The 44,878-nt window shown below is 62.6% G+C and carries 33 protein-coding genes and 3 pseudogenes; 16 read left to right on the forward strand and 20 right to left on the reverse strand.

Features of this window, described 5'->3' with window-relative positions; all coding sequences use genetic code 11:
* Window positions 1-108 precede the first annotated feature (108 nt).
* Window positions 109-444, forward strand: a complete 336-nt coding sequence (locus tag BN2475_RS02435) for a DUF4148 domain-containing protein (RefSeq protein ID WP_094777978.1) — start codon at window positions 109-111, stop codon at window positions 442-444.
* A gap of 77 nt (window positions 445-521) precedes the next feature.
* Window positions 522-665, forward strand: a pseudogene (locus tag BN2475_RS35245) (alpha/beta hydrolase); the annotation flags it as partial.
* Between the two features lie 40 nt (window positions 666-705).
* On the opposite strand, the gene BN2475_RS02445 reads toward BN2475_RS35245, so the two are convergent.
* The 7 genes from BN2475_RS02445 to BN2475_RS02475 all read right to left on the reverse strand — a co-directional run bounded on the left by BN2475_RS02445 (window position 706) and on the right by BN2475_RS02475 (window position 5,382).
* The gene (locus tag BN2475_RS02445; protein WP_245841130.1) at window positions 706-1,038 is read right to left on the reverse strand and encodes a hypothetical protein; all 333 of its coding nucleotides are present in this window, start codon (window positions 1,036-1,038) and stop codon (window positions 706-708) included.
* Between the two features lie 598 nt (window positions 1,039-1,636).
* On the reverse strand, window positions 1,637-3,283 hold the full coding sequence (locus tag BN2475_RS02450) for an MFS transporter (protein ID WP_094777981.1): 1,647 nt from the start codon (window positions 3,281-3,283) through the stop codon (window positions 1,637-1,639).
* A gap of 7 nt (window positions 3,284-3,290) precedes the next feature.
* A complete protein-coding gene (locus tag BN2475_RS02455) occupies window positions 3,291-3,575 on the reverse strand; it encodes a DUF3303 domain-containing protein (RefSeq protein WP_094778025.1) in 285 nt (94 codons plus the stop codon).
* A gap of 300 nt (window positions 3,576-3,875) precedes the next feature.
* On the reverse strand, window positions 3,876-4,022 hold the full coding sequence (locus BN2475_RS02460; RefSeq protein WP_245841131.1) for a hypothetical protein: 147 nt from the start codon (window positions 4,020-4,022) through the stop codon (window positions 3,876-3,878).
* Between the two features lie 297 nt (window positions 4,023-4,319).
* Window positions 4,320-4,538 carry a hypothetical protein gene (locus tag BN2475_RS02465; RefSeq protein WP_094777982.1) on the reverse strand — a complete coding sequence of 73 codons (219 nt, stop codon included), beginning with the start codon at window positions 4,536-4,538 and terminating at the stop codon, window positions 4,320-4,322.
* Between the two features lie 189 nt (window positions 4,539-4,727).
* Window positions 4,728-5,012, reverse strand: a complete 285-nt coding sequence (locus BN2475_RS02470; protein WP_094777983.1) for a hypothetical protein — start codon at window positions 5,010-5,012, stop codon at window positions 4,728-4,730.
* An 88-nt stretch (window positions 5,013-5,100) separates the two neighbouring features.
* Window positions 5,101-5,382, reverse strand: a complete 282-nt coding sequence (locus tag BN2475_RS02475) for a hypothetical protein (protein ID WP_094777984.1) — start codon at window positions 5,380-5,382, stop codon at window positions 5,101-5,103.
* A 424-nt stretch (window positions 5,383-5,806) separates the two neighbouring features.
* On the opposite strand from BN2475_RS02475, the gene BN2475_RS02480 reads away from it, so the two are divergent.
* Window positions 5,807-8,050, forward strand: a complete 2,244-nt coding sequence (locus BN2475_RS02480) for a serine/threonine protein kinase (protein WP_094777985.1) — start codon at window positions 5,807-5,809, stop codon at window positions 8,048-8,050.
* 76 nt (window positions 8,051-8,126) lie between these two features.
* On the opposite strand, the gene BN2475_RS36440 is transcribed toward BN2475_RS02480, so the two are convergent.
* Window positions 8,127-9,248 carry a formylglycine-generating enzyme family protein gene (locus tag BN2475_RS36440; RefSeq protein WP_425435459.1) on the reverse strand — a complete coding sequence of 374 codons (1,122 nt, stop codon included), beginning with the start codon at window positions 9,246-9,248 and terminating at the stop codon, window positions 8,127-8,129.
* Between the two features lie 147 nt (window positions 9,249-9,395).
* Window positions 9,396-10,235, reverse strand: a pseudogene (locus BN2475_RS36445) (caspase family protein); the annotation flags it as partial.
* Window positions 10,236-10,593: 358 nt separating this feature from the next.
* Here BN2475_RS36445 and BN2475_RS02490 point away from each other — a divergent pair.
* From BN2475_RS02490 to BN2475_RS02530, 9 genes are all read left to right on the forward strand, one after another.
* A complete protein-coding gene (locus BN2475_RS02490; RefSeq protein ID WP_094777986.1) occupies window positions 10,594-11,091 on the forward strand; it encodes a DUF4399 domain-containing protein in 498 nt (165 codons plus the stop codon).
* 52 nt (window positions 11,092-11,143) lie between these two features.
* Window positions 11,144-11,578, forward strand: coding sequence for a DUF4399 domain-containing protein (locus tag BN2475_RS02495; RefSeq protein WP_094777987.1), 435 nt, complete (start codon window positions 11,144-11,146; stop codon window positions 11,576-11,578).
* Window positions 11,579-11,847: 269 nt separating this feature from the next.
* A complete protein-coding gene (locus BN2475_RS02500; RefSeq protein WP_094777988.1) occupies window positions 11,848-12,132 on the forward strand; it encodes a hypothetical protein in 285 nt (94 codons plus the stop codon).
* A 273-nt stretch (window positions 12,133-12,405) separates the two neighbouring features.
* Window positions 12,406-13,887: an efflux transporter outer membrane subunit gene (locus BN2475_RS02505; RefSeq protein WP_174641853.1), complete on the forward strand. Its 1,482-nt coding sequence runs from the start codon at window positions 12,406-12,408 to the stop codon at window positions 13,885-13,887.
* Window positions 13,888-14,174: 287 nt separating this feature from the next.
* Window positions 14,175-16,811, forward strand: a complete 2,637-nt coding sequence (locus BN2475_RS02510) for an FHA domain-containing protein (protein ID WP_094777989.1) — start codon at window positions 14,175-14,177, stop codon at window positions 16,809-16,811.
* Window positions 16,789-18,162, forward strand: a complete 1,374-nt coding sequence (locus BN2475_RS02515; protein WP_094777990.1) for a beta-barrel domain-containing protein — start codon at window positions 16,789-16,791, stop codon at window positions 18,160-18,162. Before BN2475_RS02510 ends, BN2475_RS02515 begins: the two co-directional genes overlap by 23 nt.
* A gap of 37 nt (window positions 18,163-18,199) precedes the next feature.
* Window positions 18,200-18,952: a peptidylprolyl isomerase gene (locus BN2475_RS02520; RefSeq protein ID WP_094777991.1), complete on the forward strand. Its 753-nt coding sequence runs from the start codon at window positions 18,200-18,202 to the stop codon at window positions 18,950-18,952.
* 123 nt (window positions 18,953-19,075) lie between these two features.
* Window positions 19,076-22,132 (forward strand): peptidase domain-containing ABC transporter, encoded by a 3,057-nt coding sequence (locus BN2475_RS02525; protein WP_094777992.1) that lies wholly within the window; start codon window positions 19,076-19,078, stop codon window positions 22,130-22,132.
* Entirely contained in the window at window positions 22,132-23,493 is a 1,362-nt protein-coding gene (locus BN2475_RS02530) for a sigma-54 interaction domain-containing protein (protein WP_094778028.1), read from the forward strand. Before BN2475_RS02525 ends, BN2475_RS02530 begins: the two co-directional genes overlap by 1 nt.
* 61 nt (window positions 23,494-23,554) lie before the next feature.
* Here the strand turns inward: BN2475_RS02530 and BN2475_RS02535 are convergent, their stop codons facing one another.
* Together BN2475_RS02535 and BN2475_RS02540 are read right to left on the reverse strand one after the other, a co-directional pair.
* A complete protein-coding gene (locus tag BN2475_RS02535) occupies window positions 23,555-24,325 on the reverse strand; it encodes a PP2C family protein-serine/threonine phosphatase (RefSeq protein WP_094777993.1) in 771 nt (256 codons plus the stop codon).
* A gap of 5 nt (window positions 24,326-24,330) precedes the next feature.
* A complete protein-coding gene (locus BN2475_RS02540) occupies window positions 24,331-24,618 on the reverse strand; it encodes a hypothetical protein (protein WP_094777994.1) in 288 nt (95 codons plus the stop codon).
* A 530-nt stretch (window positions 24,619-25,148) separates the two neighbouring features.
* Between BN2475_RS02540 and BN2475_RS02545 the strand changes: the two genes are divergently transcribed.
* Together BN2475_RS02545 and BN2475_RS02550 are read left to right on the forward strand one after the other, a co-directional pair.
* Window positions 25,149-25,670, forward strand: a complete 522-nt coding sequence (locus BN2475_RS02545; protein WP_094778029.1) for a lecithin retinol acyltransferase family protein — start codon at window positions 25,149-25,151, stop codon at window positions 25,668-25,670.
* A 54-nt stretch (window positions 25,671-25,724) separates the two neighbouring features.
* On the forward strand, window positions 25,725-25,979 hold the full coding sequence (locus tag BN2475_RS02550; protein ID WP_094777995.1) for a hypothetical protein: 255 nt from the start codon (window positions 25,725-25,727) through the stop codon (window positions 25,977-25,979).
* On the opposite strand, the gene BN2475_RS02555 is transcribed toward BN2475_RS02550, so the two are convergent.
* Complete coding sequence (locus BN2475_RS02555; protein WP_094777996.1) at window positions 25,976-26,854, reverse strand: LysR family transcriptional regulator; 879 nt, start codon at window positions 26,852-26,854, stop codon at window positions 25,976-25,978. The genes BN2475_RS02550 and BN2475_RS02555 overlap by 4 nt on opposite strands.
* Before the next feature lie 99 nt (window positions 26,855-26,953).
* Between BN2475_RS02555 and bla the strand changes: the two genes are divergently transcribed.
* Both bla and BN2475_RS02565 read left to right on the forward strand, forming a co-directional pair.
* On the forward strand, window positions 26,954-27,871 hold the full coding sequence (gene bla / locus BN2475_RS02560) for a class A beta-lactamase (protein WP_094777997.1): 918 nt from the start codon (window positions 26,954-26,956) through the stop codon (window positions 27,869-27,871).
* Window positions 27,872-28,146: 275 nt separating this feature from the next.
* Window positions 28,147-28,638 carry a DUF4126 family protein gene (locus BN2475_RS02565; RefSeq protein ID WP_094777998.1) on the forward strand — a complete coding sequence of 164 codons (492 nt, stop codon included), beginning with the start codon at window positions 28,147-28,149 and terminating at the stop codon, window positions 28,636-28,638.
* A gap of 366 nt (window positions 28,639-29,004) precedes the next feature.
* Here BN2475_RS02565 and BN2475_RS02570 read toward each other — a convergent pair whose 3' ends face one another.
* The 8 genes and pseudogenes from BN2475_RS02570 to BN2475_RS34965 form a co-directional block, all read right to left on the reverse strand.
* Window positions 29,005-30,753, reverse strand: a complete 1,749-nt coding sequence (locus BN2475_RS02570; protein WP_094777999.1) for a ShlB/FhaC/HecB family hemolysin secretion/activation protein — start codon at window positions 30,751-30,753, stop codon at window positions 29,005-29,007.
* Window positions 30,754-30,846: 93 nt separating this feature from the next.
* The gene (locus BN2475_RS02575; RefSeq protein ID WP_094778000.1) at window positions 30,847-31,185 is read right to left on the reverse strand and encodes a DUF6572 domain-containing protein; all 339 of its coding nucleotides are present in this window, start codon (window positions 31,183-31,185) and stop codon (window positions 30,847-30,849) included.
* Between the two features lie 365 nt (window positions 31,186-31,550).
* Window positions 31,551-31,853 carry a DUF6966 domain-containing protein gene (locus tag BN2475_RS02585; RefSeq protein WP_094778002.1) on the reverse strand — a complete coding sequence of 101 codons (303 nt, stop codon included), beginning with the start codon at window positions 31,851-31,853 and terminating at the stop codon, window positions 31,551-31,553.
* 275 nt (window positions 31,854-32,128) lie between these two features.
* Window positions 32,129-41,284, reverse strand: a complete 9,156-nt coding sequence (locus tag BN2475_RS02590; protein WP_094778003.1) for a two-partner secretion domain-containing protein — start codon at window positions 41,282-41,284, stop codon at window positions 32,129-32,131.
* Between the two features lie 247 nt (window positions 41,285-41,531).
* A pseudogene (locus tag BN2475_RS02595) lies at window positions 41,532-41,783 on the reverse strand (transposase); the annotation flags it as partial.
* Window positions 41,784-42,088: 305 nt separating this feature from the next.
* On the reverse strand, window positions 42,089-43,228 hold the full coding sequence (locus BN2475_RS02600; RefSeq protein WP_094778004.1) for a porin: 1,140 nt from the start codon (window positions 43,226-43,228) through the stop codon (window positions 42,089-42,091).
* Between the two features lie 70 nt (window positions 43,229-43,298).
* Window positions 43,299-44,546: a 3-(3-hydroxy-phenyl)propionate transporter MhpT gene (gene mhpT / locus BN2475_RS02605; RefSeq protein ID WP_094778005.1), complete on the reverse strand. Its 1,248-nt coding sequence runs from the start codon at window positions 44,544-44,546 to the stop codon at window positions 43,299-43,301.
* A 132-nt stretch (window positions 44,547-44,678) separates the two neighbouring features.
* A partial coding sequence (locus BN2475_RS34965; protein ID WP_218023679.1) for a hypothetical protein occupies window positions 44,679-44,878 on the reverse strand: 200 nt, incomplete at its 5' end.

A 44,878-nucleotide genomic window follows, 5' to 3' on the forward strand; every position in this document is an offset into this window, starting at 1 on the left:
ACAACAGTGCGTTTGAATCAGGTGGACACGACGGGTTACTTGCTTTCACTGTCTCGTGCTTCACCTTAGCCCTTGACCTTTGAATGCTTTGCTATCTGGAGAAAACTCATGAAACTCGTTCAATCACTGATCGTTGCCGCGCTTGTTTCGGTTCCCGTCGTTTCGTTCGCGCAGTCTCAAACTGCGCTGAGTCGCGCCGACGTGCGCGCGGAACTGGTGCAGTTGCAGAGGGCTGGTTACAACCCATCGAGCGACAACACGCAGTACCCGCAGAACATCCAGGCCGCCGAGGCGCGCATCCATGCCGATAACGGCTCGGCTGCCGCGGCATATGGCGGAGTTGCGAAACACAGCTCGGCCTCGGGGTCGCGCTCGCCGATGAATCACGCATCGACGAGCGGCACGGAGGTGATCGGCCTCGGCTCGATCTATGCGCACTCGTAATCGGAGTAACGCACTGGCCGTCCGTGTGCTTTCACGCGGACGGTCGGCCCATCCAATGTCGTTTCAATCCTGTCGAGCTGATCGATCCGCATTTGCAGCAGTCGATGGCTCAAACCATCGATGCGAAGGTGACGCGGGTCAATGCGAGCCACGTGGCGATGATCAGTCAGCCTCGGGCCGTCGCCGATGCGATCATTGTGGCGGCACGGGCTGCACGGTAAAGCGCCGCATCACTCGCTGAACCCGGCGCGTCCTGCCGTATCAGCCGGGTTTTGTCGGCGGGCGAATCGCACTCTGTACAGCGACATTGCGATACACGTCGCGGCAAAATTGCATGCCGCTCTCGCGCGTACCGTTGACAGCGGCTGCGATCTGCACCGTTCCTTCCACACGTCTTGGCTCCATCGGATTGACGAGCGCGGCGTCGATGGCAAACGGATCGGCCGCCGCCGCGCGCATGATGCCGATGCCTGTGATCGTCACCGCGAGGCAGGGATCGGGTAGTTGCGGGCCATGGCTGGCGGCAACGTTGAAGTTGACATTGAGCGTCCAGAAACCCTCGTGAATATTCTGATCAATGATGATGGCCTTCACCACATCCCGATGCGACAGTGTGTACTCGTTGTTTGCCATCGGTCCCTCCTTGCGCGTACGCGGTGAGTGCGCACGTGTGCAGATATGGCAAATTTGCAGACTGCTGCAATTAGTTTTACCTGCTATTTTCGGCAGTGCAAGCGGAAAAGGCGCGTACGCCAATGGGTCGAGGCGGACCGTTCGCCCACGCGCGAAAGGCGACGCCCAACAATGAGCGCCGCCTTTCCCACAGCCGCGCTCGAGTGCGTGTGGCGCCCGGACGGCTGTCAGGTGTACCGCGTATGCGGCGTCGGGTTAGTGAAAAATGAGGTACAGGATAATCAGCACGATCAATGGAACGCCAAGCAACCAACCGAGAAGGTAAGGCATGGTGATCTCCTTTTATACGAGTTCGAATGCGATGGTGGTCGAGCATGCTGCGTGCCCGACGAGATCACAGCGCCGTTGCCCTTAGCTCAAGGCTGATTCCCGGCAACACGATGGCGGACTAAACCGCCTTGACGTCACGCATCGCGTCGCGCTTTTCGCGGTTAATTGCGGTTAATCGTGGTTAATCCAGACCGCAATGAAGAACTTGCGACCCGCGGTGGCAGGGCGCCTACAGCGCGCCGCGCCGCGGCGGGAGCGGCTCGGCCGGCGCCGGTTCGTCCACCGGGGCCTCGGTGTCCGGATAGGTGATCCGCACGGGCGGCACGAACCACGCGAGGCACAGCCCGACCAGCGCGGCGGCGCCCGCGACCAGGATGCCGATGTGGATCGACTGCACGAGGGCTTCGCGTGCGGAATTCATCATGGCGTCGCCGGCATGGCCCGCGCTCACCAGCCGGTTGATCAGCGCGGCCTGTTCTGCGCGGTCCACCAGCAGTGCGGGACTGGCGAAGGATTTGAACCACTGCGTCGCCTGATACGAATCGAGCGAACGATGCACGCCGCGCGAGTAGAGATGGCCGAGCAGCGCGCCGGTCATCGCGGTGCCGAGCATGCCGCCGAACGTGCGCAGCGATTGGAGCAGCGCGGTGGCCGCGCCGACGTGATCGCGTGCGACGATCTGCTGCGAACAGACCGTCAGACTGGTGGCGACCAGGCCGAGCCCGAGTCCGCTCATCGCCATGCAAGACATCCACACCAGATGCGGCTCCGTACCCCGCAGCACGACCACGCTGAGACACGCGAGAGCGGACAGCGCGAAGCCGACATACATGATGCCGTTCGCGCGCCGGATGCGCGTGACGATACGATTGTTGAGCACGCTGCCGACGGTCGTGCCGAGCAGCAGCGGCGTGATCAGCATGCCCGAGTCGTGCGCGGACATCGCGTAGCCGCCCTGGAACAGCAGTGGCACGTAGAACACCAGCGAGAACAGCGCGAAGCCGCCGAGCAGCGACATCGCGAAGAGCGCGGCGAGCTTGCGGTCCAGCAGCATGTCGACCGGTACGATCGGATCGCCGACGCGCGCCTCCCATAGCCACAGTATCAATGCGCAAGTGAGCACCACCAGCGCGAGCGCAATGGTGGCCGGATCGACGCCGCGCCTTGGGAGCAATTCGATCAGGACCTGCACCGTGCCGAATGTGAATGCGAGCACGGCCGCGCCGAGCCAGTCGAGCCGCACCGGTCCCTTGCGCCGCAGGTGACGCAGCGGCGGCAGAAAGCGCAGCACGAACAGCAGGGAAGCGATGCCGACCGGCAGGTTGACGAAAAATACCAGCCGCCAGCCGCCGTACTGCGTCAGCAGACCGCCGAGCGTCGGTCCAAACATATTGGCGATACCGAACGTGGCTGTGATGAACACCAGCCAGCGCAAGCGCAGTTTCGGATTGGGGAACAGGTCGGCGACGGTGGCGAACACCGTGCCGATCAGAATGCCGCCGCCGATCCCTTGCAGGCCGCGTGAAATCACCAGTGTCAGCATGTTGCTGGCGAGTCCGCACAGCAGCGACGCGCCGGTAAACAACAGGATCGCCGCGATCAGGAACGGCTTGCGGCCGAACAGATCGCCGAGCCGCCCGAAGATCGGAATCGTGATTACCGAGGCGAGCATGTACGACGTCGCGACCCACGCGTACAGATCGAAGCCCCTCAGCTCGGCCACGATACGCGGCAACGCCGTGCCGACGATAGTCTGATCCAGCGCCACCAGCATCGCGGCGCACGCGATGCCGAGCATGGCCAGCAGCGATTCGCGAAACGGCAGCAGTTGTCCGCCGGGTCGGCCCGAACGCGGCGTGACGACACCGGCGCTCATGACAGTCTCACTGGCGCGACGCCTGATGTTTGCCGAGCGCTGCGCCCAGCTGTTCGTCAGTCATCGCCGGGAAAATGCTCACCGTTAGCAGGTCGCCCCATTGCAGCGCCATTGCCGCGATGCTGTCCGTGTCGTCGGTCTCGACGATGGCCACTCCATGCAAGCCGCCGATCGCGTGCCAGCGGCCCAGCAGTTTGACACCCTCCGGCGTCTGGCCGCCCGTTTTCATGAAGCGTTCGATGACGGCATTCTCGGCGGTCGGCAGACCGGTCCATTGCACGATAAATTTCATTGCGCGTCTCCAATCGGATTCGACGACACCGGCTCGTGGCGCGCCGCGATCGTCGTTCGTCGTGCGCGGCGCGTCGAATTGCGCGCCGTGCACACGGCCGCGCCATCGAGTCGTCCGGATGACGTGTGCCATCGGCGGACGGCTGGCAAAAAACCACGTGGCGCCTTAAGCATCATAGGTGAGCGCGAGGTGGCCGGCGTCGCCGCGTGCGCAAATTCACCGGGTTAATCGAACCGGCACCCGCTGCCGTATAAACGTCCCAGGGGTGCCGCGTTTCCAATTGCGAACTGCTCGCGCGTTCTATAAGTAGGTCCCACCAATGCGGCCTTCGAAGATGGCGGTGTTGATCTCCCAGTCGTCGACGTGGCCCACGGCGCCATTGTCCACGGTGACGACCACGGAGCGGTCACCGCGCAGCGTCTTCATCTGTTCGGCGGTGAGCGTCACTTCTCATGTGCGTGATCCGCGCGACGCGGCAGGTCTTTGATAATGACAGTGGATTCCATGGCGTTACGCCTTGAAGTGGGCGGGAGAGCACGGTGCGGTGCTCAGCCCCGTTTTTGCAAGGGCTATGCCAATGGGCGCGAGACTCGTGAGGAAAATCCGGCGCGGGTGGCCACGCGAATCCAGACAAGGCAAGCCACTAAGCAAGCCATTAAACGGGCCATTAAACGGGCCACTAGGCAAGCAAAAACGGCACGCGCGGGTGGCGCGTGCCGTTGCAGTGAATCGCCGGAGTCGAATCTAGCCGCGCTGCCTGTTGCGCGGGATGGCGGCGTCAATGATGTTCCGATGCGCGCCCGGAAAGCCGGGCGGATAGTCGACCACGCGCTGTGTCGTCGGCACCAGCGGCGCGGCCATGCTCGATCTCGCGCCGACACGCGCGCCACCGACAACGGCGGCCATCGCCTGACGGTCCAGTTCGACGCTGTCGGCCAGATCCTTGATGATCAGTTTTGCCATGGCGGCCCCAGAAAAGAAATCGGGCGGCCGGCCAGTGAACTGGTCCGGCCGCCGCTCGTGTGTGTCGTTCGCGTTCCGTGTGCAGTGGTCTCGTCGCACTATCAGTATAGGAAATCTGTTGGCGGCTTGCCTGTTGGTGATGTCGAGGCGGCAGTAGAAGAACCCCCGTTCCTTCACTGCTGCTTGCGCTCACACGTAGGCGTAGTTGGCGCCCGTAAGCATCGGGCTGACGTCCAGATGCAACGGCCGGATGTTCGTGCCGATCACGCCAATGTCGTTGAGCGCGGCGACGTTGACAGTCTGAATCTGGGTGAGGTTCTGGTTGATCGAGACGTTGACGTTGGCGAAGCTGCCGAGGCCGGCCGCGGACGGCAGGCCGGGCACACTGCTGCCGGTGCCGCCGGCCACCGCCGACATTGCGCGGCGGTCGAGCTCGCGAGTACTGGACAGATCGCGAATCATGAGGGATGACATGGTGATTCTCCAAAGGTGCGCGGAAGACGGGCGTGATCGGCGCGAGGCGAAGCGGTCCGCAGGCACGGCCGCTTCGCTTCGTCGTGCTTTACACGTGGATGTTGTTGCTCGACGTGACGTAGGGATCGACCGTCGACGTGATACCGGCGGCGAACGCGACGTTGTTGCCGTTGGCGTTCTGGATGTTCAGTTCGTTGCTGATCAGTTGCGTCGCGTCGACCTTCTTGCTGTTGTTCGGCGCGTAGACCGGGCTGAAGTTGTAGTACGAGCTCGACGGATAGCCGTAGCCATAGCCGCCGCGCACGGCGCTCATGGCCTTGCTGTCGAGTTGTTCGGTGATGGACAGGTCTTTGATCATCAGCGTGTTCATGGTAAGTCTCCTGGAAGAAAATATCGCGGTCTTGCGACTGGGTTCGAGCAACTTGTCTGCTCGGGTGTCACTAATGCACGGGCTGTGCCAGCTATATTCAAGGGTCCTGACAAAGTTGGCGGATGCCTTCTGCACAAGGCTTGCGCGTTTCACAGACGAGATGCAGACGGCGCGCTGGCCGTTCGTGCGGATGCCCGACCGGTGGCGCAACTCCGACACCCGGCCGCATGCTGTTGGACGCCGTGCGACACCGCCGCGGCGCGTACGCCATGCATGGCGCGGGCCAATCCTGGTTTACGAAAGCGCGGCCCGGCAGCTAGTATCGAAGCGGCACATGTAACCGGTTACGACAGGTTTTCTATCGGCCCGCGTGGCCTCGGTCGCATGCGATCCGGCCCAACGGCAGCGGCGGCACTTCGCACAAATGGCTAGCCTTGCGCGTGTGATTCACGACTTCCAGAACGGCGAGCTGTCCCGTGACGAGTTCGTCGCTCAACTCGACAGCACGTTGACGACCGAAGGACTCGGTCCCACGCAGCTGCTGGAGATGCTTGGCGCCGCGCATCGCCAGGCGCCTTTACCCGACGATCTCTACGTGGAAGTGCGGCGACGCATCGAGCAACTGCGCATTTCGAATGTGCCCGCGGGCGGCGAAGAAACCGGCATTCAGACCACGGTGGAGATTCCATCGGTGCGCTCCACGAGCGCGGGCAGTGCGGGCAGCGCGGGCGGCACGGGCGATGGCGCCAACGCGCAGAATGCCGCCGGACACGACCAGATCAAAGGCACTGGCGATACGCTGAATAACCGCTTCGTGCTCGAGGAATGTCTGGGCATCGGCGGGATGGGCACGGTGTACAAGGCGCTCGATCTGCGCAAGCTCGAGGCGTCCGATCGCAAACCGTATCTCGCGATCAAGGTGCTCAACGTCCAGTTTCGCGGCAATCCGAATTCGCTCGTCGCGTTGCAGCGTGAAGCGCGCAAGGCGCAAGTGCTAGCCCATCGCAACATCATCACGGTGTACGACTTCGACCGCGACGGGCCGATCGTCTATCTGACGATGGAGTACCTGAGCGGCAAACCGCTCAGCCAGTTGCTGCGCACGCCGGGCTATCAGGGCATGCCGGTGCGCGCCGCGTTGCCGATCGTGCGCGGCATGTGCGCGGCGCTGGCCTACGCGCATGAGCGTGGCTTCGTCCATTGCGATTTCAAACCCGCCAACGTGTTTCTGACGACCAACGCCGAAGTGAAGGTGATCGACTTCGGCATTGCCCGCGTGTTCCAGCGCCCGGAGGAAGAGAGCGATGCGACGGTGTTCGATCCGGGCAGCCTCGGTGCATTGACGCCCGCGTACGCGAGTCCGGAGATGATCGAGCATCGCGAGCCGGACCCGCGCGACGATATCTACGCGCTCGGCTGCATCACCTACGAGTTGCTGACCGGACACCATCCGTTCGACCGCCTGTCGGCGACCCAGGCGCGCAACGCCGATTTCAAGCCGCAGCGGCCGCCCAACCTCGATGCGCGCCAGTGGCGCGCGTTGCGTGCCGCGCTGTCGTTCGATCGAAACACCCGCATGCCGAGCGTGGTGCGCTTCATCGCCGAGTTCGACAACGAAGCGCGTGCGGAAAAGTCGGGCAAGTTGGCGAAGATGGGCCTCGCGAGTTTCGCCGTGGTGTGCGCGGCGGCGGTCGGTGTGTTTGCACTGCGCTCGGGGCCGAGTCAGGAGGGCGGGGCACCGGCGAATGTTGGTGCTTCGCAGGCGCCGGCGGAACAGGCGGGGGCGGCGCAGGAGAAGGCGGTGGCGGTCGTGCCGCCGACCGTGGCGCAATCTGCCGCGCCGGGTCCGGCGTCTGCTGCCGCGACGAACGGCACGGCGCCGGCCACCTCGATTGCCACGCCAACCACGCCCATTGCAACGCTGCCGGCCGCACCACCAGCTGCAGCGCCAGCCACAGCGAAACCCGAACCGAAACCCGAACCGAAACCCGCACTGACCCTGGCCGCCATCACACCCGTGCTGGCCCAGGTGCCATGCTCGGCGCTATCCGCCACCGTGCAGGATCATGCGCTGACGGTGCGTGGCTTCGTCTCGCAGCGCTATGGCGCGGGGCGCCTGAAGGAAACGCTGGCGGCGTTGCCAGGCGTCGATACGCTGACGCTCGAAGTCGAGCCGCTCGCCGACGACAAGTGCGATGCCGTCAAGACGCTCGCGCCACATTGGGTTCGCAACTGGCAAGCCGGTCGCGTGGCGGCATTGCACGTGCGGCCGCCAGGCGGCCAGTTGCGCGACGGCGATCCGTTGGTGGTCGACGTCACCACGCCGGGCTTCGACTCGTACGTGAATCTCGACTACTACCAGCTCGACGGCAGTGTCGTGCACATGGTGCCGAGTCCACGCGCGAAGGACAATCAGGCGCCGCCGCACTATGCGGCGACCATCGGCGGCGCTGGTGACTGGATTGTCTCGAAGCCGTTCGGATCGGAGATGCTGGTGCTGATGATTACGCCGGTGCCGCTGTTCGACAAGCCGCGTCCGGAAAGCGAATCGCGCGCCGACTATCTGCGCGCGCTCGACACGCGGCTCACGCAGATCGGCGGCAAATACGGCCAGGATCGCATCGTCGCCGACTTCGCACCAATCACGACGAAGCCGCGCACGCCTTGAACGCACCCGGTGCGCGAGCGCATCGCGTGTTGCGTGCGCTGCTCGCGAACACGCGGCGAACCGCGCGCATCACGTGTCAGCGGACATCCTTGACGACCCGCAAGCCATTCTGCGATTGACGCACGCCCGCGCTGTACTTGAAGCGCGTGGCGGTGAGCATGTAGCCTGCGCCTTCGCGCCATGAACCGCCGCGAATCACGCGCATTTCGCAGCCGGGGCTGTCCCACGCGTGGCCGTCGACGGGGGCGCTCTGGTAGGTGTTGTGCCAGCAGTCGGCGGTCCATTCCCAGACGCTGCCGTTCATGTCGTACAGCCCGAGTGGATTCGGGGCGAACGATCCGGCGTTCTCCGGTCCTTCCTTGTGCCACGGATCGCCGCAGTCCTTGCAATTGGCGTTGCCCTTGCGCATCTGGTCACCCCACCAGTAAGCGGTCGTGGTGCCGCCTCGGTCCGCGTATTCCCATTCCGCTTCGGTGGGCAGGCGGTATGGTTTGCCCGTGATTCTGGCGAGCCATTTCACGTACTGCTGCGCATCGTCCCAACTCAGATCGCGTGCGGGCGCCGCCTTGTTGGCGTTGCTTTCAGGCGTGAGCTTCTGACACGCATTGGCGGCGACACACGCATTCCATTGCTCGACCGTTACCGCGTATTTGCCGATCGCGAACGGCGCGCCGATGCTCACGTGATGGACCGGCTTTTCGGATGGATCGTCGGTACTGCTGCCCATCGCGAACGAGCCCGCGGGTACGGCGATCATGATCGGGCAGGTCGCGCAATCGCGACTCTCACTGGCGCTGGGCGCGTGCGCGTTGGGCTTTTGCGCGACCGCTGTCGCGGCGGGCGCAGCCGGCGCGGTGGCTGCGGGCGATGGTGCGGGCGATGGTGCGGGTGTCGCGCGTGGGTGCTCTTGCGCGGGGGGCGTAGCCGGCGCGATGGGCCGTGCGGCTTGCGGTGCGGGTGCAACCGCGGGTGGCGCTGGCGATGCAGGTGCCGCAACCGCTGGCGCACTCGGTGTTGCCGCCGCCGCGCGCAGACGATCGATGCGCGCATGCGCGAGCGTGGCAAAGCGGCCGTTCGGATAGGCCTTCAAATAGGCCTCGTAATCGGCCGGATAGTTGCTGTCCTTGATCGAATTCCAGAACGTGATTTCGTATTGCTCGCTGCTGTCTTTCGGCAGAATGCCTCTGCTGCGCAGCATCACTACCGGATCGTCGCGAACGGCTAACGCGTGAGACGCGTTGGCGTTGCGATGAGCGGTTGCGCTCAGGTCGACGGACGAAGGAAGCGCTGCCGCGAGCCACGGCTTCTGCGCATCGTGGGTCGCATCGCGAACCTGCGCCGCGACGCGTTGAAACAGATCGGCGAGGGTGGGCGCCGCAGCGCCGTTCAGCGCGCGCAGCAGTGCCTCCGTATAAACGCCGTGCCGTGTCGCGTCCGCAGCGAAGCCACCGGGCGCGGTTGCATATGCGATCACGGTGTCGGCGGGCAACGCGGGCGTGGTGCCTGTCGCGTTGGGCGAGAACGGATTGTTCAGGCACGTATCGAGAATCACGAGATTGAGGCGACCTGCGCGCGGCGCATGCATCGCCTGCAGCACGGTATTCAAATCGACGCCTTGATTGATCAGCGACGCGGGCGAGCGTGGGTCGAGTCCTGCGGGAATCAGCAGCGTGCGCCGCCCGATCTGCATGCCATGTCCGGCGAAATAAAACAGACCGACGCCGCCTGCTCGCAGACGCTGCCGGAATTCGCCGATCGCCTGCTGCATTTGCTGCGGCGTCGCATTCGTGCGCGTGATGACATCGAAGCCGAGCGCATGGAGCGTGTCGCGCAGCGCTTGCGCGTCGCGTGGTGCGTTGTCCCGCACCGGGTCCGCGAGATCGCCATACGCGCCGTTGCCGATGACGAGCGCAATGCGGGGAGAACGTGCGTCTCCGTCGCCGATTGACGATGCAAATGGCGCGAACGACGCAAATGGCGCGTTCGGTGCGTATGGCGCGATCGGTGTAAATAACCCAGGCGCCGCCTCTGCCGTCACAGTGACCGCGCTCGCATTGGCTGCGATGTTCGCAATCGTCGCGCCCCGCAGCGCGTCTTCACGTTGCGTCGACGCACAGGCACTGCCCCATTGCGCGTCGATTGCTCCGGCCACGCACATCAGCAGGAATATTCGCCACATCTTCATATCCTGTTTGTACCGGACAGAACGTAGGCATTCGAGGACCGCGCTGCTCGCAGCGTTCGCTGGAGTACTTCAGGCAAAGCAACGATGCCGCTATCGACCATCCGCTTGCAACCCTTTATTAACGATAGCACGCGATTTGCATGTCACAACGTTCGCGTGTCCTTGATGCGTCTTACGGTTAACGAGTGTCGCGTATCTTTTTGGCAAGTTACGTCCTAAGCTCATTAACAAAGTAATGCGCCACGGTCGTTTTAACTAGGTGGCTGACCGGTCACCCACGTTAGCGACATCGAGCCGGAACGCTCGGCCTGCCTTGCGCAGCCGGGTTGGCCGTGACCGATCTTCGGGAGAGTGCGCTATGCGAAGAAATCTCGTCCCCGTTGTCCTCGACAGACCTCATCGAGTCAATGCGCGCTTTGGCGCGTTGCGCGCGGCCGCATGCGCGGCGCTCTGTGTCGCGCTCGGCAGCGTCATGCCGCCCGGTTCCGCTCTGGCGGAGCAGACGCCAGCGCCGCCCGGCGCCGAGGAGTACATCATCTGGCCGGCCGATGGCGCGGTGATTCACGGCGGCAAGCTGTGGGTGCGCATGGGCTTGCGCAACATGGGCGTGTGCCCGAAGGGCATCGTGTTTCCGAACACCGGCCATCATCATCTGCTGATCGACACCGACCTGCCGCCGCTCGACCAGGAGATCCCATCGGATCGCAATCACCTGCACTTCGGCGCGGGTGAAACGGACGCGCGTATCGAGTTGCCGCCGGGCAAGCACACCTTGCAGCTGATTCTCGGTGACCACAATCACGTGCCGCACGTGCCGCCCGTGTATTCGAAAAAGATCACCATCACCGTGCAATAACACGAGCCCGATTCGTTCGAGTAACGCGTGTCAGTCAGGACGGAGAGACCTCATGTACAAGCTCATTGCGGTCGCGGCGCTCGTGACGTCGGCGGTATTGGCCGCGCCGGGTTTCGCCGTGGCCGGCACCACACCGGCGCCGCCCGATGCGCATGTTTATATCGGCTATCCGAACGATGGCCAGGTCGTGCCCGCCAACAAACCCTTCCGCGTATGGTTCGGCTTGCGCTTCATGGGTGTCGCGCCCAAAGGCGTCAAGTACCCCAATACCGGCCACCATCATCTTCTGATCGATACCGATCTGCCGCCGATGGACCAGGAGATTCCATCGGACCGCAACCATTTGCATTTCGGCGCGGGCGAAACGGAAACGATGATTCAACTGCCGCCGGGCAAACACACGTTGCAGCTACTGTTGGGCGATGACATGCACATCCCCCACAACCCGCCGGTGTACTCGAAGAAGATCACGGTCATCGCGCGGTGAGATCCGGCCCGGCACGGTGTCACGACGCAGCCAACAAATTAAAGCGCGCTGTTGGCTGCGATCCACCATCCCTCAGACGCCAACTGGTCGATTTCGTTGCGGGCCGGTTGATGGCTCATCCTCGCAGCCCCTTAAATATCTGAGTTCATCGGATTCCTCAGGATCGGAAGGTCATGCTGGCACGGCCCATGCATGAGTGACGCCCGAGCAGACAAGTTGCTCGAACCCACGCGCAAGACCGCGCAGTTTCCCTTCCCAGGAGAGTTACCATGAACACGCTGATGATCAAAGACCTGTCCATCACCGAACAACTCGACAGCAAGGCCATGAGCGCCGTGCGCGGCGGCTATGGCTACGGCTATCCGTCGAGCTCGTACTACAACTACATGCCGGTCTATGCGCCGAACAACAGCAAGAAGGTCGACGCCACCCAGATGATCAACACGGCGATGAATATCCAGAGCGCGAACGGCAACAACGACGCGTTCGTTGCGGGCGTCACGACCACGATCGATCCGCATGTGAGCTCGAGCAACAACATTTTCGTGTCCTGAACGGCGCACGCTGCCGCGGAGGCACGCGTGCCTCCGCGGAACTTGCCCGCTACGGCGGGCGACTCAAAAAAATTTCTATCCAATCGTCCTTTCCACGCACCCCTCGCCGCACCGCCCGATCCCCGCGCCGACACTTCCGCCCGCTTTGATGATGAAGCCGCGCGGCAGATGCTCGACCTGAAAGGGCCTTCTTTTCATGCGACGAAGCGGGGGTTATCGGAGATAACCGTGTCAGCGTTGCTTGATTCATCGGACCGTCAGCGCTTGCTGTTCATGACGCCCGCGCGGCAGCGCAGCGCAAGTCAGCCGGCGCATGCGAGCGGTCGCGCTCGCGTGAGCGCGGCACTGCGCGGCGTTTGCGCGGCGGCGGTATGTGCGCTGTCTCTGTGTGCGTGTGTGGACGTCAGCATGCCTGACTACAAGCGCCCCGACACGCCCGCCAAAGCGTCGTGGTCCGATCACAAGGGCGCACCCGTGTCGGCTGCCGCGACCATCCAGCCTGATTGGTGGAAGGGCTTCCACGATCCGGATCTGGACGCGCTGATCGCAAAAGCGATTGCGGGCAACTTCGACATCAAGGTACTCGCCGCGCGCATCGACGTCGCCAGCACGCAGATCGGCGAAGCCAAAGCGGGTGCGTTGCCGACCATGGACCTCGGCGCTGGCGCCAACTTCGAAAAGACCACGGGCCAGCCCTTCATCAAACAGTACAACGTCGCGACGCAGGTGAACTGGGACATCGATATCTGGGGCAAAGTCGAGAAAGGCGTGCAGGCGCAAAAGGCCGAATTCCACGCCAGCGAGGCGGATTGGCGCGCGGGCTATCTCGAACTGGTGGCGAACGTCTCCAGCACGTACTTCCAGATTCTGCAATTCGACGACCAGATCGAGCAGCAGCAGAAAACACTCGACACCAACCGGCAGATCCTCACGATCTACGACGGCCAACGCCGCAGCGGTCTCGTGCCGCAAACCCAGGTGCTGCGCCAGCAGGCGGAAATCAATCGCCTGACCAACCAGTTGCTCGAGCTGCGCCGCTCGCGTGCGCTTGCCAATAACGCGCTCTGCACGCTGATCGGCGTACCGGCGGGCGAGTTTCAACTGCCGCAAGGCCATTTGCAGGAGCGCGTGCAACTGCCGGATGTGCCCGATGGCTTGCCGTCGCAACTGCTCGCGCGGCGTCCCGACGTGGTGGCCGCCGAGTTCAGGGTACTGGAAGCCTACAACCTCGTCGGCCAGGCGAAGCTCGCCCAGTTGCCGACCATCAGCCTGACGGGACACGCCGGCACCGCGAGTTTCGCGCTGACCGATCTGCTGAAATCGTTCACGTACGGCTTCATGCCGAGCATCAACATTCCGCTGCTCGATCCCGGCGTGCGCGCTCACGTGAAGGTGACGCAGGCGGAATCGACAGTCGCGGAGCAGCAGTATCGCGTGACCGTGATGGGCGCGTTCGAAGAAGTGGAGAACGCGCTGGTCAATCTTGGTTCACATAAGGCGCAGCGCGCGCAATTGCAGCAAGAGGTGTCGCGCCTGCAAATCGTCGCCGATCAGATCCAGTCGCAATTGCACCTCGGCGTGGTGTCGCAACTGGAAGTTTTCGAAACCGAGCGGACTTTGCTCCAGGCACAGCAGGATCTGCTCGCCAATCACCAGCTGATTCTGTCGGACACCGTGCTGCTTTATAAGGCGCTGGGCGGCGGTTGGCCGAGTATCGATGTGCAGGCGCAAGTCAAAGAGCCAGAGAGCAAGTAAAGAAGGCAAATAAAGCAAATAAAGGCAGCAAGTAGAAGACGCAAGTAAAGGAGCATTGAGCTAATCCGCGATGTGGCGCACAAGTGGGGAATACCGGCTGTCCATGACGCGTTGATCGCATTTATCACCGATGATCTGAAAATTGACACTCGCGATGCGTGACTTACAATCCTTAAAGAGCCCGCCGTTACACGGCTCGACACGACAACATCGTTCCGCCGTAGTCCTTCGTCCCGTTTCCGTTGCGCGCTCGCTGCAACGGGTAAACGCTTAGTGATCCAGATAAAATGGCCACCGGCGAAGCTCCGATTGCTGAGATGGGCGCGACCATGGACGCTGCTTTCGACGTGGTGCTGTCGCCGGTTGCGTCCGCGCAACGCCCCGCGCTCGACGCAATCCGGATCGTCGACGACCTGTTCGCAATCGGGCGCAGCGAGGCGCCGTTTACCGATTACCCCACTGAACGAATCGCGCGTCTGTCGCGCCGTCATGCGCGCATTTTCACCGAGCACGGCGCGGCCTACGTCGCCGACCTCGGCAGCAAGAACGGCACGACGCTGAACGGCGCCCCGGTGCGGCAAACGCCGGCGCGCCTGCGAGCCGGCGACCAACTGTGCTTTGGCGGCGAGCTTTGCTACCGGGTGGGGATCGAGCCGCGTGCGCGGATCGTCGCGGCCGCTGCCGCAGCGCCCGCGCCAGGCCTGTTGCTGGTGCCGCAGCGCGACGACCTCGGCTTGCAGCCGATCGAGGTCAAGGCATTCCCGTTTCTCGTCAGCAAGACGGACGACGTCTTTGCGCGCTACAAGGATCGCTACCCGCATCAGGTCAACTACATCTCGCGGCGTCACGCGCACATCTTTCTGAAGGGCGGTGATCTCTACGTCGAGGATCTCGGCAGCACCAACGGTACGTTCGTCGGCGCAAAGCGTCTGGACGAGTCCGCGTTGCCGCTGCGGGACGGCGACCTCGTTGCATTTGGCGGCGACCACTTCGTCTACAGGGTGTCGTTGCAGAACCCCGCTGACGCCGAACCCACCGTGACCCAGCTATTCCTCGCTCCAGCTGTCGACGATGCGGCGGATGCCGACAAGACTACGTTCGTCGGCGCCGCGCATTCGTTCCTCGATATCTTTTGCGTCGATCCGGCGCTACAACGCGAAGACGAAATCAACGAAACGGCACAACGCGTCTGCGCGCATGCGAAGCGCGATACACCGACTGGCGCCGCGAGAGGTGCGATCGAGGGCAAAGGAGTGAGCGGTACGCATGGAGCTAGCGGCGTGAACGGTGCGGGCAGTACCGGCGACGCGCGTGCTGCGAGCCGCTCAGGCAGCGCGAGCGCCACGAAACGCAAGCCGCGACGCTGGCGCCTGCTCGCCGGCGAACTCGGCAAGGCGTTCGCGGACGGCGATCGCCCGAACGTGAGACGCGTCGCGGGTTGGGGCGGTGCGGGTGTCGTCGTGCTGGCGGCAATCGCTGCGACGCTTTATCTGCATGGTTCGTCGGAGCGCGAATTGAAGAACCTTCTGGCGAGCGGCGATTACGCGAGCGCGGTCGCGGCGGCGAAGGGTTATCTGGCGAATCATCCGACCGATACGAAGGTCAGTGCGCTCGCCAGTGAAGCGCTGCTGAAGGCGGAGCTCCCAGGCTGGCTGAACGCGCTGCAAAAGGCGCAGTTCGATCAGGCCGACGCGCTGCTCAAGGAGATGCGCTCGTTGAGCGCGAACAATGCGGACGCCACGTCGCTGGTCGGCGAACTGCAGTGGGTGGGCGATCTGGAACGCTTCGTGGCGACGCGCGGCGGTGTGGACGCGCCGATCCGCATGTATGCGGACGAATCCACCATCAACAATCTGCTGCAGCGCTGGGACGATGACGCGAAAAGTCACCAGCGCGCGCTCGACCGGATTGCGTCGTACGTGCCGGTGTTTGCCGAGCCCTACGCGCTGGCGCTGAGTCATCTGCGCAAGCTGGAAAGCGACGACTCGGTGTATGTCGCCGCGATCGACCGGCTGAACGGCGTGATACGCACCGAACTGGCACGCGATAAACCCGACGCGCTGCCGCCCGTGCTCGACGATTACGCGCAGCGTTATCCGCGGCTGGCGGGTCTCGATCGGGTGCGCGAGGATTTGCGCCAGTACGCCGCCATGCTGAATGCCGCGCTCAGCCGTCAACTGACGCCACTGCTCGCGATGCTGAAGTCCGTGCGTTTCAGCACGCCGCCTTTTCAGGCGCAGTTCCGGCAACTGGCCGCGAGCCGTTTGCCGTCCGCGGACGTGATCCGGCGGCTTGACGCAGTGAGCGAGGCCTGGCAGCGCGGCGACGCTCGCGAGGCGCTGGCCGGTTTGCAGGCGATGCCGGCCGGGCCCTGGTCCGACGTGCTTGCGGCGGAAGCCGCGCACAAGAAGGCGCTGCTCGACCAGTACACCGATTTGCAGAAGACCCGCGGCGGCAAGGACTACGACCAGCGGCTGCTGTCGTTCTACGCGAGTCTCGATCCGCAGGCGGACGTCTGGTTCGTGCAGGCGATCCAGAAAGATGTCGCCGCGTTGCACGACAAGGCGCTGGCGCGTGCGCAAGACCTGCTGCTGCGCGCGCAGAGCCTGTGGAAACAGTATCGCGCGAGCGGTTCGATCGGCGGCACGCAACGGCTCGAAGCGGGTATCTCGCCGGGCTTTCGCAGCGAGGCGCGGTTGCTGTCCGATGCGCAAACGACGGCGCAGCAGGGCATGCGTATCTATACGCAATTGAAGGCCGATCATCCGGCCGAGTTCGATCGCCTGCTCGCGGATATCGAGGCCGAAGCCAGCTTGCAGCGCCGCTCGTTGACGGAGTTGCGCATGGTGCTGGACCCGGAACTGTTGAAGGCGAAGCTGGCGTTGATCGGAGGCGAGCAGAGTGAAGCGCGATCCTCACCCTAGGCCTTTGTCGGAGGCGCTGGAAGATCACAGCGTCGAGGGCATCGCGATCCTGACCGCCGAGCCGGTGCGGCTCGCGCGTGCGTTGATCTGGGCGATGGTCGCGCTGGTAGTGGCTGGCTTGCTGTGGTCGTTCGTCGGCCGCGCGGATGTGATCGTCAGCGCGCAAGGGACCTTGTCGCCGGAATCGGAAGTGCGCCGCATCTACGCGCCGATCGACGGCGAACTGGCGGACCTTTATATCGCGGAGGGGCAGCCGGTGTCGAAAGGCGACGTGCTGGCGCGGCTGAATGCGCGCGGCGCGATCGAGGCGGCGAGCAATGCGCTGCAGGCGCAACTCAAACTCGAGGACGCCGAGCGCGACTGGAAGCAGTTCCCGGAGAAGAAGGCGCTGATGGAGCGCAAGGCCGCCGCGCTCAAGGCGCAGATGGAAGTGGAAGCGCGTCTGCACGAAAACCGCGTCTCCGAAGGCACCACCAAGCTTGCAGAAGGGCAGAAGGCCGAACTCGACGAAGCGCGCAGCGTGCTCGACAACGCGCGGCGCACACGCGAGGCGGCGCGTCAGGAACTGGACCGTTACTCGAAACTGTTCGCGCAACCAGGCGGTGGCGGCATCGCCGAATTGCAGGTTGAACAGAAGCGCACAGCTGCCATGGAAGCGGACAATGCCTACCGTGTCGCGCAATCGAAACTGGCGGAACTCGACTTTCGCCTGAGTCATGAATATGCGCAGGCGAATGCGCAACTCCAAACCAGCGGCCAGCAGACCACTGACCTGCAGCTGCAATACGATGCCGCGGTGCGCGATATCACCGACGCGGAAGACAAGCTGCGTCTGCAATTGCAGACTGCTCGCCTCGTGTCCGAAGCTGCCGCCCGCGTTCGCTTCGAGAACATCGACAAGGACAATTTTCTGCTGATCTTAGCTCCAGTCTCGGGCGTCATCACCGACGTGACGTCGACGCAACGCGGCGACAAGATCCAGGCGAACGCGCCGCTCGGCGGTATTGCGCCGAAAGATGCGCGGCCGGTGCTGAAGATCGAGATCGCCGAACACGATCGCGCCTTTCTGCATGAAGGCTTGCCGGTCAAGCTGAAATTCAACGCGTTTCCGTACCAGCGCTATGGCTTGATCAGCGGCACGCTTGCGTATATCTCGCCGGCCACCAAACCGTCGTTGCAGGACAAGCAACCGGTCTACGAGGGGCGCGTCACGCTCGAGCAGGACTACTACCAGATCGCCGGCACGCGTTATCCGTTGCGCTACGGTATGACCGCCAACGCGGAGATCGTGGTGCGCGAGCGGCGCCTGATCGATCTGGGTCTCGACCCGTTCAGGCAGGTGGCGGGTTGAATACGCCGATTACATATCAATTCAAGGAGCGGATGAGATGACCGCGATAGTGCGTATCGATGATGAAGTCGTGGACGTGGCCGAGTTCATTCGTCTTCTGAAGCTGACCGGCCAGTTCGAGAGCCTGATCGAGCAGATCGTGCGCGACAAGCTCACGGTGCATGCGGCGAAGAAGCAGGGCGTCGTGGTGAGCGCCGATGAAATCCAGCAGCGCGCCGACCAGTTCCGCCGTGTGCGCGGCTTGCATCGCGCGACGGATATGAACCAGTACCTCGACGCATTGAACGTGAACCTCGACGAGTTCGAGGCGTTCATCACGGACGGCTTGTATCAGGAGAAGATGCTCGACGAAGTGGGCAACGAAGCCGCGATCAGGGACTACTTCGCGCTGAATTCGCCGAAGTTCGACGCGATCGAGGTGAGCCATATCGTGCTCGACAGCGAGGGCAAGGCGAAGGAAATGATTTCATATCTGCGCGACGATCCCGACAGCTTTGCCGACATGGCGCGCGAGCATTCGATCGCCGATACGCGCGAAGCGGGCGGCGTGATCGGCAAGGTGCTGCGCGGCTCGTTGAAGCCGGACATCGAAGCGAAGATTTTCAACGCGGCGGTGGGCGATCTGCTGGGGCCGTTCGCGTCGGCGGATCGCTCGTGCTTCGAGATTTTCGCCGTGACGGCCAAGTATCCGGCGACGCTCGACGCGGACGTGGCCGCCGAAGTCAGGCGGTTGTTGCGCGAGAGCTGGTTGATGGCGCGTGCGCAGGAGCATGTGATCGAAGCGCGCTAGCCGGGCCCCGTGTTTCGCTCAGCTTCTGAGCAACGCAAACGCGCCACCGCGCCACGCCACGTGAAGTAACCCGCAGCAAAGTAACCCGCAGCAAAGACCAGCCGAATCGAGGTTCGCAAGCACATGGATGCACCCCAGACCGCGCCCTCCACCGCCGAGTTTCTCGCCTCGGTGGAAATTCTCTCGCCGTTTTCGCGCGATGAGATCGAGCGTCTTGCCGACTATGCGCAGGCCCGCTTCTATTCGTTCGGCGAAACGGTCTGCTCCGCAGGGGAGGTAGCCGACGGTCTTTACGTGGTGCGCACGGGCTCGGTACGCATCTTCACGGAGGAGCACGGCAAGGAAGTCAGCGTAGGCGTGCGCAAGTCCGGCGAGATCTTCGCCGACATCGCGATGTTGCGCACGTACGTGCACGAAGCGTCGGTGCGGGCGTCCGCGAAAACCGAGTTGCTGTTCATTCCGCGCACTGCGATCGAACCCGTGATAACCGGCAACGAGGCCGCGTTGGCGTTCGTTGCGAGCTACGTGGCGATCAATTCCGCGGGCGGCTTCGTCGCGCAGCTATTTGATTTGCGCGGCAAGCTGAATAAAGCCGAACTCGAGGAATATGTGCGCAGCGTCGGCGTCAAACGGGTGGCCGCCGGCAAGGAGATTCTCAAGCAGGACGGACGCGAAGACCGGCGGCTTTACGTGGTGCGGCAAGGCTCAGTGCGCATCGTGCGGCACGAGGAAGGCCACGACTACACGCTCGCGACGCTCGGCGAAGGCGAGATCTTCGGCGAGAAAGCATGCCTGATGCGCCAGGAACAGATGGCGTCGGCCGTCGCGGCGACCGACACGCGGCTGCTGGTGATTCCGGAGCGCACGGTTCATTTCATCCTCGAACGCAATCCGAAGCTGCGCGAAGTGCTCGACGAGCGCATTCGTTACGGCGACCGCGAATTGCAGCGGCAAAAGCGGCTCGAACAGCGGCGCAAGTTGCCGTTGATGCTCGACTTGCAGAGCAAACCCGAGTTCGGCGAGAAGGTGATCAAGCGCTTCGCATTGGTCGAACAGGCCGAAGAAATGGACTGTGGTGCCGCGTGCCTCGCGATGGTGTGCCGCCACTACAGCATACCGATGACGCTCGGCAAATTGCGCGAGCTCGCCAACGTCACGACCCAGGGCGCGACACTCGACAGCCTCGCACGCGCCGGCGAATCGCTCGGCTTTACCGCACGCGGCGTGCAATGCACGTTCGATTCGTTGCGCGGCTTCGAGCTGCCGTTCATCGTGCATTGGGAGGGCTATCACTACGTCGTCGTGTACGGGCTCTCGAAGGAGTACGTGTGGGTCGCGGACCCGGCGCTCGGCTTCAGGAAATTGACCGTTGAAGATTTCGAGCGCGGCTGGAGCGGGACCTGTCTGCTGTTCACCGGCGGACCGCAGCTATTGCAGATGTCGGCGGCGCGCTCGCCGTGGATCCGCTTTGTTGGCTACCTCAAGCCGTACCGGAAGATTCTCGGCCATCTGTTTCTCGCGACCTTCGTGATTCAGGTGCTAGGCGTGATTCCACCGCTGATCATCCAGAACATTCTCGACGGCGTGATCGTGCATCAGAACGTCAGCCTGCTGCATCTGCTGATCGGCGGGCTGATCATCTCCAACGTGTTTTCGCAGTTGATGTCGACGATTCGCGCGTATCTCGCCAACTTCATGGTGCGCAACATGGACTTCGCGATGATGTCGCAGTTCTTCAGGCACACCATGTCGTTGCCGTTCTCGTTCTTCGCGAAGCGCAAGACCGGCGATATCTTCGCGCGCTTCCAGGAGAACCAGACGATCCGCGCGTTCCTCACCGAATCCACCGTCACCACTGCGCTGAACTTGCTGATGGTGTTCATCTACTTCACGATCATGTTCGTCTACAACGTGAAGATGACCCTGGTGCTGATCGCCTTCGTGATTCCGATCATGGCGCTGACCGCGTTGGCCACGCCGAAGATCAAGGCCTACGCGCGCGAAGTATTCACCGCGTCGACCGACTCGAAGTCGTTTCTGATGGAAGCGCTCGCCGGCGTGGAGACCGTCAAGGGCATGGGTATCGAACGGCCGGTGCGTTTGCGCTGGGAGAAGAAGTACGCGAAGGCGCTCGAAGTGCAGTATCGCGCACATGCGTTCAACATTCTGGTCGGGGCGGGCAGCCAGTTGCTGAACGCCGCGACCACGATCGCGATTCTGTGGGTCGGAGCGAATCTGGTGTTGGCGCGCGAACTGACGATTGGCCAGTTGATCGCGTTCAATGCGTTCATGGGCAGCGTGCTGGGTCCGTTGATGGGACTGGTCGGCTTGTGGAGCATGCTCAACGATGCGGGCGTGGCGATGGAGCGACTCGGCGATGTGCTCGACATCGAGCCCGAACAGAAGCCGCAGGATTTGCCTTCGAGGGTGATGCTGCCGGAGCTGCAAGGCGAGATCAGCCTGAGCGGCGTGTATTTCCGCTACGGCGAAAACGACTCGGCGTACGTGCTGGAGAACATCAGCTTCGACATCAAGCCTGGCGAACTGGTGGCGATCGTCGGGCGCAGCGGCTCGGGCAAGACCACGCTCGCAAAGTTGCTGGTCGGCTTCTACGCGCCGACCGAAGGAAAGATGACCATCGACGGCTACGATCTCGGCGTGGTCGACAAGGCCTATTACCGCGCGCAGATCGGCTACGTGATGCAAAGCAATCTGCTGTTCTCCGGCACGATTGCGGAGAACATCGCGAGCGGCGACGATGCGCCCGAGCGGCGCCGCATCGAAGAAGTGGCGAAGATGGCCGACGCGCACGCGTTCATCAGCAAGATGCCGCTCGGCTACGAGCAGATTGTCGGCGAACGCGGGATAGGTCTGTCCGGTGGACAGATTCAGCGGCTGTGCATTGCGCGCGCACTGTATCACGATCCACGTCTGCTCGTGTTCGACGAAGCGACCTCGGCGCTCGATTCGCAGTCGGAAAGCAATATCCTCGGCAATATGCACGACATTCTGAAAGGGCGTACGGCGGTGATCATCGCGCATCGGCTGAGCACGATCATGCGGGCGGACAAGATTCTCGTGCTGTATGAAGGCGCGATCGTCGAACAGGGCCGTCATGAAGAGTTGATTCAGCGCGGTGGCATGTACTACCAGTTGGTCCAGAAACAGTTGAGCGCATGATGATGAAGATACTCGACCAGATTGAAGAGGCCAGTCCGGCGATTTCCTATGCGGGCTTGATCGAGCGGATCGAGATACTGCGCTCGACCTTGCGCTGGTCGTCGCGGCTGGAGCGCACGGACATCGACAAGCTGCTCAGGCAGGCCACCTCGTTACGCGACGAGGTGATGCAGCTTTCGCACAAGGAGCGTTTCGTGCAGGCGGCGGTGGCCGCCGAGCCGCAACAGCCCGCCGATCAATCGCGCGCTGCGCGCAGAAAGGCGCTGCTCGAACGCAGCTTTATTTTCGAAGGGACGTTCGGCGACAATCCGCGCCTGCTCGAGTCGCTTGAAATCGCCGAAAAGGCGGCGCCGACCGACTTGCCCGTGTTGATCGACGGTGAAAGCGGCACTGGCAAGGAATTGATGGCGAAAGTGATTCATGCGAACGGCTCGCGCTCGGACAAGCCGTTCATCTCCGTGAACTGCGGCGCGATTCCTGAAAATCTGCTGGAGTCCGAACTGTTTGGACATCGCAAAGGCGCGTTTACGGGCGCTTCGAATGATCGCAAGGGAAAATTCGAAAGCGCGCATACGGGGACCATCTTTCTCGACGAAATCGGCGAGTTGCCGCTCGCCGGCCAGGTGAAACTGTTGCGCGTGCTCGAAGCGCATGAGATCCAGCGCGTGGGGTCGGACGAACCGATCGCGGTCGACACGCGCATCGTCGCGGCCACCAATCGCAATCTGCGGCAGCTCAGCGAAGAGGGCAAATTCCGCGAGGACCTGTTCTACCGGCTCAGCGTGATTCACGTCACGTTGCCGCCATTGCGCGAGCGCCGCGATGAAATACCGCTGCTGATCTCATGGTTCGGCGACGAGGCCGCCGGCACGTTAAAACGCCGTCCCGTCAGACTGACGCCGCGTTTGCGCGACTTTCTGCTGAACTACGCGTTTCCGGGCAATATTCGCGAACTGCGCAACGTAATGTATCGGGTGTCGTGTCTTGCGGGGGACATGGCGGATGTCGATCATTTGCCGCTGGACATGCGGCCGGCGGCGCCGGGCTCGGCGGCTGCAGCGGGCGGCGCGAGCGCGACCGGTCAGGAGCCGATCAGCGTGGCCAATCTGATGTCGCTGAGCGACGCCAAACGGGCCGCCAGTGACGATGCCGAGAAAGCCTTTCTGGAACGTGGTCTGCGCGAAGTGAGCGGCACTGTCGCCGAACTCGCGCGGCGCATCGACATGAACCGCTCGCATCTGCAAATGCTGTTGAAGAAGCACGGCTTGCATTCGAAGGATTTCCGCAATCGCAATGTGCAAGCCGCGAACCGCAATGGCACCGACGAACGCGAGCGCGACGAAGAAGACGGCGAGACATGAATTCGAGCCCGGGTCCAGGTCCAGGCACGCGCCCCACTCCGAGCCCTATCTGACGGCGCCGTCAGGGCGACGGATTGAGCAGGGTTTTGTCGGACGCATTCGGGTCTTCTGCTTGCACGACCACCGCAGTGATATTGTCGCGGCCGCCGCGTGCGAGTGCCAGCTCGACCAGTTCCTCGGACGCCTTCTCGCGCTGCGGCGAGGTCAACACCGAGACTATCTCGTCATCGCTGAGTTCGTTGCTCAGGCCGTCGCTGCATAGCAGGAACACATCGCCATCGGCGACTTCGATCACATCGTCGTCGAGTTCGAGCAGATCGGTCGCCCCCACCGCACGCGTGATCATATGCTGCGCCGGATGATGGCGCGCTTCTTCATCGGTGATCACGCCGAGCGATTTGAGCTGTTCCACCTGACTGTGATCGCGCGTGAGTTGCCGCAAGCGTCCTTCGCGATACAGATAGATGCGGCTGTCGCCCGCCCACAGATAACCGCAGAAGCGATCGCACGCGAGCAGCGCCACCACCGTGCTGCCGATGCGCTGCACCTGACGGCGCGCGGCTTCGTCGCGCAGTTGACGGTTGGCGGTCTGCAGGCGCGCACGCGCGTCGGCAATCAGCGTCTTCATGCTGACGGGCGCCGCGAGCCGGCTCAGCGCGTCGATCACCAGACGGCTCGCCAGATCGCCGACCGCATGTCCGCCCATGCCGTCGGCGACGGCCCAGCGCCCGGGTTCGGGCTGGTCGAGGCAGGCATCTTCGTTGATTTCGCGGACGCGGCCGACGTCGGAGCGAGCGGACGACGTCCAGCGAAATTGGCTCGCACAGGTCACAACGGCTACACCGTATCGTTTCTACTGCGCGCGTCGGGAGAGACGCTGATGTTCGAGTTCGCGCCGGTGTTGCGGACGTCGACGGACTGGAACTGATTGATCATCTGGTTAGCATAGAAGTTGTTGGACACCTCGTACAGGTTGACGACAGGTCCAATACTCGGGGTCTCGCGCACATAGGGCTGAATCCAGCCATACACCCACGGCGCGCCACCGCCGCCGCGAATGGCTGCCATCGCTTTACGGTCGAGAGCGAGGTTCAGCGAGAGGTCGTTCACTGTAATGCAGGACATGGTGTTCTCCGAATGGCCGCGTAGGCAACGCGCGAGGTTTAAAGTGATTTGCATCTGATGGGGCAAGTGGTATGCCAATTCGCGGCACGGCGGCGGGCTTCGTCGTAATGCTTTGATTGCACGGCGATTCCGTGCGTTTGCGCACGAAAGGCGGTGTCATCCGCGTTCGCATAGGTCGGCTTGCAGCCAACAAGCTCGAGCGCGAAGCGATGTGAGACCCAACACATTCAACCGGTTTCACCAGCTTCACGAGATTCTTCACGAGACTCGCTGAAACGCGCTTGGCCAACCCTTCGCAGCACTCTTCACAACGCCCTTCCCAACACCCGCAACCGGTGCCCGCCGACGCCCCGAAAAGAGCGTTGCCCGCCAACACATCGACTCGAATTCTGTCGGCTCACGGCTGACATCTGCTTCGTCAAAACTCCCTCGTTCGAGCGCCAGGCCTTATGAATAAAGGCTTTGCCGCGCATGGTCCGGATCATGCAGCAGCACTCGCAACAGTGTTGGAAATCGAAACGAGGCCAGCCATGAACACCCACCTCCTTCAGACGAGCAACGCAGCCAGCGAATGCAACGCCTGCAATGACGCATTCCACGCCACAGGGTCCACGATCGACCTGCCGATCGGTGCTCATCTCGTCACGCAACGCAATGGCTATGAACACCACGGCATCTATGTGGGCAATGGCCGCGTGGTTCACTACGCTGGCTTTGCGAGTTCCGCGCATCGCGGCCCGGTCGAGGAAGTGGAGTTGAGCCGCTTCGCCGCCGGTCATCCGCTGTCGGTCCGCGCGACCCCGAGCGCGCGCTACGCCGGCGACGAAGCCGTGCTTCGCGCCCGTTCCCGCCTCGGCGAAAACCACTACCGCCTGCTGACCAACAACTGCGAACACTTCTGCGCATGGTGCCTGCTCGGCGAGAGCCGCAGCGAACAGGTGCATTGCTGCTTGCGCCATCCGCGTGCCGGTATGCGTGCGCTGGTGTGTCTGGTGAAGGCTTTCGTCGAAAGCGGTGTAAGGCATGGCGGGGTCGCCGCGCAATTGGCGTGAACGCATAGCGCCGAACCCAGCGTTTCAAACGTCACAGGATTCAAGGAGAGCATCATGGTTGCCGCCGAAAAAACCCTGCACTGGGCCGTCGACAAATGGCTCGCCCCGACCCCGTCGATGCCCGCGCGTGTTGTCGAGTTTTGTCACCGCGCATCGCAGCGGCAATGCTATGTCTGCGTGGAAGCCATGCGTCCAGGCGGCTTGCTGTCGATCTTCTTCTTTCGCCACGACGATGGCTCGTGGAATGTGTTCCCGCCGCAAGCCGAGCGACCCGCGATGAACGGTCATCGCCGCGCGGCGCTTTGTTAGCCTTGCCGCGACTCAGCCGCTTCCTTGACGAGCCACTGACTGAATAGCAGCATCGCCGGTGTCATCGGCTTGCCCTTCAGGCAAGTCAACCAGTAGCTGCCGGCGTGAACTTCCACATCGAATGGGCGCACGAGGCGCCCCGTGTCGATCTCATGATCGAACATCAGCGCAGGTGCGAGCGCGATACCCGCGCCCTGCATCGCCGCCTCCACCATCAGCCGCGACGAATCGAACACCGGTCCGCGAACCGGCCGCGGCGCAATGCCAGCGGCGTTGAACCAGTTCATCCAGTCGTCGGCGCGATACGAACGCAGCAGGGTTTCGTTGGCGAGATCGTCGGGCTGCGTCAGACGCGCGGCGATCTCCGGCGTGCAGAGCAGCGCGAGCGGTGCGTCGAGCAGACGGGTGGCGAGTGAACCGGGCCAGGTGCCGTCGCCGAAGCGGATCGCGAAGTCCAGGCCCTCGGTGGCGAGATCGACGAGATTGTTGTGGGTCAGTAGCCGCAGTTCGACGAACGGATGCGCGTCGCGAAACGACTTGAGCCGCGGCATCAGCCAGCCCACCGCGAACGTGCCGACCACGCCGACCGTCAACACCTCGTGAAAGTGTCCGCCGTCGAATCGTTTTAGCACCGCTTCGATGCGATCGAATGCATCGCTGAGCACCGGGCGCAGCGCGAGGCCTTCATCGGTCATCGCGAGGCCGCGCGGCAGACGTTTGAAGAGCGCGGTGCCGAGCCGCTCTTCGAGGGCTCGGACCTGCTGGCTGACGGCGGCCTGGGTGACGTTCAGTTCGAGGGCGGCGCGCGTGAAGCTCAGATGCCGCGCGGACGATTCGAACGCGCGCAGCGCATTCAGCGGAAGATACGGTCTCATGGCACACGCATAAGATTTTCTTGTGAGTCGGCTAACTTATCATCGTTTGTCAGCGGCTGCTGGAAAACCGATAGTTGCGGCTTCACACAAGGAGCAGCGATGGTCACAAGACGGAAGTTCGCGGGTGCGATGCTGGGCGTTTCGATAGCTGGGATTGCGCCCGGCAGTGCTGGCGCATTCGTGAGGACCGTGCAGGGGCGTGAACTGGCCAACCCGGATGCGATCCGTCGGCGGCTCGCGCAGATCGAAGCGGAGAGCGGCGGCCGGCTGGGGGTGTCGATCGTCGATACGACGTCCAGTCTGCACGCCGGCTGGCGCGCGGACGAGCGCTTCCCGATGTGCAGTACCTTCAAGCTGCTGGCGGTGGGCGCCGTGCTGACTCGCGTCGATCACGGCGCGGAAGACCTGCAGCGGCGCGTCGTGTTTTCGCTGAACGGCATCGTGCCGAATTCGCCGGCTACCAGCCGGCACGCCCGCGAACTGACCGGCGACACGGGCATGAGCATCGCCGAGTTGTGCAAGGCGGCGCTCACGCTCAGCGACAACGCCGCGGCCAATCTGCTGCTGGCGAGCTTCGGCGGTCCGGCGGCGTTGACCGCGTTCGCGCGCAGCCTCGGCGATGGCATCACGCGTCTGGACCGTATCGAGCCGACGCTGAACGAGGCAACTCCTGGCGATCCGCGCGACACCACTACGCCCAACGCGATGCTCGGCAATCTGCGCGCGCTCGTGCTGGGCGAGCAACTCTCGTCGGCGTCGCGTGCGCAGCTGCTGGGGTGGCTCGCGGACAACCAGACCGGCGGCGCGCGGCTTCGCGCGAAGCTGCCGAACGATTGGCGCGTCGGCGATAAAACCGGCACCGGCGAGCACGGCACCGCCAACGATATCGCGATCCTGTGGCCGCCCGGGCGGGGTCCGGTGCTGGTGACGGTCTATCTCACCGGCACGGACGGCGACGCGGCGCGCAGCAACGCGGCGATCGCGAACGTCGGCGCGCTGGTGGTCGAGTCGGTGTGACGGATACGCTGACCCGGCGCTGATCCGGCTCGCATGCATCGCATCGGCGCCGATGCCGGCAGCGGTCGTCGCCAGGATTTTGCCAGTCGAATTGTGCGACACTAGGGTCACACCGAAAGGGGGCAACCGCACCGGCATCGGCGGATCGCCTCGCGAAAGATGCGGTGAGAAGTTGCATGTCCAGGTGAATTGCTCGACACGTTCTGCCGACGTTCGTCCAGGTAAGCCGTCGGCTTGTGCAACCGTGCATCATTGCCCTCGATTCGGAGTCCACCATGTCCGTGTATGTCCTGGCATTGCTAATCGGCGTCGTCGCCGGCCTGCGCGCGATGACCGCCCCGGCGGCCGTCAGTTGGGCGGCGCATATCGGATGGTTGCCGCTGGCAGGCACGTCGCTGGCGTTCCTCGGCTTCAAGGCCACACCGTACATTTTCACCGTGCTGGCGGTGATCGAACTGATCACGGATCAACTTCCCGAAACACCAAGCCGCAAGGTGCCGATGCAATTCGGCGCGCGCATCGTGCTGGGCGCATTGAGCGGTGCGGCGATCGCTGGTGCGCATGGTGGGTTGGCGGGCGGTTCGATTGTCGGCGTGCTCGGCGGGGTGGTCGGGGTGGCGGGCGCGGTGCTCGGCACGCTCGGCGGGGCCAAGGTGCGAAGCGTATTGGCGCGTACATTTGGACGGGACGCTCCGGCGGCGCTGATCGAAGACGTGGTGGCGATCCTCGGAGCGGCGTTGATCGTGGTGTCGATGCACGGCTTTTGAGGCGATCGCGCTAGTGGGAATGCAGGGAGGTGCGTGAAGCGTTTCGCTGCATCTGCGCCACAAATTGGCGAACGCCAACGTGCCTACTGCGATCCCGAAGAAGGCAACTGGAATCGCACCATCCTTGCTGTTCATCACCGATCCCTCCGAAAGTTGCGACGCCTCGACGGCTCGGCCAGCGACGCGCCGTGATGAAGCTCGGCGCGTGCTGGCGCTGGACCGGCTCCGACTCAGCGACATTCAGCCAGCTTCAACTGCACACAAAGCTGCTCGCCGCATTGACGTCGCCGCCCTGACCGGGCGGGCGTAAAAGGATGGCGGCGAAAAAACAGTGCCGCCATCCCGAGGCAAGCGGAAGATCGCGTTTCAGAACTGCGCAGTCATCTGGAAACCCAGTGTGACGCTTGACGCCGGAAAACCGGGCGGCGCGTAGATCGGTGCCCCGATGAATACGTCATAGGCGTACGTACCGAGGCGGGTCGGCGCGCCTCCGCGCAGGCCGAGTACCGCGCCCGCGAGCTGTGTGCCCGCCAGATTCGCGGCGAACGGCCCCCACAGACGACCATAGTCCATGCCTGCATAGACCGACTGGCCCGTCCCGCCAAGCGCCATCTGCAATTCGTTGCGCCAGTAGAAACCTTTTTCTGCCGCGAGCATTGTCTGACCGCTGAAACCGCGCACCGTGTAGCGGCTGCCGATAGTCAGGTCATCGATGTAGTTCAGCTCGTCGTTGGTGAACTGCCCGTGTACGGTTCCCACATAACGCAGCGACTGGCCTGCCACGTTGAACGGCACCGAGAGGTTTGCGTCGAGCGTTGCCATGTGGAAGCGGTACGTCGGGCCGCCCGGCGTATCGGGCTGCGCGCCGAACCAGCCGATACCCTGGCGGTAGGCAAGCGTTCCGTCGAACTGCGCCGCGCCGAAGTAATGCCGGTTGGTCAGGCCCGCCTCGATGAACGTGTTGTTGCGTTGCTGCTGCGGAATCTCGGCGCCTTGCAGGAAGCTCTCCCCGAAGCGCCTGACAAGCTGGAACTCGACACCGGAAACATCGTTCTGGCTGCGATGAAAGACGCGTTCGAGCTTCAGGCCCGCTGTCTGTGCATTGCCGCTCGCGACAGATACACCGTTGACCGCTGCAATCGGCTGAAAATAGGTGTTCGTGTAGCCGTACAGCGTGCCGGTCCAGTAGCCCCACGGCACCGAGTACGAGGCATTCCAGCCGTGCGTGCCGAGGTCGTGATTGCCGAACTGCAAGTCCTGGTTGAAGCCCGCTGAGAGAATGTCATTGAGGCCCATGAGGTTATACAGGCCAAGCGTCACGTTGCCGATGTAGCGGCCCGTTTCGTTTGTGCCGGAGTTGTCGGCCGATATGGCAAGCGACCACGGTTTGGAACGCTGTACGGTAATCATCACGTCGCTTTCTCCGGGCGTGTCGCCGGGGACGATCTGCATGGTCGCGTCCTGGTTCGGTACGCGCTTCATCTGTTCCAGTCCCTGTTCGAGGTCGCGAAGTTGGAGCACGTCGCCATCGCGCGTGGGAAACGCCGTCTTCCACGTGCCGCGCGTGGATGCGTCAGCGAACTTCAGATGACGGATAACGCCCGGTACAAAGGCAAATCTGAGCGTTCCTGTCGACAGGTCCTGCGTCCGCAGCATCACGCGCGTGGTGATATAGCCCTCGCTGAGAATCGCGTGCTGCACGCCTTTCACAAGCACATCGAGGCCCTTCTGGCCGACGCATTGGCCCCGGTAGTGGTCGAGCCATTCGCGAGCGAACGCGAAGCGGTCCTGCGGCAGCGCAGATGCGCCTTGCGCACGGACCGCCTCGGATAGCGTTGGCGGGACGTCCAGCGCGAAGGTATCGATGCGAAAGCAAGGCGTTTCGCTTGGCAGTTCGGGCCAGCCTTCGTTCGCAGGTACGGTCGAGCGCACAACGGGCGCGGCGACGGTTGCCGCGCGCTGCTGTGCGTCGCGCTGCTGCTGCACCTGTTGGTTCTGTTCGGCGTTTGCGCGTGCCGCTGCTGCGGTGTCGGCTGGCGTCGGGGTCTGCTGTGCGGAGGCGAACGATACCGCGGCTGTGAGCGGCAAAGCCGCCAGCCTTGTTCTGATTTTCATTGTTGAATTTGTCCATGATGACGGTGTTCGCACACATCGCGAACCCACCTAAAACCGAATTCACTTATGGTCAATCGTCACGCACCAGATGTCTTATCGTGGGGTGAGTACTCTGTACAACAAATCGAAACCTGCCGTCTGAACGATCGACTTTGCCTGTTCGAAGAATCGGCCCCCCGAAACGGACAGGGAATACTTGGCGACAAGTTCAATTTCACATTTGGCACCGTGCGCATCGGGATAGGTTTGATAAAACTCACCGCTCTCGATGAATCGGAGGTAAGCGTTGAGCTTTTCTTGGAATAGCCAAAGGTGCTCCTTTTCTTCCTCAGGAGTGTCCCATCCCAGATGATCGGAAATGGCAAGACGTACGACCTTTTTTTCAGGATCGAGGCCGACGACATCAACCACATTCGTTTCGGCAATTGACACTTACTTAGCTCCTGTCGTCGAAGTTCGTCGGACGATGTTGACAACGCGCAGCACCGGCCATTCCCCTGCCAATGGCGCAGCCGAGCGCACAACGGGCGCGGCGACCGTCGCGGCGCGTTGCGGCGCATCGCGTTGCTGCTGCACCTGCTGGTTCTGCTCGGCGTTTGTGCGCGCTGCGGCTGCGACATCCGGCGGCGTTTGTGCGTTTGACGCCAGTGATACTAGGGCTGTGAGTGGCAGGGCCGCCAGCCTTCTTTGGATTTTCATACGGCTACAAGTTGAAACGCCGGACCCAATTGAATGGGCCGGCACAAAGTTGCTTTACGGCGACTTGATTTCGATAGTTCTCGCGCCAGCCTAGATTTCTAATCCCGAGTTAACGCGTAGAGACGTTCGCGCAAGGCGTCGAATTCGTTGTTTTCATATTTCAAAACTTTCCCGTCTCTATGCAAAACAATGTCGTTTAGCGAGCCCATTCCGCCGTACATCCTTCTAATTTCAGGGCGAATGGCTGGATATCCCTCATCTGATCTTTCCGCAATTTGAGTAAGCATGCGTGCCCAGTCCCGCAAGCCGCTTGATTGCAAAAGCTCGCTCATTCGAATCAGCACATCGCGAATCTCGTTGAATGTATCTATCCCGCTGGAGGCGGCTTGCAAGAGGTTCAAAGTTCATCTATCGCTTTGGAAATGAAAGTCCAACTTCATCCTCGTCACAGATGAATCCGTCTTCTGCCCGGTTATGCGGAGTCCTCTCCGAAGACCAGTAGCGCAACGATGGGACTTTCGTCTGTATTTCACGCAATACGTCGGCCGTAAGCGGGCGAGACATATGCACGACCTGCTTTACCTTACTCCATCCAGTTGAAATTTCCTGAATCGAATTATCGGAATTTGCCGCAATCTGCACTGCACGATCGATGTGCTGACAATAAATTTTCATTTCACTTCCCCAAATTTACCTTGTCAATCAAGTTTAACTGGCTTTGAAAGTTTTTTATGAAGAACTGAGTAGCGCCTCCAGAACCCAGCGCAGGGTTCGCACTTACCGTTCCGGCGGGAACATTGATATCGCTAGTCACTTGATAGACACCCATTTGTGGACGATAACCAAATTCAGGATGCGGACTCACCTGCAAGCTTTGGAACAAAGAAGTTTTGCTATATCCAGAATCGATAAGAGCTTGTTCGGTAGTGTAATATGCAGATTGCCCCGGAAGACCACCATATACGAGACTTCCCGCCGGTAAGGTCTGCGTTGCCCACTGATCCGCTGCGTAGCCCCATTGAACTTGATCAGAACGGGCCAAGAATACATCGAAGTTGGAAGAAGAGCGTGCCGCCTGACTATCAGCAATATTGTTAAGTACACTAGTACGAACGGCAGATGAACCACCTTCGACAGCCGCTTCAACAGTAGACGAAACTGCTTTACTTTCGCCCGCAGTGAGCACGCCCATTGCCGCATCAGCAACGGAGCCGACCGCAAGAGCTGCACCCATTCCATAGTTGCCATTGGCGAATGCCGTTTGCGCCTGATCGGCCATCTGCTTGCCGGGCACAAGGTTCAGGGCTGCCTGTCCAAAATCCTTTGCGTACTGGAGCGCTTTGTCCAAAGCTTGGCTGCCCGTGCCGCCCGTGCCATTGGCATTCGTCGTATCACGGTTATAGAGGTCCGCATTCGACGCCGTGAATGCGCCCGCAGTGCCCCCGACCAGCGCACCACTGAGACCCGCCAGCACATTCGACACGGTGTTGCCGACCGTCATGGAACCCGTTGCGCCACCAATCGAATCAGCCACACTGTTCAGCTTGCCCGGCAGCGTTGCCGACACGCCCGCACCCGCCGCCCCGCCGACCGTACTGAACACACTGCCTCCGCCAAGACCTCCGATCAGCGCACCACCCACGACGTGCAGGCCAACACGATTGGTACCGCCTTCGGCCCAGGAATCGGCCTCTGCTTGGTACTGTGCAGCGAGATCAGTGTTGTCCGCTGCCTTCGCCGCGTCGGCCTGATCCTGTGCCGCTTTTTGTTGCGCGTTAGCGTAAGCGCCTATGCCCTGGGCCACGACCTGGCCCGCCGCCTGCGCGGCCTGCATCGTGTCGGCCTGCTGCGAGAGGAGGTTGTTCACATCGGGCGTCGCCGACACCGTACCGTTGGTGTTAGTCGTATCGCGGCTCAGGGTTGATACGTCCTGCGTCTGCGCGGCCTGGTTTGTGATGTTGATCGAGCCCGCGCTGATCGCGCTGCGCGTGGTCGCGCTCGAATCACCGCTTTCGTTCTGCGAGATCGTCGGCGAGACACCGCCCGTACCGCTTACCGAGCCGGGTCCGAGAGCCTTGCCGGTATTGCCAACGCCTACGCCTGCGCTAATGCCGTTACTCGTCGCGTCGTAATGCGACTGGTTCTGGATATCGCTGTAGGTCAGCGTGCCGGTGGTCAGGCTGTTCTGCGACGGATCGGCCGTACTCGAAATTACCGCGCCCGTCAGGTTCGTATTGCCCTTGACGTTGACATCGAAGCCGCCGCTGCCTGCCTGAATCCCCGCCTGTTCGTTGACCTGCGCGTAGTTCGAATCGGCGTGCCCGTTCTGCGCGCTGAAGCTCGCGCTACCGCCGCCCTGGCTGATGCTGAAACCGCCGCCGGCGCTGCTCTGATGCGCGGTGCTGACGGTCGTATCCTGCACACTCTCGATGTTCAGGTTGCCGCCAACATTCGCCGTTACCTGGCCGCCGCTAACCTGCGAGCCGATGATATTGGTATCGCCGCCCGAAACGACGGTAACGCTGTTCGCGCCGCTTACATGTGAGGCGTTCTGGATCGCGGCATCGCTGTTCGCATCGCCGTGCGCGTTGGACATTGACGCCGAGACGCCGAAACCCTGCGTGCCATACGACACACCGACGCTCGCGCTACTCGATTTATTCGTGCTGGCGGTCGTATCCGTGTTCGTGGTGTTGACGATGTTCACCTGATTCTTCGCGGCGAGCACTACGTCGTTCGCGCTCACGTCCGAACCGGCGATTGTCAGGTTGCCGCTGCCGGGCGTGCCATCGCCGGTTGCGACGAAAGCCGCGGTGCCGCCCGCCTGAACGTTCGAACCCTTCTGCGTCGTCTGATCCTCGGTGAACGTATTTTTGCTCTGGTTGCTCCCGAAACTCAGTTGCACGCCGATGCTTGGATTCTGTCCGCCCAGCGAGCCGCCCATGAGACCCGCTCCCGCGATTGCCGAATCGCCCACCGCTGCAATCGCATGCAGCGCCTCGGCGCGTCCGTTGCTGTTGCCGCTCGCGAGCGCCTGGCCCTGCGATACCGCGCCGTTGATCGCATCGCCCACGCTGCCCGACAGGCCGAGCGTGAAACCGCTCTGCTTCGTTTCCTGGGTGTCGTCGTGGTGCGAGGTACTGGTGGCCGCATCAATGATCACGTTGGCCGCCGTGCCAGTGACATTCTGCGCTGCCACGAGATCGCTGCCCGTGACGTGCAGGGTGTTGCCCGCCTGGATCGTGAGGTTGCCGTTCGTGCTGCCCACGAGACTGCCGTTGTTCGTCACGCTGCTGTCGTGCGTCGTCTCCTGCGTGTCGCTGGTGCCGTAGTTGAGGCTCACTCCACCACCGCTCATCGCGCCAAAGCCCGACTTCTTTTCCTCGTAGGACGAACTGCTCTGACTCGTATCCTGCGTCGTGGTGATGTTCACGTCATGCACGGCGCTCAGTGATACATCGTGCGTCCCGACGATCGTGCTGCCCGCGACGTTGATGTCCTTGCCGCTCGTGATCGACACGCCGTCTGCCGAAATCATGCTGCCCTGCGAAAGCGTCGTCGTCGTATTGCTCGAACTCGATACCTCCTTGCCGCTTACCACATTGCTATGGCTATGCTGCTCCTGCGAATTGTCGACATAGGTGGCCGTGGCCGCGCCGATGTTGACGTTGTTCGCTGCCGCGAGCGTTGCCGTCCCCTGGTCGAGGTTGATCGTGCTACCGGTGAGGTTGATATCGTGGCCCGATGCGACGGTCAGCGAATTGCCGGAATTGAGCGTCGTCGCCGTCAGCGTATCGGCGGAGGTGTGCAGCGACGCCGAGTAGCTGCCGTGACTGTCGCTGCCCGAGCTGTTGCTGTCGACGGTCGAGGTCGCCTTCGCCGCCTGGAGCGTGACGTCGCCCTTCGCCACAACCGTCCCGCCGCCACCGAGGTTGATATTGGCGCCGGTCGCCGTCAGGTTGCCGCCCACGCCGATCTGCGAGACGCCGCCGACATTCACGGAACTGCCGGTCGTCCGGTTCAGACTGGTATCCGACACCCCGTTCGCGCCCGCGACCACCTTGTGTTCGCCGGTCTGCACCGAACCGAGATCGTAGTTGCCGCCCACGGCCATGCCGAGATTTCCGCCGACATTCAGGTTGCCGCCGTTCTGCTCGAAGTTGCCACCCGTCACGATCGCCGCGTTACCCGTCACGTTCAGGTTCGCGATAGGGCCGAGTGTCGTCGTGGTCCGTGTCGCGCCCGTCGCGCTGACCTGGTTCACGGTATTCGCCGCGGTATTCAGCAGCAGGTCGCCACCCGCGTTCAGCGCGAGGCTCCCGGCGTTCACGGTGGCCGAGGTCAGGTTGACATTGCCCGTCGTCGCCAGCGACATGAGGCCGCCGCTTTGCAACGTACCGAACGCGTTGTTGATCTGCTGGCCCTGAATCGAGAGCGTATTGCCCGCCTGTACCGTACCGCTGTTATTGAAGGTCTGCGCGTTCTGCAAATCGATGTCGGTCGCCGCGATCAGCGGCCCGTTCATGTTCTGCTGGCTGGCCTTCGCGAGATAGACGACCGGCACCAGCACGGACTGCCCGTCCACGACTTCCGTCTGCATGATGATCACGTTGCTGGTGAGTGCCGCCACCTGGTCAGGTGACAGGCTCATGCCGAGAGGGAGGTCCAGCGACTGCGCGAGCGACGCGCCCGCCGCCAGCAGTGCTTCATACATCGACTGGACGTCGGTGTAAGGGCCGAGTACGGCCTTGCCGGTCAGCGAGGTAATCTCGTTCTGCACGAGCTGCTGCTCGTACAGGCCGTCGCCGAGGCGCTTTTCCACGCTCTGCGGATTCAGGCCGAGCTGCTGGAGATAGTAGTCGCTTGAGATAAACGATTTCTGGCTGGTAAAGGCCGGGTTCGTCTCGATCAGATACGGCGCGTTCGGCGCGGTATCCGGTCTGAACAGGCCCCCCTGGGGAATCGTCAGGTTGCTCAGGACATTGACCGCCGTCGCGCTCGCGATGACAGGATTAACGGGCCCCGAACCACTGTTGACTGACGCAGTTCCCCCCTTCGAACCACCCGCGTTGCCACTAACCCCGCCGACGCTCACGCCGCCTGGCGACTGGCCGGGGACAAGACCGAGCGAAGGGACGCCCGCATTACCCGCCGTATTGTTGATATTGACGCCCGTGCCGGAAAGCGTGCCGCCCGCGACGAAGCTCGACTCGTAGCTCGGCAGTGCGTAAGAGCGGATATCGGCGGGCGCTGCCTGGTAGCCGCCCGGATTGGAGCCGACAAACGGCGCATTGCCGAACGGCAGGGTCCAGTCTGCAATGCTATGGTCATAGTTCGTGTAGTGATAGTACCCGGAGTACGTCACCTGCACTTCAGGCGCGGCCTGGCCCTGCCAGCTATTCTGGTCGAGCGTGATGGGCGCGGCAATGTTGCCGACTGCTGCTACCGCACTCCATTGGTTCTGGAACAGCCCCACTTTCGACGCGTCCAGGTTGCCGCCCGCAATGATCTGCGCCTGTGGGCTGATGGAGGCAATCAGGTTCGCCACCGCCACACCCGTGTAGGTCGTGTACTGGTAGCCGCTATTCCACTGGCCACCGTTCGGAGGCACCGTGTACACACCGCCGATCATCGTGAGGAAAGCCGGGTTATTCGGGGTGGTCCAGCCGACATTCGGATTACCTGCGGAGCAGGCGGTCATGTCGATCGCGGTACACCCGGACAGGCTGATGCCGAACTGTGTGATCAGGGCTGGATCGACGGCCTGATTCAGACCTGTCGTGGTCATCGTCGTCCGCGTATTCGTGACCTGACTGGCGTCGAGCGTCATGTCGCCCGCCGACTGGATCAGCGCCGACTGGTTGCGGATAAGGTTCGCGTTCGTATAGTTGCCATTCGCATCCTTGCCGCCCGCCAGCACGACCTTGCCGAGACCATAAATCGCGGTCGTCGCCTGCGTATCGGTCATCGTGGTGTCGTCGCGGTTCTCGATATCGGGCGCGAGCAGTTCGAGCAGGCCTTTACTGTCCGTCGCACCGATCAGCGCGGTCGGCCCGACATTCGTGATCGATTGCGCGGCGTTGAGCGAGACGCTGCCGCCAACTATTGCGCCGGTGTTCTCCAGCGTGTTCGAGTGCGTGGTGAGCGTGCCGCCCGCCATCATCGAGCCGCTGTTTTCGATATCGCTCGCGTTGACGTTCAGATTATCGACCGCCTGGAGCGTGCCGGAATTGCTGAACGTGCCGGGCAGCGTAAAGGTCAGGTCGTGACCGGCGCTGAATTGCAGATCCGGGGTGGGCGCGAAGTTGCCCTGAACGTTCACCGCCACATCGTTGGTGGCGCTGTATGCACCGCCCCCCGTCAGTGCCGCTGCATTCAGAGTGAGGTCATGCGTCGCGCCGATCTGCCCGTTCGTGTTCGTAATTGCGCCAGTCGTCGTGATGGCAACGTCGCCGGTCGAACCCGCGAAACTGCCGATCTTGCCGCCGCTGTTGTCGACGGTATCCGCCTGAACCGCGACGCTCGCGCCGCTCAGTTGGCCGCCCTGCGTATTGGAGAGCGATGACGTGTCAACGGCCACATTACCGTTACCCGTCATCGCGCCGCCACTGTTGATGATCTGGCTGCCACCCTGTACGGTCGTATTTCCCGTACCGAGGTTACTGACGAGACCTCCCGTGTTGTCGATGGATGCAGCCTGAATGGCGAGCGTACTCGCATCGCCCGCCGCGCCCGTACCCGACTGGATCTGTCCGTTCGTATTCGCCAGCGCGCCGCCGCTCGCGAGCGACAGGGACGCAAGTGACCGTATCGCCCCCTGTGTATTGTTGATATTGCCCGCGACGTTCGCCGCGATATTGCCCTGCGCAGCGAGTACGCCAGTCGCGTTGTTCAGGCTCCCGGCCTGCGCCACGAGCTGGCCGGCAGCGATGATCTTCCCGCCTACGTTTGAGAAGGAACCCGAACCGCGCCCCGAAGGAAGTCCCCCTGGGGGATTGCCCGGCGCAATAGTCAGGGTCCCCGTTCCGGCTGCGAGGATCGTACCGCCATCGTTGTCGAGGGTGGCCGGGGCGAGCGTCAGGTCCGTACTGTTCGTCTGGATCGTGCCGCCGTTCGAGTTATCGAGCGTGTTACTGACGTTGACGCTCATCGGCGACGCGCCGTACTGCGTGATTGTGCCGCCGTGATTCAGAAGGTCGGTTGCGGACAGCGCAAGCTGGTTCGCCTGAATGGTGCCGCCGCTGTTATCGAGCGTCGAGCCGATTGCGAGCGCCAGATGCGGCGCGACGATCGAGCCACCGTTATTGGTCAACGACCCGCTTTGGATCGTTTCGGTCGAGGCCGCGCCGATCTGACCGCCATTATTGGCCAGCGACCCGCTCACGAGGCCCAGCTCTGTATTGGAAAGCAGCTTGCCGTTCGTATTATCGAGAGCGTTTCCGACGGTTGCCGTCAGGCCGGTCTGGCCGAGTACCAGACCCGCCGCATTGCCAAACGTACCGGCCTGGGCGACGACCTGCCCGTTGCTCTGGATGGTGCCACCGGCGTTCGAGATCGCCCCCGCGCCGCTGCCCGCATCAAGCGTCAGTGTGCCCGTACCCGCATGAACAATCTTTCCGCCGTCGTTGTCGAGTGTAGCCGGGGCGAGCGTCAGGTCCGTGCTGTTCGTCTGGAGCGTGCCGCCCGCCGAATTGTCGAGCGTGCCCGATACTGCGACATTCATCGGCCCGCTACCCGTCTGCGTAATCGTCCCTGCGTGATTGACGAGGTTGGTCGCGTTGAGCGATACCTGCGCGGCCTGCGTCGTTCCCGAGCTGTTGTCGAGCGTGGTCGCGCTCTCCGTCACCGTCTGACCTGCCGCAATCGATCCGCCGCTATTGGTCAGATGCGAACCGGCATTCACCGTCGTGTTGCCCGATGCGTCGAGCGAGCCGCCGCTATTGTCGACCGATTGCCCGGTGACCTGGAGGTTCGTCTGCGCCGACACCGTGCCGTGATTGGCGATGGTGCTGCCCTGAAGCGTAACCGCACCATTGCCGCCGATGACGCCGCCCTGCGCGCCGGTTGCGGTCGTGCCTGCCGCATTCACCAGCCGGCCCGTCGTCGTGACCGAAAGGCCGTCGCTGTTCAGTGACGTAATGCGGCCCGCAGTATTGTCGAGCGACACCCCGGCGACCGACAGACCGGCAGCGCTCTGAATCGTCCCCTGGTTGTTCGCGATGGCACCGCCACTTACCTGCATCGCGCCCTGCGAGACAATCGATCCACCCTGATTGGTGAGCTGGCCGGACGCCTGCGCGACGAGCGGGCCTTGTGCCGAAATGTCACCGCCCTGGTTCGACAGGTTGCCCGCGTTAAGCGTTACGCCGCCCCCCGTCAGCGAGCCGTTGTCGTTATCAAGCGTACCCGTGGCATTCGCTACGACCGAGCCGCCTGCGCTCGTCGTTGCGCCCACCAGGTTCAGATCGCCCGCGTTTGCTGTCAGCGATACGTTACCGTTCGCCGCCGTCTCGCTACCCGCGAGATTGACGCCGCTGCCCGAGAGAGACGCATTGCCGCCCGCGACGTTCTCGCCGGTCGCGTTGAGCTGCCCGGTCGCGGAGACATTGAGATTGCCCGAGTTACCGACCGAGCCATCGTTGTTCACGCCTGCGCCGAGGGTACCGGTTGAAGCGACGGCCCCGGCATTGACCGCAGTGTTTTGTTGCGCGGCAAGCGTACCGTTATTCGTCAGCATGCCTGACGAACCAATGGTCGTGTTCTGCTGCGCGTAGATGGTGCCGCTGTTGGCGACGCCCGCTGCATTGATGCCGATATTGCCGCTCGCCTTCATCGTGCCGGTCTGCACAAGCTGGCCGGAACTCGTGAGCGTCAGGTCGCCTGCCTGTGCGGCGATGGTGCCAGCGTTCGCAACACCAACCCCGTTCTCCGTCCCGACCAGGATGATGCGGCCACTGTACATGCCACCCAGTTGCGACACGTCGATGGACACACCGGGCGCAGCGCCATTCCCCGCGATGGGTGTCGGATTCAGGCTCGCATAGTCGATGCTGTTCGAACCGGTGACGACATGCAGCGTATTGCCGTAAATCGCTGCATTGGCTTGCACCGCACGGGACAATAAATCAACCTCATCGATATTCAAGGCGTTCAGGCCCGCACCCTGTACGGTAATCAGGCCGCCCGTCACGTTGAAGCCGGTAAGATTGCCGCTGCCGTCGATAATCGGGTTACCGGTGGTGAGGATGCCTCTCGACGTGTTGATGAAGCCGCCACCGTCCACGACCAGGCCCGAGGAATTGGCGATCACGACAGCGGCAGCTTTCTGGCCCGCAACCTCGACATAACCTCTTAACAGCGATGGATTATTGCTGTTGACCTGGTTGACGATAATCTTCGCGGCATCGTTCGGCCCGAAATTCGGATTACCGTTAATCTGTCCGGCTAACTGTGTGCCGGTGATAAGGGGCGAGTTGTTGAGGATCGCGCCTCTGGGCGATACGTCGAACTGTGAGTACGTGTTGAGCGAGACGCCGCCAGAGGACGGCTTCGTGATGTTCACCTGGGGCAGACCGTTTGCTGTACTGATGACATTCGGTGCATGCGCGCCCGATGGGACAATCTGCGCATCAGAAAGGACGGGCGCGAGGCCGCACAGCGCGAGCACGGCAAAAGCCGTGTGACGCATCGCGAACAGTGTGATGGAGCGCCGTACGGTTAATGAACGGGTTTCGCCCTGATTTGCGTTGCCGTGGGCGATGGCGGTTTCTGCGACGGCGACGAGCATACCCCGTAACCGGCTATAAACCAGCCGGAACGTATTCTTGTTCATTTTTTACGTAGCGTGTTTTTCTTGGACCTCCGTAAAATATCCCTGATAGGCGTTTGAGTTAGTGAATGAATGTCAAGGAACGAGACATAACAACAAAATCGCAAGAAACGGATATGTCTGATAGACGTCGAGGGGAAACCATGCAGGCATATTGAGAACGGACAGACAGCCGTTTCTTACGAGCGGCGGTTTAAAGAAAAAGGCGGGAAAAAGCGAACTGACCCGTAAAGTTGGACAGTTTTTTCGGCTAGGCCGCAGAGGGCTGGGTTCTGTACATCACGGGACTCAGCCCTTTCAATTTCGGCTTGATGCGTTTGTGGTTGTAGTAGTGAATGTAATGTTTGATGCCGGCCTTCAGTGCGTCGAGGTTCTCGAACCTGTTCAGGCGGAAGAACTCCGACTCGAGTGTGCCAAAGAAGCTTTCCATCGCTGCGTTGTCGTGGCAGTTTGCCTTACGCGACATACTCTGGGTCAGTCCACGTTGATCGAGCATCCTTCGCCCCGAAGATGAAGAGGTCTACTTTCTCGTGCGTCACATTCCTGAAATTGTCGACCGCTTCCTCGCCCCAATCCTTGACAAGGAGCTGATAGTACGCAGGCGTCCAATCACCCGCCGCTCCCCCGACCCGGGGACCTCGAAAGAGAGCTAACCCCACCGTCAAGGGGACGTCTTATGGCAGATCGCAAGCCACCCCTTTCGTCGAACGGTGAGCGTCCGCTAATGGGCTCGGAGTCCCGCTACGTCGATAACCGCAACGGGTCGGTGACAGCCGATCACGACAGGCTGTCACACGCCAGCAAGCCCTAGAACGAATGACGCATGCCGACCATCACGCCGGTCTGGCCAGTACCCGCCGCCGGTGTGGTGCCGCCGCCACCGCCGCTGACCGAGTAGCGTGCCTTCGCGCTGTTGCCGAGATACGAGCCTTGCGCGTAGACGGCGGTGCGCTTGGACAGCAGATAGGTGGTGCGCAGCGTGCCCATTGTGGCGCGCGTGTCGTGCTCGTGATTGTTGATGTGATAGACCTCGCCATCGACGATAAACGCGGGCGTCACGAAATACGACGCGCCGACGAAGTACAGATTCGAACGCACGTCGGTGCGCGTGGCCGCGGCCGGATCGACGCGACGGTTGAGCCAGCCCGCGCCGAGCTTGAATTTGCCGAGGTTGGCGTAGGCGCTCACATGGGTGCGGATGTCCTTGTCGGCGGCGTCGATGAGCGGAGTCGGCGCGATGCCATCGAAGAAATTCGCCGCGGCGGTACTGCCGCCGCGCTGCTCTTCATATGACGCGGCGACACCGAACAACGGCGCGTCATACTTCAGCATTACCGACCAGTTGCGGCACTCGGTCGGGTGACCGGCCACGGAGCCGGCGCAGGTGCCCTGGCCCGGCGAGTTGCCGGTGCCGGCCGCGTCACGCCCGAACGAGTAGTTCGCGCCGAGCGTCACGCCCGCGTAGCTGCCGAGGTAGCTGACCGAGTTGTCGGCGCGGGCGTTCGGCACATAGGCGTCGAGCGAACCCAGGCCATAGATGTCCGGGCCGATTATGTCCGCGCCCTGCAGCGCGAGGTACGTCATCGTGTACTGGCGTCCGAACGTGAGCGTGCCATACGGGCTCTTCATGCCGACGAACGCCTGGCGGCCGAACAGGCGGCCGCCCTGACCGGAGTCGCCGGCACGCAGGTTGAAGCCGCTTTCCAGCGTGAAAACAGCGCTATAGCCGCCGCCTAAGTCTTCGTTGCCGCGCAGCCCCCAGCGCGAGGGCAGCTCGCCGGTGACGCCCGGCATGCGGAACACGCTCTTGCCCGCGGCGTTCGCGTGCGAAACGTATTCGATGCCGGTGTCGACGATGCCGTACAGGGTCACGCTCGATTGAGCTGCTGCTGCGCCGCTGACGGCGCACAGTGCGCCGCAGAGCAGAAGGCGTGCGGATACTTGCATGAAAGGTGTCTCCAGGCCGTTGATTGAGTGTGTGTTGTTGTTGGTTTTTTGATGCGGATGATGCGGACGCTCACTCGTCGGCGCGCGGGCGGCGCAGCAGCAGCAACGCCGCCGCGGCTGCGATCACCGTGACCGGAATGCTCGCGCCGATCACGGTCGACGAGCTGCGGCCCATCGCCAGCAATTGCGCGGCGGCCAACGGCCCGACCACCGAGCCGATGCGCCCCACGGCGACCGCTGCGCCGACCCCGGTGCCGCGCATCGCGGTCGGATAGAACGCGGCGGACAGCGCATACAGTACCGATTGCCCGCCGACCACGAACATCCCCGCGAAGAAGGCCGCGATCGTGAGGGCGGTCAAGCCGGGCGCCAGCGAGAGCGCCGCGAGCGAAGCGATGATTCCGACATACATGCCGGCCACCACCACGCCCGAGCGCATGCGATCCATCAGCATGCCGATACACAACGCGCCGATCCCGCCGCCCACGTTGAAGAAGATCTGCACCGAGCCGACCTGGGCACGCGTCAGACCGCTTGCCGCCATCAACGAAGGCAGCCAGTTGAGCAGGAAGTAAAGGACGATCAGCGTGCAGAAGTAGCTGATCCAGATCTGCACGGTGGACAGGCCGCGTGCGCCGCCGAACAGCACTTCGCCGACCGGCGCGGGCCTTGCCTGGCCGTCGTGCGAAGCTTTCGCGAATGCCTTCGAATCCGCCAGAAACACGAGCAGCAGCGGCACCAGCACCAGCGGACCCGCGCCGCCGACGTAGAAGATGTGACGCCAGTCGGCGTCGCCTGCGCTCAGCACGCCGATCACCGAAGCGATCGCGCCGCCGAACGGAATGCCGCAATACATCACGCTGACGGCAGTGCTGCGCGAACGCGGCTCCACCGCTTCGGACGACAACGCGATCAGGTTGGGCAGCGCACCGCCCAGGCCGATGCCGGTCAGCACGCGCACGATCACCAGGGTATGAAAGTCGCTCGCGAGCGCGGTCATGATCGACAGCAGGCCGAACAGGCAGGCGGAAATCACCAGCACGCGCTTGCGGCCGATCCGGTCGGCGAGCCGTCCGCCGACCATTGCACCCGGCAGCAGACCGAAGGTGCCGGCGCTGAACGCCAGTCCCATCTGTCCGACCGACAGGCCGAACTCGCGCGCCATGCGCGGCGCGGCCACGCCGACCGACTGCAGGTCGAGCCCTTCGAGCAGGGCGATCGCAAAACACAGGCCGAGTGTGACGGCGGCGGCGGTACGCCCGGGCGTCGCCGTGACCGCAGCGCTTTGCGTGGAGGAGAAGGTTCCGGCTCTTTTCACATTAGTAATCCTTATTAAATTGCGTGGCTTTCCGGTTTCGATACAGAACAGCAGATGCCGGTTCTACGCGCAGCGCGTGCAGGGGCCGGGCCGCCCGGGTCGCCGGACGGCCTTGGCAAAGCGGGATTCAGATCAGCGTCCAGGTCGTGATGGAACGCTCAGGCGAACTACGCCGCGCGGCGCATCGGGTCGATGTCCGCGTGCCTGCGTGGTGGCCTCGTAGCGATGCAGCGCGTTTTCACACGCTGCATCGTGGAGTGGATTTAATATCAGGTAGGCTGATAACACAAGCGCAAATCGGTCGGTGAAAACACCTAGGGAAACGCTGATTA

This window comes from Paraburkholderia ribeironis (assembly GCF_900019265.1).
Classification (GTDB): Bacteria; Pseudomonadota; Gammaproteobacteria; order Burkholderiales; family Burkholderiaceae; genus Paraburkholderia; species Paraburkholderia ribeironis.

What these genes read in the sequence shown, in the direction of transcription:
- BN2475_RS02435 (WP_094777978.1), top strand. Translation starts at nt 109, where the DNA reads ATGAAACTCGTTCAATCACTGATCGTTGCCGCGCTTGTTTCGGTTCCC.
- BN2475_RS02450 (WP_094777981.1), bottom strand. Translation starts at nt 3,283, where the DNA reads ATGAGCGCCGGTGTCGTCACGCCGCGTTCGGGCCGACCCGGCGGACAA.
- BN2475_RS02455 (WP_094778025.1), bottom strand. Translation starts at nt 3,575, where the DNA reads ATGAAATTTATCGTGCAATGGACCGGTCTGCCGACCGCCGAGAATGCC.
- BN2475_RS02465 (WP_094777982.1), bottom strand. Translation starts at nt 4,538, where the DNA reads ATGGCAAAACTGATCATCAAGGATCTGGCCGACAGCGTCGAACTGGAC.
- BN2475_RS02470 (WP_094777983.1), bottom strand. Translation starts at nt 5,012, where the DNA reads ATGTCATCCCTCATGATTCGCGATCTGTCCAGTACTCGCGAGCTCGAC.
- BN2475_RS02475 (WP_094777984.1), bottom strand. Translation starts at nt 5,382, where the DNA reads ATGAACACGCTGATGATCAAAGACCTGTCCATCACCGAACAACTCGAC.
- BN2475_RS02480 (WP_094777985.1), top strand. Translation starts at nt 5,807, where the DNA reads ATGGCTAGCCTTGCGCGTGTGATTCACGACTTCCAGAACGGCGAGCTG.
- BN2475_RS36440 (WP_425435459.1), bottom strand. Translation starts at nt 9,248, where the DNA reads ATGCTGCGCAGCAGAGGCATTCTGCCGAAAGACAGCAGCGAGCAATAC.
- BN2475_RS02490 (WP_094777986.1), top strand. Translation starts at nt 10,594, where the DNA reads ATGCGAAGAAATCTCGTCCCCGTTGTCCTCGACAGACCTCATCGAGTC.
- BN2475_RS02495 (WP_094777987.1), top strand. Translation starts at nt 11,144, where the DNA reads ATGTACAAGCTCATTGCGGTCGCGGCGCTCGTGACGTCGGCGGTATTG.
- BN2475_RS02500 (WP_094777988.1), top strand. Translation starts at nt 11,848, where the DNA reads ATGAACACGCTGATGATCAAAGACCTGTCCATCACCGAACAACTCGAC.
- BN2475_RS02505 (WP_174641853.1), top strand. Translation starts at nt 12,406, where the DNA reads ATGACGCCCGCGCGGCAGCGCAGCGCAAGTCAGCCGGCGCATGCGAGC.
- BN2475_RS02510 (WP_094777989.1), top strand. Translation starts at nt 14,175, where the DNA reads ATGGCCACCGGCGAAGCTCCGATTGCTGAGATGGGCGCGACCATGGAC.
- BN2475_RS02520 (WP_094777991.1), top strand. Translation starts at nt 18,200, where the DNA reads ATGACCGCGATAGTGCGTATCGATGATGAAGTCGTGGACGTGGCCGAG.
- BN2475_RS02525 (WP_094777992.1), top strand. Translation starts at nt 19,076, where the DNA reads ATGGATGCACCCCAGACCGCGCCCTCCACCGCCGAGTTTCTCGCCTCG.
- BN2475_RS02530 (WP_094778028.1), top strand. Translation starts at nt 22,132, where the DNA reads ATGATGAAGATACTCGACCAGATTGAAGAGGCCAGTCCGGCGATTTCC.
- BN2475_RS02540 (WP_094777994.1), bottom strand. Translation starts at nt 24,618, where the DNA reads ATGTCCTGCATTACAGTGAACGACCTCTCGCTGAACCTCGCTCTCGAC.
- BN2475_RS02545 (WP_094778029.1), top strand. Translation starts at nt 25,149, where the DNA reads ATGAACACCCACCTCCTTCAGACGAGCAACGCAGCCAGCGAATGCAAC.
- BN2475_RS02550 (WP_094777995.1), top strand. Translation starts at nt 25,725, where the DNA reads ATGGTTGCCGCCGAAAAAACCCTGCACTGGGCCGTCGACAAATGGCTC.
- BN2475_RS02555 (WP_094777996.1), bottom strand. Translation starts at nt 26,854, where the DNA reads ATGAGACCGTATCTTCCGCTGAATGCGCTGCGCGCGTTCGAATCGTCC.
- bla (WP_094777997.1), top strand. Translation starts at nt 26,954, where the DNA reads ATGGTCACAAGACGGAAGTTCGCGGGTGCGATGCTGGGCGTTTCGATA.
- BN2475_RS02565 (WP_094777998.1), top strand. Translation starts at nt 28,147, where the DNA reads ATGTCCGTGTATGTCCTGGCATTGCTAATCGGCGTCGTCGCCGGCCTG.
- BN2475_RS02570 (WP_094777999.1), bottom strand. Translation starts at nt 30,753, where the DNA reads ATGAAAATCAGAACAAGGCTGGCGGCTTTGCCGCTCACAGCCGCGGTA.
- BN2475_RS02590 (WP_094778003.1), bottom strand. Translation starts at nt 41,284, where the DNA reads ATGAACAAGAATACGTTCCGGCTGGTTTATAGCCGGTTACGGGGTATG.
- BN2475_RS02600 (WP_094778004.1), bottom strand. Translation starts at nt 43,228, where the DNA reads ATGCAAGTATCCGCACGCCTTCTGCTCTGCGGCGCACTGTGCGCCGTC.